Genomic DNA, 54,448 nt, shown 5'->3' with positions numbered 1-54,448 from the left:
GATGGGCATTACGCCGGGCGGCCCGACCGCCGCATCGTTCATGAGCTATAGCCTGGCGCGTCGCTTTTCGAAAAACCGCGACAACTTTGGCAAGGGTGAACTCGAAGGCGTGATCGCTCCGGAAACCGCCGACCACGCGGCCGGCACCAGTGCCTTGCTGCCGATGCTGACCCTGGGTATTCCCGGTTCAGCCACCGCTGCGGTGATGCTCGGCGGTTTGATGATCTGGGGCCTGCACCCTGGGCCAACGCTATTTGTCGAGCAGCATGACTTCGTTTGGGGCCTGATCGCCAGCATGTACCTGGGCAACGTGGTGAGCCTGATCGTGGTGTTGGCCACCGTGCCGCTGTTCGCCTCGATCCTGCGCATTCCGTTCTCGATCATCGCGCCGATCATCATCATGGTCTGCGCCATCGGTGCCTACTCGGTGCACAACTCGTTCTTCGACGTGGTGCTGATGCTCGGGTTCGGCGCGCTGGGATATCTGTTCAAGAAACTTGGCTACCCGATCGCGCCGCTGGTATTGGCGGCCGTGCTGGGCGACAAGGCTGAAGATGCTTTCCGTCAGTCGATGCTGTTCTCTGACGGGCACCTGGGGATTTTCTGGTCCAACCCATTGGTGGGTAGCCTGACCACGGCGGCGTTGTTGATGCTGTTCTGGCCGTTGATTTCCAAGGCGCTGCAAACCCTGATGGGCCTGCGCAAACCCCAGGTCGCCAAGGCAAAATCGGTGCTGTGACACTGCAATGCTGGCAACGCCTGACATTTGTTGTCAGGCTTGCCACAGTTTTGTTCGCGAGTACGGCCCATGTCCCGAATTCCTGATGCCAATGTAATCCACAGTCGACTGCGTCTGCGCCAGCTGCGGCTGATGCTGGCGCTGGAGGAATTCGGCTCTTTGCGCCGTGCCGCCGACCACATCGGCATGACTCAGCCAGCGGCGACCAAGATGCTGCACGAGGCTGAGGATCTGCTCGGCGTCGAACTCTTTGAACGCCTGCCTCGGGGCATGCGCTCGACCCCGTTCGGGGAAACTGTCATCTACTACGCGCGCATGGTCTTCGCCGAACTCAGCGGCATGCGCGAAGAACTGGTTGCCCTGCAATCTGGCAACCTGGGGCGAGTCGCCGTTGGCGCGATTCCGGCGCTGGCCTCGGGGCTGTTGACCCGCACCATCGCGACCTTGAAGCAAAGCCATCCACGCTTGTCCATGAGCATCCAGGTCGATACCAGCGACGTGCTGGTGCAGGCGCTGCTGCAGGATCAACTGGACATTGTCCTGGGAAGAATTCCGCCCGGAGCACGGGCCGAAGAACTGCTGTTCGACAGCCTGGGTGAAGAAGCCCTGTGTGTGATTGCCGGTGCGCAGAATCCGCTGGCGAAGGAGAAGCAACTGGGTTGGGCAGAACTGCAGAACATGACCTGGGTGCTGCAACAGCAACCCAGCCCGATGCGCGCGATCATCAACCAGGTGTTCCATAATGCGCGGGTCGATATCCCCAGCAGCATCGTCGAAACCACCTCGATCATGACCTTGCTCTCATTGATTCAGCAAACCGATATGCTCGGCGTCACGCCGGTGTCGGTGGTCGAGGATTATCCTGGTCGTGACCTGCTGGCGGTATTACCGATCAAGTTCGAAGCACGCTTGCCGCCGTACGGGCTGATTACCCGTCGCCATCGCATTCAGTCGTCGGCGATGCAGGCGTTCATGAACTCGGTGCGCGCCGAACATGCGCTGAGCAAATGAAAAGGCCCCTACAGGGAAATGGTTTACGCGGCTTTACGGAACACGAACACCAGGCCGACGATAATCAGCAACATGCCGAGGATGCTCAACATCGCCAGTCGATTGCCGAAAATCAGGTAATCCATCACGGCCGTCACCGCGGGTACCAGATAGAACAGGCTGGTGACATTCACCAGATTGCCCCGGGCGATCAAGCGGTACAGCAACAAGGTCGCCAGCACCGACACCACCAGGCCCATCCACAACACGGGCACGATGAAACCGCTACCGTGTTCGAAATGAAAGGGCTGGAACGGCACGAAAATCCCGCAAAGCAACAGCCCCGCCAGGTACTGCACCGGCAGCGTGCCGAGGGGATTGTCGGTGATGCGTTTCTGCATGATCGAACCCATGGTCATGCTTGCCAGCGCGAGCAGGCCGAACAGCATCCCGGCCAGCGACATGCCGGCCAGGCCGATCCCCTGATAGACCACCATGATCAAGCCGGTCAAGCCCAGCGACAGGCCGAACATTCGGCTGGCTGAGCGCTGACGCTCCATGAGCACCACCGTGAGAATCGGTTGCACGCCCATGATGGTCGCCATCACACCGGGCGTGACCTTGAGGTCGAGCGCCAGCAGATAAAAAATCTGGTACGCCCCCAGTAACACCATACCGGTGGCCATCGCATAGCGCATCGCCCGGCCGCCCTTGGGCAACTTCAACTTGAGCAACGGCATCAACAACACCAGGCCGCACAAGGCGATGACGAAGCGAATCAACAGAAAGGCAAAGGGTGACGCATGGGCCAACCCCCACTTGGAGAAGATCGCCCCGCTGCTCCACAGCAGAACGAACAGGCTCGTGGAAGCCGCCGCGAGCGCGGACTTTTTTGAAAGGACAAACATGAAATACCACCTGTAGTCAGGCAAGAAGCCAACTCAGCCGAAGCTGAAATCCAGTAGTTTTTTTACGGGCGTATTTGCAGGCGGGCAGGGAAACAGCAGAAAACGCTGATCAGCCCGAAATGCCAACACCCGGCGGCGCTACGACTGCGCACACCGACGTGCTACTGACAGGTGGAGGGTAATGACTGATCTGCACAGGCTGCTGGTTCCCGCACGGCACGACGCCAGCGTTGACCGCTGAATCGACTACCGCGTTGATGAGGGATGCAGGCATTGGGCTGATCTTTTTCGAGGGATTAAGAAAGCAGGTCATGAGGACCTGCTTGTGTTGACTATACCCAGAGCTCGACACCCTTGGCAATGCATTGGAAGGCGTGACAGGCATCAACCCGCTTGCAAAAGACGGTTGAGGTACTGGCCGTAACCATTTTTCGCCAAGGGGGCCGCCAGTCTTTGCAACTGATCGGCATCGATCCATTTCTGCCGGAAGGCAATTTCTTCAGGGCACGCGACTTTAAGGCCCTGGCGACGTTCGAGCGTGGCAATGAACAGACTGGCATCGAGCAGTGAGTCGTGAGTCCCGGTATCCAGCCAGGCATAACCGCGCCCCATGATTTCTACCGACAGGTTGCCCTGGTCCAGGTAAAGACTGTTGATATCGGTGATTTCCAGCTCGCCACGCGCCGATGGCTTGATGCTCTTTGCCATCTCGACCACGTCCTGGTCATAGAAATACAAGCCGGTGACCGCAAAGTTCGACTTGGGCTTGAGTGGCTTTTCTTCCAGGCTGATCGCCTTGCCCTGGCCGTCGAACTCGACCACGCCGTAACGCTCCGGGTCATTGACGTGATAGGCAAAGACACTCGCCCCGGACTGGCGCGCCATGGCACTTTGCAGGATGTTGATGAAGTCGTGGCCGTGATAGATGTTGTCGCCCAGGACCAGGGCGCTGGGGTCGTTGCCGATAAAGTCTTCGCCGATGATGAATGCCTGCGCCAGGCCATCGGGCGAAGGCTGCACGGCATAGGTAATGTTCAGGCCCCAACGGGCGCCATCCCCCAGCAGCTGCTCGAAACGCGGCGTGTCCTGGGGTGTGGAAATGATCAGGATATCGCGGATACCCGCCAGCATCAGGGTGCTCAGTGGGTAGTAGATCATCGGCTTGTCGTAAACCGGCAGCAGCTGCTTGGAGATGGACAGTGTCGCCGGATGCAGACGTGTACCGGAGCCGCCGGCAAGGATGATGCCTTTACGATTGAGCATATTCATTTCTCCAGTATTTCTGCGAGCATCCGTGTCACGCCGACTTTCCAGTCAGGCAAGCTCAGCGCAAAGGCCTTTTGCAGTTTTCGCGTATCGAGTCGGGAGTTGCCTGGGCGTCGTGCCGGCGTCGGGTACGCCTCGGTGCCGATCGCCTCGACCATTGCCGGGGTTACCTTGAGATTCATGCCTGCGCGCTCGGCTTGTTCTAGTACAAATCGAGCATAGCGACACCAGGTGGTTTCGCCAGTGGCGGCAAGGTGATAGATCCCGCCCAATTGCGGGTCGGCCAGTACACTGCGGATGACATGGGCGGTCACATCCGCCAGCAATTCGGCACCGGTTGGCGCCCCGAACTGGTCATCGATCACGGCCAGGCTTTCACGTTCACGGGCCAGGCGCAGCATGGTCGTGGCAAAGTTGTTGCCCCGCGCGGAATACACCCAGCTGGTTCGCAAGATCAGATGCGCACAGCCGCTGGCGGCAATCGCCTGTTCGCCGGCCAGCTTGCTGGCGCCATAGACACTCAATGGCGCTACCGGATCAGTTTCCTGCCAGGGTTGGTCGCCAAGCCCTGCGAACACATAATCGGTGGAGTAATGCACCAGCAGAGCCTTGAGCCGTAGCGCCTCTTGCGCCAGCACTGCCGGCGCATCGGCATTGATCCGATAGGCCAGCTGCGATTCGCTTTCGGCCTTGTCGACCGCAGTGTAGGCCGCGGCGTTAACGATAACGTCCGGCGCGAAGCGTTGCACGGTAGCGGCCAGCCCCGGCAAATCATTCAGGTCACCGCAGTACGCCTGGCTTGAGGAGTCCAGCGCCAACACTTCTCCAAGGGGCGCAAGGCTGCGTTGCAACTCCCACCCCACCTGGCCGTTCTTGCCGAGCAAGAGCAGCTTCATGCGCGGCGCCCGGCATAATTTTTCTCGACCCATTCGCGGTAGGCACCGGACTGGATATTGCGCACCCAATCCTGGTTGTCCAGGTACCACTGGACGGTTTTGCGAATGCCGGTCTCAAAGGTTTCTGCCGGCTTCCAGCCCAGTTCACGTTCGAGTTTGCGGGCATCGATGGCATAACGACGGTCGTGCCCTGGCCGATCGGTCACGTAGCTGATTTGTGCATGGTAGGGCTGGCCGTCCGCGCGCGGACGTAGCTCATCAAGCAGCGCGCAGACGGTGTGCACGATTTCCAGGTTGGTTTTTTCGTTCCAGCCACCGACGTTGTAGACCTCACCCACGCTGCCGGCCTCCAACACGCGGCGGATGGCGCTGCAGTGGTCCTTGACGTACAACCAGTCGCGGATTTGCTGGCCATCGCCATAGACCGGCAATGCCTCACCGGCCAGCGCGTTGACGATCATCAACGGAATCAACTTTTCCGGGAAATGATATGGCCCATAGTTGTTCGAGCAGTTGGTGGTCAGTACGGGCAGGCCATAGGTGTGATGATAGGCGCGCACCAGGTGATCGCTGGCGGCTTTGCTCGCCGAGTAGGGACTGTTGGGTTCATACGCGTGACGTTCGGTGAACGCCGCCTCGTCCTTGGCCAGCGAACCATAGACTTCGTCGGTAGACACATGCAGGAAGCGAAAGGCCTGCAACGAATCGCTCGCCAGCCCTTTTACGTAGGCGCGTACGGCTTCCAGCAAACGAAATGTGCCAACGATGTTGGTGTCGATGAATGCCTGTGGCCCGTGGATGGAGCGGTCGACATGCGACTCGGCGGCAAAATTGAGAATGGCACGGGGCCGGTGCTCTTCGAGCAAGCCTTCGACCAAGGCGCTGTCGCCGATATCGCCTTGCACGAATACATGCTGCGTATTGCCCGTCAGGCTGCTGAGGTTATCCAGGTTGCCGGCATAGGTCAGCTTGTCCAGATTGACTACGGTTTCGTCGGAGTGAGCCAGCCAGTCCAATACGAAGTTTGCCCCAATGAAGCCTGCACCGCCAGTTACCAGGATGGTCATTGATTCAGACCTTTTTCAGTAAGGTTGCGAGGATCGGGCCCAGGTTCTCAAAGACGCATTGCCCCTTCAAAACCGGCAGGCTTGAAAACCGTGCAGCCCGGTTAAAACCCAATGGCGTTACGGCCAAGGCAATTCTGCTGTCGCAAGGGTTGAATTAGGTTTTGAACATTCAGCGCACGCCAGTTCTGCGACCGGCTCCATATACTCTCTGGGCGCCCTGACGGCATTTACGGGCGACATTTGTAATATAGCAAAGCTTCCAAAAATAAAAAAAAGATCGCCTGGTGGCGATCTTTTTTCCTGTCGTTGTGGCCAGCAGTTGTTCAGCCCAGCAGCCAATGAGCCAGCAAAGCCAGCACACCGATCGCCAATACCGGCCGCATTACCCGGTACGCCTTGGGATAACGACGTTTCCACTGCTTGATCGCCCCACTGAACCTGTCGCTGAATCGCTTGCTCCAGGCATAGGCCTGGTTAATCCCGCCTACGCGTTCATCCGCAAGGTTCTGCGGCGCGGTGGCGCGCCCCAGCAGGCCACTGATCCAGCGGTTGATTCCCGTGATCAAGCGATTGCTGAGCGGGCGCTCGATGTCGCAGAACAGGATGACCCGGGGCTTGTCGGTTTCGTTCTTGACCCAGTGCACATAGGTTTCGTCGAACATCACGTCTTCACCGTCACGCCAGGCGTAGGCCTGACCGTCGACGTAGATGCGGCAAGCGTCGCTATTGGGCGTCGCCAACCCCAGGTGATAGCGCAGGGAGCCGGCGAATGGATCGCGGTGCGGATTAAGATGGCTGCCCCCCGGCAGCAGGGCGAACATGGCCCCCTTGACGTTGGGAATCGCACTGACCAGCGCCACGGTCTTCGGGCACAGCAGTTCGGCCGAAGGCAAGGGTTTGTCGTACCACTTCAGGTAAAAACGCTTCCAGCCCTTCTTGAAAAACGAACCGAACCCGGCGTCGTTGTTTTTTTCCGCGGCGCGAATGTAACCCTCATCAAACAGGTGCATCGCTTCGTCGCGGATAATTTCCCAGTTGTACTTAAGCACATCCAGCTCGGGAAACTTGCTGCGGTCCAGGTAGGGTTTTGAAGGCACGCCGGAGAACAGGTACATCATGGCGTTGTAGGGGGCAAACAGGGCCGAGTGGTTGACAAATTGACGCAAGACCGGCAACCGCGCCTTGCCGCGCAAATGCACATAGTAGGTACTGCCCAGAAACAGCAGCAACAACGACGCTTTCGCGGCAATCGAAACGCTCATCAACAACTCCTTGATCGATAGACATCTGCGCAACGCCATTCCTCGACGCGGCCATAGGCATGATAACCACTACCAATCACGGGGAAAACCCGCGGAACCCGAGATACAGTGTCAAGCAATGCGTAACAAATCACTTCTTAACACAGCGTGCCTGAACGCTTGCTGATCGACGTCATTCACACTCGATGAAGAAGGGATGCCCCCTCTCCACCGTTTGAAGCTTCGCTGCCCGTTACTGCTGATTTTCCTGCTCGGTGAACAGATCGCTGAACAGCATGCTCGACAAGTAACGTTCACCGGAATCCGGAAGGATCACGACAATGGTCTTGCCCTGCATTTCCGGGGTCTCCGCCAGGCGCACCGCCACTGCCATCGCGGCGCCGCAGGAAATGCCGCACAGAATGCCTTCTTCCTGCATCAAGCGCAGGGCCATGGCCTTGGACTCCTCGTCGGTGACCAGTTCCACCCGGTCGACGATCGACAGGTCGAGGTTTTTCGGCACAAAACCGGCACCGATGCCCTGGATCTTGTGCGGGCTGGGTTTGATTTCTTCACCGGCCAACGCTTGTGAAATCACCGGTGATACAGCGGGCTCCACCGCCACCGAGACGATAGGTTTGCCCTGGGTATTCTTGATATACCGCGAAACGCCGGTAATGGTTCCGCCTGTTCCGACACCCGCCACCAATACATCCACCGCACCGTCGGTATCGTTCCAGATCTCGGGCCCGGTGGTCTTTTCGTGGATGGCGGGGTTGGCCGGGTTGTCGAACTGCGCCGGCATGAAGTATTGGGCCGGATCACTGGCGACTATTTCCCCGGCCTTTTCGATCGCACCTTTCATGCCCTTGGCCGGCTCGGTCAGCACCAGTTCCGCCCCCAGCGCCTTGAGTACCTTACGGCGCTCGATGCTCATGGAGGCCGGCATGGTCAGCATCAATTTATAGCCTCGCGCGGCGGCCACGAAGGCCAGGCCGATGCCGGTGTTGCCGGAAGTCGGCTCGACAATGGTCATGCCCGGCTTGAGCCTGCCTGTGCTTTCGGCATCCCAGATCATGTTGGCACCGATCCGGCACTTGACCGAGTAACCGGGGTTGCGTCCCTCTATCTTGGCCAGGATGGTGACGCCGCGCGGCGCGATACGGTTGATCTGCACCAACGGCGTATTACCGATGGAATGGGCATTGTCAGCGTAGATACGGCTCATGGCTGGGTCCTTAACGACAGCATTGAAATAGGGCACCAAGGTAAGCCTCTTGCCCGTAGGCGTCCAGTCAGGTCGAACGTCCGGAGGTGACTGTAGTCAATGCTTTAGAACGCCAGAGAATTACCACCATGAAACGTCGATACCGCTGGCCATTGTGGAGCTTCACCGGCCTCGTTGTGCTGCTGGTTGCCCTGCACTTCGCCCTGCCCTACCTGGTGCGCGACTACCTCAATGACAGGTTGGCGAACATGGGCGCCTACCGCGGCGAGATCGCCGACGTGGACCTGGCCCTGTGGCGCGGAGCCTACAAGATCAACGGTTTGAAAATCGTCAAGGTCGAGGGCAAGGTGCCGGTGCCCTTCGTCAACGCGCCATTGATCGACCTTTCGGTCAGCTGGCATTCGCTGTGGTATGACCACGCGGTGGTCGCCGAAGTGAAGTTCGTCAAGCCTGAGGTCAACTTCGTCGATGGCGGGGCCAACAAGAAAAACTCGCAAACGGGTGAAGGCACCGACTGGCGCGCCCAACTGGGTAAATTGCTGCCAATAACCCTCAACGAAGTAAAAATCGACGATGGCAAGATCAGCTTTCGCAACTTCAACTCCAAACCACCGGTGAACCTGAATGCCACCAAGGTCGACCTGAACATCTACAACCTCACCAACGTGGTCGACTCCAAAGGCAAGCGCGATGCCCGATTCGATGGCAAGGCGCTGCTGCTGGGGCATGCCCCCCTGGAAACCACCGCCACTTTCGATCCACTGAGTAACTTCGAAGACTTCGAGTTTCGCATGCGAGCCCGGGACATTCAGCTCAAACGCATGAACGACTTCGCTTCAGCCTATGGCAAGTTCGATTTCAATGCCGGCCATGGCGACGTCGTGATCGAAGCCCAAGCCAAAAAAGCCAAATTGACGGGCTATATCAAGCCGCTGCTCAGGGATGTCGACGTGTTCAACTGGCAACAGGACGTGGAAAACAAGGACAAGGGGATTTTTCGTTCCATCTGGGAGGCGCTCGTCGGCGGCACCGAAACCGTACTGAAAAACCAGGGCAAGAACCAGTTTGCGACCCGTGTCGAGCTAAGCGGAAACGTCCATCAAAAAGATATCAGCGCGTTCCAGGCGTTTTTGCAGATTTTACGCAATGGTTTCATTCAGGCATTCAATGCTCGCTACGAACAACCCAAGCCGGACGCCGGTTAACGTTGCCGCCAATACTGAGTCAAGATGTGACGCTCCATTCAGAGACTGAATAGGCCGTCTGCGTTCACAGTCGACCGGGCGTCGCGTTATAGTCGAGGCTGACCATTTATATTCCCGCCCTGCCTCGCTCAGGCCGGCGTTACCGTTCGAGGATTAGCAGATGAAGTTCGAAGGCACCCAGGCCTACGTCGCCACCGATGACCTTAAGCTGGCGGTCAACGCCGCCATCACCCTGGAGCGGCCACTGCTGGTCAAGGGCGAACCAGGCACCGGCAAGACCATGCTCGCCGAGCAACTGGCCGACTCCTTTGGCGCCAAGCTGATCACCTGGCACATCAAATCGACCACCAAGGCGCACCAGGGGCTGTACGAGTACGACGCGGTCAGCCGCCTGCGCGACTCGCAGCTGGGCACGGAAAAGGTCCACGACGTTCGCAACTACCTGAAGAAAGGCAAGCTCTGGGAAGCTTTCGAGTCCGAAGAGCGCGTGATCCTGCTGATCGACGAAATCGACAAGGCCGACATCGAGTTCCCCAACGACCTGTTGCAAGAACTCGACAAGATGGAGTTCTACGTCTACGAGATCGACGAGACCATCAAGGCCAAGAAGCGCCCGATCATTATCATCACCTCCAACAACGAGAAAGAGCTGCCGGACGCCTTCCTGCGCCGCTGCTTCTTCCACTACATCGCGTTCCCTGATCGCACCACGATGCAGCGGATCGTCGACGTGCACTACCCGGACATCAAGAAAGACCTGGTCAGCGAAGCACTGGACGTGTTCTTCGACGTGCGCAAGGTGCCGGGCCTGAAGAAGAAGCCTTCGACCTCCGAGTTGGTGGATTGGCTGAAGCTGCTGATGGCCGACAACATCGGCGAAGCGGTGCTGCGCGAACGCGACCCAACCAAGGCCATCCCCCCGCTGGCAGGTGCACTGGTGAAGAACGAACAGGACGTGCAATTGCTTGAGCGCCTGGCGTTCATGAGTCGTCGCGGTAGTCGTTGATCATCTGGGGCAAATGCCATGCTGCTCAATCTGTTCAATGAAATGCGCGCAGCCAAGGTACCGGTCTCGGTGCGCGAGCTGCTGGACCTGATCAACGCGCTGAAGCAGCGCGTTACCTTCGCTGACATGGACGAGTTCTATTACCTGTCCCGGGCGATCCTGGTGAAGGACGAAAAGCATTTCGACAAGTTCGACCGGGCCTTCGGGGCCTACTTCAATGGTCTGGAAAAGCTCGATGATCATCTTCAGGCGTTGATCCCGGAAGACTGGCTACGCAAGGAATTCGAACGCTCCCTGACCGACGAGGAACGGGCGGCGATCCAGTCCCTCGGTGGCCTCGACAAGCTGATCGAAGAATTCAAGAAACGCCTGGAAGAACAGAAGGAACGCCATGCCGGTGGCAACAAGTGGATCGGCACCGGTGGTACCAGCCCGTTCGGTTCCGGCGGTTTCAACCCGGAAGGCATTCGGGTCGGCGATGCCGGCAAGCGCCAGGGCAAGGCCGTGAAAGTCTGGGATCAGCGCGAGTACAAGAACCTCGACGATTCAGTCGAGCTGGGCACGCGCAACATCAAGGTCGCCCTGCGTCGCTTGCGCAAGTTTGCCCGCCAGGGTGCAGCCGAAGAACTCGATATCGATGGCACCATCGACCACACCGCGAAAGATGCCGGGTTGCTGAACATCCAGATGCGTCCGGAACGGCGCAACACCGTCAAGCTCTTGCTGCTGTTCGATATCGGCGGTTCGATGGACGCCCACGTGAAGATCTGCGAAGAGCTGTTCTCGGCGTGCAAGACCGAGTTCAAGCACCTGGAGTACTTCTACTTCCACAACTTCATTTATGAATCGGTGTGGAAGAACAACATGCGTCGCACCTCCGAACGCACCTCCACCATGGACTTGCTGCATAAATACGGCGCCGATTACAAAGTGATCTTCATCGGTGACGCCGCCATGGCGCCCTACGAAATCACCCAGGCCGGTGGCAGCGTCGAGCACTGGAACGAAGAAGCCGGCTACGTGTGGATGCAGCGGTTCAAGGAGAAGTACAAGAAGCTCATCTGGATCAACCCTTACCCGAAAGATACCTGGGGCTATACCTCGTCGACCAATATCGTCAGGGATTTGATTGAGGACCAGATGTATCCGTTGACGTTGCGGGGGCTTGAGGAAGGGATGCGGTTTCTTTCCAAATAATCTCGGGTGTCTGGTTGGACGCCTTCGCGAGCAGGCTCGCTCCCACAGCTGATCTTTGTAATACATGAGATCCCTGTGGGAGCGAGCTTGCTCCGGGCGGCGTTCCGACGAAGCTTTTTAATGGTTCAAAAACAGACGCAAATACTCGACTTGTTCGCGATGCGCCACCTCCTGCACCACCGGCCGCAACCGCACCTGCGCCCCCGGCAAACACTGCGCCAATCGCGCCAGCGCCAACGGCGTCAATGCCCCCAACCGCGGATAACCGCCAATGGTCTGCCGATCATTGAGCAGCACGATCGGCTGGCCGTCCGGCGGCACTTGCACAGCCCCCAATGGAATGCCCTCGGAAATCATCGGTTTGCCTTGGTATTGCAACGCCGGTCCCAACAGCCGAATACCCATCCGGTCGGCACGGCTGTCGACGTTCCACACGCTGTTGAATGCATCGAACAGGCTCTGCCCGCTGAACTCACCGATCTGCGCACCGAGCACCAGGTCCAACGGCGTATCAAGCTTCAGGTCTGGCCGCTGATCGGCGGTCAGTTTGCGCAGCAACATCACCGAATTGCCCGAATAGTTCAAACTCGCGCCTTTGCTCAGCGCATGGCCCATGCCATCCAGTCCGCCAAGCTCCTCACGCACCACCGTCGAGCTGCTGCCCAACACCTTCGGCGCATCAAAACCACCTGGCGCGGCCAGATAGGCCCGGGCGCCGAGCAAGGGCTGGCTGAACTGCAAGCGCTGACCTTTGTTCAGCCGGAAACTGCGCCAGGGTGCCAGCGGCTCGTCGTCCACCCGCGCGCCAAGATCTGCCCCGGCCAGCGCGAGCACGCAATCGTCCTCGGCTACTACGGTGAACCCGCCCAGGGTGATTTCGATCACCGGTGCATCCAGCCCGTTACCCAGCAACCAATTGGCCCACGACATCGAACGCCAATCAGCCGCGCCGCCCTGGGTCACGCCCAGATGGCGCACGCCGAAACGGCCTGCGTCCTGCAACAGGCACAGCGGTGTACTCGCTTCAATCGTCAGACGGCTCATGCCTGGGCCTCCAGTGGCGTGTCGTCACCGCCCAGGTTGATGAACTCGGCATGGTCGACCGCTTCGAAACGCACGGTGTCACCCGGCTGCATCAAGCTGTAGCCGTCACGGTTGCGATCGAACAATTTGGCCGGCGTGCGGCCGATCAGGTTCCAGCCGCCGGGCGATACCACTGGATAGGCGGCCGTCTGCCTTTCGGCGATACCAACGCTGCCGGCGGCAACCTTCTTGCGTGGCGTGCTCAGACGCGGTGCGGCGAGTGCCTCGTCCACCAGGCCCATGAACGCGAACCCCGGTGCGAATCCCAGCGCGAACACCTGATACTCACGTTCGCTATGACGACGGATCACCTCCTCCATCGCCAACCCACTGCGTTGCGACAACAAGCTCAGCTCTGGACCGACGCTCAAGTCGTACCACACCGGCAGCACGTGACATTTGCCACGAGTGCGCGCATTGGGCGACAGGTCGATAAGCGCTTCGGCAATCAATTCCCGGGCCTGGGTCGGGCTCAACGCGGTCAGGTCGTAATGCACCATCAAGGTCGTGTAGGACGGCACCAGGTCGATCAGATCCTTGCCGAACGCCGCCCGCAGGCTTTCACTGGCCGCCAGCATCCATGGCATGTTGGCTTCAGCGATTTCATCGAACAGACGCACCATCAGGCAATCGAGCGCGACCACTTCTACCCGCAGTTTCATGACGCGCCCTGCTGGTTCAAGGCTTCACGAATGCGCCGCACGGCCGCCACCGAACTGGCATTGTCGCCGTGCACGCACAGGGTGTTGGCCTGCAAGTGCAAGGCGCTGCCGTCGCTGGCGGTGAGGTGATCGCCACGGGCGATGATCAACGCCTGCTCGATGATTTTCTCCGGTTCGTGATGCACCGCTCCCGGCAGTTGCCGCGAAACCAGCCTGCCGGCGCTGTCGTAGGCGCGGTCGGCGAAAGCTTCGAACCACAGGGTCACTCCATATTCTTCGCCCAATTGCTGCGCGGCGCTGTTGTCGCGGGTGGCCATCAGCATCAACGGCAGGCTGCGATCGTAGGACGCCACCGCTTGCAGCACGGCGCGCAATTGCGCAGGGTTGGCCATCATGTCGTTGTACATCGCACCGTGGGGTTTGACGTAGCTGACCCGACCGCCCTGGGCTCGGCAGATGCCGTCGAGGGCGCCGATCTGGTAATGCAGGATGTCCTGCAGTTCCTGGGCACCATAGGCCATGGAACGACGGCCAAAACCGACCAGATCCTGGTAAGCCGGATGCGCGCCGATCTGTACACCGTGGCTGAGGGCCAGGCTGACGGTCTTGCGCATGATGCTCGGGTCACCGGCATGGAAACCACAGGCGATGTTGGCGCAATCGATGAAGGGCATGACTTCCGCGTCCAGACCCATGGTCCAGTTACCGAAACTCTCGCCGATGTCGCAGTTCAATAGCAGGCGGCTCACGCTGAACACTCCTGTAGGCTTTATTCTTTTTAACTGTGGGACATATCCGTATGACACGCCCGCAGATTATCAGTTACTGGGCGTCGAGTTGCTTGCCACGGGTTTCCGGCAAGCTCAGGGCCGCCAGAATCACCACACCGTAGGACACCGCTGCAAAGGCACCGATGCCAACGCTCAATGGAACCGTCTGGCTCAGCAAGCCGATCAGCAGTGGGAACAACGCCGCCAGCGCGCGGCCGATGTTGTAGCAAAAGCCCTGGCCTGAGCCGCGAATGCGGGTCGGGAACAATTCGGTCAGGAACGCGCCCATGCCGCTGAAAATCCCCGAGGCAAAGAAGCCCAGCGGAAAGCCCAGCCACAGCATCACACCGTTGCTGACCGGCATTTGCGTGTACAGCAGCACAATGGTGAACGAGCCGACGGCGAACAGGATGAAGTTCTTTTTACGACCGAGGATGTCGGTCAAATAGGCGCTGATGACGTAACCGACGTACGAGCCGACGATCACCATCGCCAGGTATCCGCCGGTACCGAGTACGCTCAAACCACGCTCGTTTTTCAGGAACGTCGGCAGCCAGGAAGTAATCGCGTAGTAACCGCCCAGCGCACCGGTGGTCAGCAGCGAAGCGCGAATCGTGGTGAAGAGCATGCCGGGGGCGAAGATCTCGTAGAACTTCGACGGATTGCTCGGCGCCTCCTTGGCTTTGGCTTCGCGGTAGATTTCCGGGTCCTTGACCAGGCGGCGAACGAAGATCACGAAAATCGCCGGCACGATGCCGAGGATAAACAGCGCGCGCCAGGCGTCTTCCGGCGGCATGATCGAGAACAGCAGCGCATACAGGATCGCGGTCAGGCCCCAGCCCAGCGCCCACCCCGATTGCACCATGCCCACGGCCTTGCCGCGGTCCTGGGCGCGGATGACTTCGCCGATCAACACCGCGCCGGCGGTCCACTCGCCGCCAAAACCGAAGCCCATCAAGGTCCGCGCAATCAGCAGCTGTTCGTAACTCTGGGCGAAACCGCAAAGGAAGGTGAAGAAGGCAAACCACAGCACGGTCAGTTGCAGGGTGCGCACGCGACCGATGCGGTCGGAGAGAATGCCCGCCACCCAGCCACCAATGGCCGAAGCGATCAGCGTGCTGGTGTGGATCAGCCCGGCCTGGCCGGTGGTGATGCCCCACATGGCAATCAGGGTCGGCACCACGAAGCTGAGCATCTGGGTGTCCATGCCATCCAGGCCATAACCGATCTTGCAGCTCCAGAAGGTGCGGCGTTCCTGCTGATTGATGTTGCGATACCAGTCGAAAGGTCCCGGGCGAGCCGTGGCTTTCGAAATGACGGTGGTGTCGGGCGCACTCATGGCAAATCTCCGCGCTGGTTTTATTGGTATTGTTCTGAGCCCCGACGACGCCTATCGTGGGAACCGGATGTGTCGATTCTTGGACGCGCCAGCCCTCTGCGTCCAACTAATAAAAACCCGCCCTAGCCATAAGAAAAACTTGATCACATGAACCTGAAGTTTCTCGAAACCTTCGTCTGGGTCGCCCGGCTCAAGAGTTTCCGCCTCACCGCCGACAAGCTCTTCACCACCCAGGCGTCGATTTCCAGCCGCATCGCCGTGCTCGAAGGCGAGCTTGGGGTGAAGCTGTTCCTGCGCGACTCGCGCGGTGTGAGCCTGACACCGGAAGGCTTGAAAGTGCTCGAGTACGCCGAGCAGATGATGGACACCATGCAGGCGCTCAAGCATTCGATCGAGACCCGTTCAAGCAAGGCCGGCCGCGTGCGCATCGGTGTCATGGACACGGTGATCCACACCTGGCTAAGCCCGCTGGTGGCGCAGATGACCGATCACTACCCCCTGGTGGAAATCGAACTGGTGGCCGATACATCGCTCAACCTCTGCGATCAGCTGCAAAAAGGCTTTCTCGATGTGATCCTGCAAACCGACCTGCTGCGCCAGGAAAGCGTGCGCAGCCTGGAACTGGCCAGCCACCCCATGGGCTGGATCGTCGCCAGCAATTCGCTCTACAACCGCGACTACTCAGGCATCGCGGACCTGGCGAACGAGCGGATCATTACCTACTCGAAAAACTCCCACCCCCATCAGGAAGTGCTCGCACTGATGCAGGCCAACGGCGTCATGGCGCCACGGTTGAACTGCGTGAACTCGGTCTCGGCGATCACCCGGTTACTGCGCGACGGTTTTGGCATCGGTGCATTGCCGCCGGTGTTGGTGGCGGAGGAACTGGCACGGGGTGAGTTGACCTTGCTGGACATCGACCAGAGACCACCAGACCTGCAAGTGGTGGTGTCGTGGCGGGTGGGCGTGGAATGGGTCGAGGAGATTGTGACGTTGTGCCAGCAAGTACTTAAGGATTATGCGCGGCGGGTGGGTGAAAACTACATTACCCTGGCTGACTGATGATCGTTTCCACGCTCTGCGTGGGAATGCCTCAACGGACGCTCCGCGTTCGGCTCTGGAGGGGACGCAGAGCGTCCCTGGCTGCATTCCCACGCAGAGCGTGGGAACGATCATCACTTACAACCCGCGCAGATCCCGCTCTTCGATCGGCCGGCTCTGGCGCAGGCGCTTGCCGCCCAACACCACCCAATCGATCAGGCGGAACAGGCACTCGATCCCGAACGACAGCAGCAACGCGCCGCTCATGCCCCAGATCATCGCCTCCGGGGTCAGCAGGATCTGGTAGCTGTAGCCATTCCAGGTTTCCTTGCGAATGTCCGGATCCGCGGCCAACACTACTTGCAGGAAGCGGATATACCACGGCCCTTGCATCGCCTGGAATTGCTTGTCCAACGCCACCTGGCGAGTCAGCAGGTTGCCCAGGCTGTCGGCGTCGCTGCGAAAGATCGGGTCTTCACTGGCGCGATAGTGAGCGACCAGGGCCTGCATGTCGCCCTTGAAGAATTGATTGGCGGTGTTCTGAAACCCGCTCAGCCCGGCCTGCGATTCAATCAGGTGCGCTTCGACCCGCTTGGCGTAATCATTGATGAACCCCGGCACCTGGACACCGATCAACAGGCCCGCCGCAAACAACACCAGCCGCAAATAACTGAGCAACATGGGGGATGATCCTTATTCGGTCCGGCCCTGGCTGACGCATTCACCACGTCGCCACAGGCTCCATTGGCCTGGCTCGTAGCGGGTCCAGGTTTCATTTTCGGTCAAGGGCTCGGTGGCGATCACCGTGACCACATCGTTGGGCGTGGTTTCGGCCTGGAAGTCGACGATCACATCGACGTCCTTCAGGCGCGCCGGGCCGAACGGGGCGCGACGGGTGATCTGCGCCAGTTTGGTCGAGCAATAACAGAACAGCCAGTCGCCATCGCTGAGCAGGCAGTTGAACACGCCCTTGCTGCGGTATTCGGCGCAGGCGGCGACCAGGTCCGGCAGCAGTTCTTCGACCTCCACGGGCTCGGGAAACGCGGCCCGCACACGGTTGAGCAAGTCACAGAACGCCGCTTCGCTGTCGGTATCGCCAACCGGGCGGTAGAAGCTGGCCGTCGGTTGCAGGTCTGCCAACTGGCCATTATGCGCGAAGCACCAGTTACGCCCCCACAACTCGCGTACGAACGGATGGGTGTTGGAAAGGCAGACCTTGCCGACGTTGGCCTGGCGGATATGCCCGATCACCACTTCGCTCTTGATCGGGTAGCGTTGCACCAGGTTGGCGACTTCCGACTCGCAACTCGCCGCCGGGTCCTGGAACAAGCGCAAACCCCGACCTTCGTAGAAAGCGATGCCCCAACCGTCCCGATGTGGACCGGTACGCCCACCGCGCTGCATCAGCCCGGTGAAGCTGAACACGATATCGGTCGGGACATTGGCGCTCATGCCCAATAACTCACACATGCTCGAACTCTCGCTTTATGGCAGGGGCACGGTTACAGACGGGGTTCGACGCGCATCCGCTGGGGATTGCTCGGCACCGGCGGTCGACCGTAGCGATCATCGCCGGCACCGCCGAAGGGGTGATCCTCTTCCGGCTCGTCGGCACGGATCGCGGCCTGGACGGCGGCGGCCTGTTCCTTGCGGGCCCTGGCACCACGCTCGAGGACGAAACGAATCGCCACGAACACCAGGTAGATGCCGAAAGCGATCATGCCGTACATCAGCAGGTCGGAAATCGCCCGCCACGCGTTGTTGCCGACCTTGAACAACAGGTCGAGCGCCGTGATGGCAATGGCCGGGGCCACTTTTTCCTTCACCGGGTCAATGATGGTCGGGCTGAACAGCAGCACCGCCACCAGCAAGCGTAGGGGTTCGCGCAGCCAGCGCCACATCCAGCGGGTGATGCGCATCCACACCAGCAGGCAGCCCAAAGCGGCAAAGGCGTAGAGGCCCCAAGCGATCAGATAGTCGTTCTCGGTCATGGTGTCCATGGCAAGGCAGGCAAAGAGGCGCTTATGATAACGGCTTTTCGCATGTCAGGCTGCCGAAATCCAGCCAGCAACGCGCAACCCCTGTGGGAGCGGGCTTGCTCGCGAAAGCGGTATGCCAGTCAACAGAGATGTTGAATCCGATGGCCCCTTCGCGAGCAAGCCCGCTCCCACAAGTTGCGAAGCCCTTATTTCGTACATTGATCGAGAACCTTTCATGCCCCTACCCGCCAACGTTTCCGATGCCCCGATTGCCCACAAGGCCGAAGGATCCGACCCGTACGCCTGGCTGCAGGAGCGCGACAGCGCTGCGGTGCTCGACTACCTGAAGGCCGAAAACCGTTATCAGGAGGCGCAAACCGCTGATCAGGCCGGGTTGCGCGAAACCCTGTTCGAGGAGATCAAGAACCGGATTCTCGAAACCGACCTGTCCCTGCCCTCGCCATGGGGCCCCTACCTGTACTACACGCGCACCACGGCGGGTGACGAATACGCCCGTCACTACCGCTGCCCGCGCCCGGCCGACGACAGCCTGGTCCTCGACGAAAGCCAGGAACAACTGCTGCTGGACCCTAACGAGCTGGCCAAAGGCGGCTTCTTTTCCCTCGGTGCGTTCAGCATCAGCCCCGATCACCAGCGCCTGGCCTACAGCATCGATTCCACGGGCGACGAAATCTACACGCTGTTCGTCAAGGAGTTGTCCGACGGTCGCGTCAGTGAACTGGAGTTCCAGGACTGCGACGGCAGCATGACCTGGGCCAACGACAGCCTGACCCTGTTTTTCGGCGAGCTGGATGACACCCATCGTCCGCACAAGCTGTTGCGCTATCGCCTCGATGGCACGGCGGCCGAAGAGGTGTTCCATGAAACGGACGGCCGCTTCTTCATGCACTGCTACCGTTCGAGCTCCGAACAACAATTGCTGCTGTCGGTGGGCAGCAAGACCACCAGCGAAGTCTGGGTGCTCGACGCCAACCTCCCACAACTGCCCTTTACCTGCGTAGCGCCACGGGTGGAAAACCATGAGTACGACGTTGACCACGGCACGCTCGATGGCCAATGGACCTGGTTCATCCGCACCAACCGCGACGGCATCAACTTTGCCCTGTACACCGCCGTCGATAACGGCGTGGCGCCAGCCGAGGCCGACTGGCGGAACCTGATTCCCCACAGCGACACAGTAATGATCGATGGCATGAGCCTGAATGCCAGCGCCATGACCCTGAGCCTGCGGGTCGGCGGCTTACCGGTTATCGAAGTTCACCCGCAGGACCTGCCGAGCTATCGGGTTCAATTGCCAGACGCGGCCTATAGCCTGCACGTGCAGAACAGCCTGGAATTCGTCAGCGAGCGAATTCGCCTGCGTTACGAAGCGTTGAACCGCCCTGCGCAAATCCGCCAGCTGGAACTGGTCAGCGGCGAGCAGAAAGTGCTCAAGCAAACCCCGGTGCTTGGCACGTTCGACGCCGACGCCTATGTCAGTCAGCGCCTGTGGGCCACGGCGCCCGATGGCACACAAGTGCCGATCAGCCTGGTGGTCAAGCGCGAAGCGCTCGGCAAGCCGGTTCCGCTCTACCTGTACGGCTATGGCGCTTATGGCGAAAGCCTCGACCCGTGGTTCTCCCACGCCCGCCTGAGTTTGCTCGATCGCGGCATGGCGTTCGCCATCGCTCATGTGCGCGGCGGCGGCGAACTGGGTGAAGCCTGGTATCGCGCCGGCAAGCAGGAGCACAAGCAGAACACCTTCAGCGACTTCATCGCCTGCGCCGAACACCTGATCGCCAAAGGCCTGACCACCGCGCCACAACTGGCGATCAGCGGCGGCAGTGCCGGCGGCCTGCTGATCGGGGCGGTGCTCAACCAGCGCCCGGCGCTGTTTGGCGCGGCGATTGCCGAAGTGCCGTTCGTCGATGTGCTCAACACCATGCTCGACCCGGAGCTGCCATTGACCGTCACTGAATACGACGAGTGGGGCAACCCTCAAGAGCCTGACGTTTATGAGCGGATCAAGGCCTACGCGCCTTACGAAAACGTCACCGCGCAAGCCTATCCACCGATGCTGGTGATCGCCGGCTACAACGACAGCCGCGTGCAGTACTGGGAAGCGGCCAAATGGGTGGCGAAATTGCGCACTACCAAGACCGACAACAATCCGCTGCTGCTCAAGACCGAACTGGGCGCCGGGCATGGGGGGATGAGCGGTCGATACCAGGGATTGCGTGACGTAGCGCTCGAATACGCATTTTTGTTCAAGGTGCTGGGTGTTGCCTGAGGAACTTGGGCCGATGAACCGGTCTTAATTGCAGGCGCCTCGGGCCGATACAATTCCGATCCCCCTGTAGGAGCTGCCGAAGGCTGCGATCTTTTGACTTTGTTTTTTTAAGATCAAAAGATCGCAGCCTGCGGCAGCTCCTACAGGAATTCGTGGTGACAGAACCAGACAACAATAAAGACCGCACGACATGTCAGAACCCACTTTACTGAACAACGAAATTCGCAACTGGCTGATGGACTGCGGCCTGTTCAACCAGCTGCTACCGGCGGAATTCGCCGCTGCCTCGGGCTATTTCAACCTCAGCACCATTGCCCAGGGAGAGGAAATTTTCCACGAGGGCGATGCCGGCAGCTTCATGTGCATCATCCATACCGGCCAGGTGGCCGTGCAGAAGACCGCCAGTGATGGCCAGCAGGTGACCATTGCGACGCTGCGCAGCGGCCGCTCGTTCGGTGAAATGGCCGTACTCGACGGCGAACGGCGCTCGGCCAGTTGCGTGGCCGCGAGTCACTGCCAGTTGCTCAACCTGGGCAAGGATTCGCTGGAAAAGATGCTCAATGACGCGCCGAAAGTCGCGGCAAAGATCATCCGCGCCCTCGCCGTCTCACTGTCCCGGCGCTTGCGCATGGTCGATGGACAGTTGCTCTCGCAGCAGGTTTAACCGCCGGGTGACTTGACCTTCGGTGGGTTCGGCTCGATCCCCGGCACCGGCTGGTCCTTGATCGGCGGGCTTGGCATCTCGATCGGCACCAACGGTGGGCCGCTACTGCCCGGCCCCACTTTTGGCAGCGGTGCCGGGCTGATCTGCGGGTACGGTGTGGGCGTTGCGGTGCCCGGCGAGCCAGGCATTGGCGCGGGACTGATCGGCGTCGTCTGTAGCTGCTGGCCCTGCACTGCAGTTATCGAGAGCGCGGCCAGGGCAATGGCCGTTAGAATAGTGCGCTTCATCAATGGCTCCGTTGGCCTTGTGGTCACTTGCAGGCTACTCCCAACTGCGTCTGTTTGCCTTCCCTGTGCCGCCATTTTTCCTCAAGTGAGCCCCATGAAACGTTTTGTTCTGCTCGATACCGCCCCTATTCCCGAGAACGGCGGAGCCCTGTGCCTGTTCGAGTACGGCGAAGATTTCGTCATCAAGATCCAGGGTGGCGACGGTGGACAATTGATGAATACGCGCATGCACGGCTCCGAGGATGCCCTGGCCGAAATCCCCTGCCGCAAGGTCGCGGGAAGACCCGACTCACGGGTTTTGATCGGGGGCCTGGGCATGGGTTTCACCCTCGCCTCGGCGCTCAAGCACCTGGGCAAGTCCGCTGAAGTGGTGGTCGCCGAACTGGTGCCAGGCGTGGTGGAGTGGAACCGCGGACCGCTGGGCGAAAAAGCCGGAAACCCGCTGCAAGACCCGCGCACGGTGATCCGCCTGGAAGACGTGGCCAAGGTCCTGCAAGCAGAGCCGCAGGGTTTTGACGCAATCATGCTCGACGTCGACAACGGCCCCGAAGGCCTGACCCAGAGGGCCAACAGCTGGCTTTACTCCGCCGGGGGCCTGAGCGCCTGCGCCAAGGCCCTGCGACCCAAGGGCGTGCTGGCGGTCTGGTCGGCCAGCGCAGACCGACAGTTTTCCGACAAACTGAAGAAAGCCGGTTTCAAGGCCGAGGAAGTACAGGTCTTCGCCCACGGCAACAAGGGCACCCGCCACACCATCTGGATTGCCGAGAAGCTCAAGGGCTGAGCTAAACTGCGTTTATACCGTCATTAGTCATTCAACAAAGGTGAACCCATGAGTTCGTCCACCCCGACCAACACCTCGAAGCTGGACCGCATCCTCGCCGACAACCAGCGCGACAAGGAAATGGGCTACCGCGACAAGGCCCTGAAGATGTACCCGCACGTGTGCGGCCGCTGCGCCCGTGAATTCTCCGGCAAGCGCCTGAGCGAACTGACCGTGCACCATCGCGATCACAACCACGACAACAACCCCCAGGACGGTTCGAACTGGGAACTGTTGTGCCTGTACTGCCACGACAACGAACACTCGCGTTATACCGACCAGCAGTATTTCGGCGAGGGCTCGCTGAGCACGCCAAAAATCGCCAAGGCAACGCATAACCCGTTTGCGGCGTTGGCAGGGTTGATGAAGAAAGAAGACTGAAGATCTTCAGCGCCCGAGCCGGCCCCTTCGCGAGCAGGCTCGCTCCCACACTGGATCTCCGATGCAGCGAAAAAAACCTGTGGGAGCGAGCCTGCTCGCGAAGGCGATTGCTCAATCTCCAAACTGCCCGCTGCCCCCCCAATCCCCGTATAATCGCGCTTTTTTCCCAAAGGCACCCCGCTCGTGGCAGACAAACGGTACAGCTGCATTGGTTTGTATAACCCCAAGTCACCGGAGAACGTCGGTTCGGTGATGCGCGCCGCAGGCTGTTATGGCGTGGCGTCGGTGTTCTACACCGGCAAGCGCTATGAGCGCGCCGCCGACTTCGTCACCGACACCAAGCGCGTTCATTACGATATCCCGCTGATCGGCATCGACGACCTGAAGAAAATCCTGCCCCTCAACTGCGTACCCGTTGCCGTGGAACTTGTCGAAGGCGCCCGCCCATTGCCGGAGTACACCCATCCGGACCGCGCGTTGTATATCTTCGGCCCGGAAGACGGCTCGCTGGACAAAGAGATCCGTGACTGGTGCGAAGACGTGGTCTATATCCCGACCACCGGCTGCATGAACCTCGCCGCCACGGTCAACGTCGTGCTCTACGACCGCATGGCCAAGGGCCTCAACACCCGTTCGGGGCCGAAATTCCGCTGAATCGCCGTACATCCGATGGAACAAGTGGCCAGTCGAGGCAGTCAGCTTATCTATCCACTACTCAAGCCTGGAGTCAGATCATGAGCGAACTCAAACGCGTAGAGCGCATCGAATCCACCCCGTTCCAGACCTCTTCCGAGCAGAATGTCCAAGGCTGGGAACGCATCGGCTCACTGGCTGGCGGTGTAGTGATGGTCGGCAAGGGCTTGCGTCGTGGCGGCCTGCTTGGCCTGATCCAGGTGGCCATCGGCGGTGTGGCCCTGGCCCGTGGCATCACCGGTCACAGCTCGGCCAAAAGCCTGCTGGAAAAAAGCCGTCAGGACATGAATAACGTGCGGGCGAAGATCGAGCGTGCGGGGGAAGAGTTGAGGACGCTGAAGGCCAATGCCGAAGCGGCGACCAAAACCGCCACCGTGACCGGCAATGATTCTTTGAAGTCGCCGAAACCTTAAAGCAAAAGATCGCAGCCTGCGGCAGCTCCTACAGAGTGTACGCCTCCCCAATGTAGGAGCTGCCGCAGGCTGCGATCTTTTGATCTTTATTGAAGCAACCCGGTATCAAGGACTTTGGAAGACTCTCCAATCACGCTCTCACTAAGCTGCACGAACTCCTTGGTATCCACGCTCCCCAGATGCATCGCCCCGCGCATCACATCATCGAGCGAGCGCTTGTTGCGGGTTTTCAGGCGAATCTCGCGGTCCAGTTCCTGCAGCAACAGCACCGCTTTGGCCAACTGCGCAGCGTTGATCTGCTCGCCGCGCAGACTGGTGACTTTCTGGCTGTCCTTGACCAGCTTCCTGTGCAGCCCCTCATACCGCTCATCACTCATACCGCCGGCCCGGCGCACCAGTTCGATGGCGTAGTACTCGGCAAACCCCTCGCTGATCCAATCGCTACGCTGCTGATCGTTGATCCGTCCGAACACTTGGGCCAACTCGCGCACCAACGCACTCGTACCGTTTTCACTGACCAGCGGCAGGCGGGCGTTCAGGTAAATTGACTCATGCGCCGAAAGACTGCCACGCCACATCGTGTCATTGGCGCCGACAATCAACAACTTGGTCGGGTGACGAGGAAACACGGCTTGCACCTGCGGCCAGACGAACGTCAGCAGCGTCAGCACGTCCATGCGCCGCATGCCCTGGCCTCGCGGTGAGGTGACGGTGACTTCGGTTTCGCCCAATCGGGTACGCCGGCTACCGAGGTGACCCGCCAGAATCCAGCCCGTGGGCCGGTCGAACAACCGGGAAACATTATCGATGCGAAACTTGTTCTTGCCGATGCGCGGCCAGGCGGTCTCGACGCTTTGCCAGCCATTGGGCAGCTCGAATTCCAGGCGTGACACCAACTCGATACCGTCCTGCTGATCGATTTTGGCGGGTGGCACCAGATCGTCACCGCGCATCAGCGCCCAGGCCGGGGTGATGCGCGTGTCGAAGCTGCCACTCTTGCGGCCATGGCTGATACGAACTCGGTAAGTCAGGCTGGCCTTGTCCCCGGCAGGGAGCCATACACCACGGGTGAGTTTGCCCGGTGTCTGCTGCCATTGGCCATCAGCCTTGAAATCACTGTAGTGGCTGCCGTCGCCGAGGTTGAAATCCAGGCTGCGTACCGCCGAGCCCTGGGCCAGGGTGAGGCGCACTTCAGCCTGGTCGCTTTGCGGCAACAGGCGCACGTGGTAATCCAGATCGACCTTCTTCGTCGCCGCCCACGCGGGAGCGCTCAGGGACAATAACCCAACGGCCAGCGCCCGCTGCCATCCCACAGCCATACACACTCCTTTGTAAAACCTTAACCTGCGCGGAAGATCAGATGGTCTTCCCAATCCTCTTCAGCCACGCTGCCTTCGGCAAGCATGCGCCCGGACTGGGAAATACGTTCGTGGTGCACCGCGTCGCGATCACCGCACACCAGGTGATGCCACAACGGCAGATCCTTGCCCTCGCTGACCAGGCGATAGCCGCAGGTCGGTGGCAGCCATTTGAACTCGTCGGCCTTGCCCGGTGTGAGCTGGATGCAGTCTGGCACCGAGGCGCGACGGTTGGGGTAATCGCTGCACTGGCAGGTTTTCAAGTCCAGCAGTTTGCAGGCGATACGCGTGTAATAGACGCTGTTGTCGTCTTCATCTTCGAGCTTTTGCAGGCAGCACAGGCCACAGCCATCGCACAGCGATTCCCATTCCTGCTGATCGAGTTGATCGAGGGTTTTGCGTATCCAGAACGGTTCTACTTTGGCGGCCATGGTTCGAGCATCGACATCAGGTGGTGAAAAGGCCGCCAGTCTAGTGCCCGCAGCCCCGCGGGCCAAGCATTGGCGACTGTCGGTACAACACGCTTGTCAGTTATTGCGCCGCCAAGTAGGGTTTTGCGTCGCTCCCACTTTCAAACGTAGCAAGGAATCTCTTGATGAGTGCAAATCCACGCATTGCCGATTACGCCATCCATCCGCAGTTTACCGATCGCTGGTCGCCCCGGGCCTTCACGGGCGAAACCATTCCTGAGGAAACCCTGCTGAGTTTCTTTGAAGCGGCACGCTGGGCACCGTCGGCGTACAACTCGCAGCCTTGGCGGTTTCTTTATGCGCGTCGCGATACGCCGAACTGGGAGCGTTACCTGGGCCTGCTGAACGAATTCAACCGCAGCTGGGCGCAACACGCCTCGGCTTTGGTGATCGTGATCTCGAAAACCACCTTCACCGCGCCTGGCGCCACCGAAGAAACCCCGGCGCTGTGGCACACGTTCGACACCGGTTCCGCCTGGGGCCACCTGGCGCTGCAAGCCAGCATCAGTGGCTGGCATACCCACGGCATGGCGGGTTTCGACCAGGAATTGACCCGCAAGGAGCTGAACATTCCTGAAGGCTACGCCCTGCATGCCGCCGTGGCAGTCGGGAAGCTGGGGGATAAAGCGACACTGGCGGAGTACCTGCAAGCACGCGAAGAGCCAAGCCCGCGGCGGCCGTTGAACGAACTCGCTGCTGAAGGCGACTTCACCCTCTAAGCCACACCGCAAAACAATGTGGGAGCGAGCAAGCCCGCTCCCACATTTTGATTGAGGTGTCTTCAGTACCCGCGATTGAAATCCACTTCCCCGCGCAACGCCTCACCCGCCTGATACGCCCGCAGGTTTTCGACGAACAGATTCACCATCAGCGACGGCGAAGTCGGTGCCGAGCTATGGCCCGTCAGTAGCAGGCCGAAGGCCGTCCAGAACGGATGGCGTTGCGGCAGCGGCTCCTGGCGACAGACGTCAATCACGGCGCCCACCAGGTGCCCTTCTTTCAAGGCCTCCACCAGATCCGCATCCACCACCGCTACACCGCGCCCGACATTGATGAACAAACCACTTGGCTTGAACTGCTTGAACAGCGCTGCATCGTATATATCGTGGGTGTTCGGGGTATTTGGCAGCAGATTGACCACATAATCCACTTCACCGACCAACCGAGGCAGGTCCGCCAGCGAACCGACTTCGATAAAGGGTGCCTGCTCACGGGCTTCGCTGGCGATGCCATACAGCTGTACACCAAAGGGTACGAGAAATTGCGCCACGGTCTGCCCGATATCACCAGTACCGACGATCAACACCTTGCGCCCCGCCAGGCTCTGGCCGTGACGGCTGTCCCATTTGCGCTCGACCTGGCTGACCAACCGTGCCAGCACTTCACGTTCGTGGCCGAGCATGTAGGTGAGCACGTATTCGGCCATGACCTGACCGAAAATTCCCACCGCGCGAGTCAGGCGATAGTGCCGAGGCAAGCCATCGGCCAGCAGCGGCGTGATCCCGGCCCAGGTCGATTGCAACCATTGAGGCTGATGCCCCTGGCGCAACAGGGTCGCCAGCAAGTCGGGTTGGCCGAGCCAGACCGGGCAATCGGCAGCCAGACGCGCCAATTCAGCGGAATCGCCGCTAGTCAGTACTTCCACCTCGGGCACCGCCTCTTGCAACAATCGGGCGTAGACCGGGTGATCGTGTTCAGCAATCAGGACGCGCATGCTTCAAACCTTTCGAAAAACAGTGCATACGGCCGCCGACAGAGTCCTGCTCCGTCCATGCGGCCCTTGCCAAAATCATTCCAGTGTCGATCACATGGGGTCGTTGCGTCGCAGCAATTCTTCCGGCAAGTGCTCGATGTATTCGTCTTCCGCTGGCGGCATTTGCAGGTGATAGCCCTGCTTTTCGAGGTTTTCCAGCACGACGGTGATGTCCTCGCGCGACAGTTTGCGCTCGGGGCTCAATACCAGGTCAAACGCGTGGATAGCTTTGCCGAAGGCAGCCATCAAGGGCTCTGGCACACGCTCCAGAGCATCGCTCTTGAGCACATAGAGGTACATCTCGTTTCTTTTCGAACTGCGGTAGATGGAGCAAATACGTTTCAAGGCTGTTCTCCGGGGGTGGCCAGGCTGTCGAGCAGCGCCTGGCCCATCAACTCGCGGCGCCAGCCACGCAGCGAATCAGGCAATTGATAGGGACCATTGGGGAAGCCACTCTTGAGCAAGGCTTCCAGGGTTTTCTTGCGCAACATCAGCTCAGGCGCGATGTTCAAGCGTTCGGCTTCGGCCTGGCCGATGGCTTTGAGTCGCTTGAGCAGCGCGGCGGCGTCCACCGGCAACGGCTCAGGCACGGCGGGTGGCCATTGCTCGGGCGACACACTGGCAGAGCGCTTTATCAGATCAAGCAAAAATTCGCCGTCCTGACGCACGGTACGCGGGTGCATGTCTTCGATTTTCGCCAATGCGCCGAGGTTGTCCGGTTGCGTGCGCGCCAGCGGCCACAGCGAATGCTCGCGGATGATGCGGTTGCGCGGCAGGTCACGGGCACGCGCCTCCTGCTCGCGCCAGGCGCAGAGCTCACGCAACACAGCGAGCTGCGCGCGGGACAATTTCCAGGCCAGCTTGGCGTCGCGATAGACCTCGAACGGATCGATTTCGCGACGCAGGTTAGCCACCAGCTCCGCACCGTCCTCCAGGACCCAGGCGTATTTGTCATCGGAGAGTTGCGGGCGCAATTTCACGAAAACTTCCGCCAGGTGCACGGCATCTTCGGCGGCGTAGCTGATCTGGGTCTCGGAAAGCGGGCGTTGCAGCCAGTCGGAACGGGTTTCGCCCTTGGGCAGGTCGATCCCCAATACTTCCTGTACCAGCCGCGAATAACCCATGGAAAAACCCAGGTTCAGGTAAGCGGCGGCCAGCTGCGTATCGAACAGCGGTGCCGGCAGGCTGCCGGTCAGGCGCAGCAGGACTTCGAGGTCTTCGCTACACGCATGGACAACCTTGACCACCGCTGGATTTTCCAGCAAGGCGGCCAGGGGCTGCCAGTTATCGATGGTCAACGGATCGATCAGGTAGGCACGTTCGCCATCGCCGACCTGCAGCAGGCCTGCGATCGGGTAGAAGGTGTCGACCCGCATGAATTCGGTGTCGAGGGCAACGAACGGCAGCTGCTGCCACTCGGTGCAAAACCGACCGAGGCTATCGTTGTCGCGAATCCAGTGAATATCGATGGCCACACGGCTCTCCCTTGAAGAATGGCGCGCAGTATATATCGCCCCCGACGATTTCCGCGCATCCACTGAACAAGAGCTTTAGCGAAAATGCCTGCCTGACTGCAAGAATAGCCTGACAAACCTGGCCTAACCGACCTTACCCAGCACGTAAACCCGCCTCGTTGCGAGGCCGGGCAGAAAATCCTGATGGCTGAGCACGCACAAACCTGCCAGCTTGAATTGCGTCTCAAGCTCGGTCTTACTGACCAGTGACCCTGCTGCGGCCCCCTGCCCGTCGGTGTGCCATCCCTTGAAACGGCCAGCCACACGCGCCGCCACAATCACCGTATCGCGGCTGACCCGGTAAAATTCGCCCAACATCGCCAAACGGAGTTCGGGGCAGGCAATGTGCTGAAACAGCTGCATGCAAAAAATGCTGTCAACGGCATTTTCCGACAAGCCAATGTTGAAGGCGGAGCTTTGAAAAGTCCGGACTCGCTTCATCAGGCTCTGCGGATGGTGGGTACGGGCATGCTCGAGAATAGCCTGGGACTGATCCGTCGCGAGAATCACCCGGTTCGCATGCTCACCCAGCACTGGCCAGAAGCGCCCGACACCGCAAGCCACATCAAGAATCAGGCCCGGTTCGCCGGCGACCTTGAGCGCCCGGCGCACCATTTGCTCGTCACGCCAGAACGCCAGGCGCTCGCCCAGGCCTTGCGCTCGCGGCTGCAGGCAGACGCGGGCGTGCTCCTGGTCATAATGCCGGGCGAACTCGAGCTCGATGGCGGAAGGTGACTGAGCAGGCATTTGCAGGGGTCTCGAGCGTAGATGTGCCGGCCACAGGCCGTCGTATGAAATAGAGAACGCAGCACTCAATCTTTGGCCAGTACGCCATCGATCGCCGCCCTGCGGCACCCGGAAAACATATCCAGGTCCTGGTTATAAACCTTGCTGTTGACCTCCAGCAGCCCCAGCATCGAATGGAACAGGTTGTCCTGGCTCAAGGGCTTTTCACGGCTCATTTGCAGGCAATGGGTGTCCACCGAGAACGACTTCTGATAGCTGTCGGAGAACCAGGCCAGCATCGCCACATGTTTCTGTTGTTCCGGTGCCAGCATGTAAGGCGTGCCATGGAGGAACAAGTTGTATTCGCCCAGGGATTCGCCGTGGTCCGACAGATACAGCATCGCGGTATCAACTTTGTCCTGGTTGCTGCGCAACAGATCGATCAGGGTCGACAGCACATGGTCGGTGTACACCAGCGTATTGTCATAACCATTGATGATGCTTTCGCGACTGCAGTTGTTCAGTGCATTACTTTGACAGACCGGGGTAAAGTGCTCGAATTCCTTCGGATAGCGTTTGTAATACTCCGGACCGTGACTGCCCATCTGGTGCAATACCAGTACTGTGTCTTTGTTCAGGGTATCGATGAAATGTTGCAAACCCTGCAGCAGGATTTCATCGCGGCATTCACTGTTGGCGCACAGCACCGGGTCCTTCAAATTGCTGACGTCGTCGAGGGTGACGCGATCGCAGGTGCCTTTGCAGCCAGACTGGTTGTCACGCCAGATCACATCGAGGCCCGCATGCTTGAGTACATCCAGCAGGCCTTCTTCGTTCTTGGCCTTGCTCGCGTTGTAACCCTTGCGCCCCATATTGGAGAACATGCAAGGCACCGACACCGCCGTTTCAGTACCGCAGGACTTCACGTCGGTAAACGCGATCAGCCCGGCTTCCTTATCCAGTTTCGGCGTGGTGTCGCGGTTATAGCCAAGGATGCCGAAGTTCTCGGCGCGGGCACTCTCACCGACCACCAGAACCGTCAGGGACTTGCGATCATGGTTTTGCAGGGCAGGGTTGCGTTGCGCGTCTTCACCGATCTTGACGAAGGGCTGGCGCGCTGATGCGACCTGCTCGCGCAAGTAACCGGAAAAGGCACCAATGTAGTTGCTGGGTACCACCATCAGGCGAAGCTCATGGTGATTGCGAAACAGTGAAGAAAGCCCCTGATAGTTAATCAGCGCGACACCACCAATGACCGCCGCCGAGGCAAAAGTCACGAGTATCTTGCTCAATAACTCGCGATGCCAGCGGCGATAACTAACCGGCGTCTTCCACAACAACCAGGAGGGCAACACACCGAGAAAAACGATATACGCAAGCAATTTGAATGATAGTAAGTCGCGGACTTCCGTTGCATTGGTTTGAGCGAAGTTGCGCAACATGCCGATGTCGATCAAGACGCCGTATTGGCCCATGAAATATGCGACGCCCGCACTGATCATGAACAGCAGGGTCAGCACGGGCTTGAGCACCGGCCGGAACGCCAGCAGGGTCAGGATAATGTTGAAAGCCGCAAGGATCATCGCACCGAACGCCACACGCATGACGATGCCTTTACCGTCCGCGATGGTGATTTCGAAAAGGTGCTGCCACAATACAAAATTGAAGGCAGTCAATAAAAAGGCGCTGGCAATCAGTGTCACCCACTCCGGGCGCACGGCTTTAATCTTCAACATGGTGATCGACTGTTCCTGAAAAGAAGTGCCTTCGATAAATGTGAAAATTTCATTTATCGCGACAACACTAACTTTAGGCATCCGACTATCAATTTTTCGTGAAAAAGAAGCCAACGATTGGTTGCCAACCTAATGCACGATGAAACTTTCTACTTATTTGAGAATCGTTCAGGTCTTGTTCAGCAAGCTCGAACTTCTGAGCATCTGAAGGCTGCAAGTCATGCTGATGACCGCCGTATTTAATTTCCCGATAATGCGCAAGACTTTCTGATTTGCCGCCTGCCAACCATTCGCGCCTAATCGGCTCCTGATTCATCAAGGTCCGATTATGGAAAACATTCGCGAAACCTCCCGCCCCGCCCTGTGGATAATGTTCAGCATCATTTTGGTCGCCCTCAACCTGCGCCCCTCCATGGCCGCCGTCGGACCTTTACTGTCGGCGATTCGCGGCGATATCCCGCTGAGTTTCAGTCTCGCGTCGCTGCTGACCCTGCTGCCGGTCATGACCATGGGGCTGGCGATGTTCTTTGGACTGGCAGTCAGCCAACGCCTCGGTGAGCACCGCACGGTCGTACTGTCGCTGGTGGTCATCGGCCTGGCCACGGCTGCGCGATTGTTCCTCGATACTGCGTTGGAACTGATCCTCAGCGCCGTGCTCGCCGGCATCGGCATCGCCCTGATCCAGGCGCTGATGCCGACGCTGATCAAATCCCGATTCAGCGACAACGTGGCCCTGTGCATGGGGCTCTACGTCACGTCGATCATGGGCGGTGCCGCCATTGCGGCCGCCTTCGCCCCGCTGGTGATGGTCCGTACAGGCAGTTGGCGCATCGGCCTGGCGATCTGGGCGGTGCTGGCCGTGATCGCACTGCTGTTCTGGTGCAGCCATCGAGCGGGGGCGCCGATGCCGGCTTCCACGAGCAACCGCTCGTTCTTCAGCCATCCACGCGCCTGGTTGCTCGCGGCTTTTTTCGGGCTGGGCACCGCGTCCTACACCTGCGTACTGGCTTGGCTGGCACCGTATTACGTAGAAAAAGGCTGGAGTGAAGAAAACGCCGGGTTGCTGTTGGGCTTCCTGACCGCCATGGAGGTGTTGTCCGGCCTGCTGACTCCGGCCATCGCCAACCGTAGCCGTGATCGACGCCTGGTGCTGGTGGTGCTGTTGGCGCTGATCATGGCTGGCTTTTGCGGGTTGATCCTGAGCCCCGAACATCTCGGCCTTCTGTGGCCATGCCTGCTGGGGCTGGGAATAGGCGGACTGTTCCCGATGAGCCTGATCGTCTCGCTGGATCATCTGGACGATCCCCGGCGCGCGGGTGGGCTCACGGCGTTCGTGCAAGGCATCGGCTATCTGATCGCCGGCCTCTCGCCGCTGGTTGCCGGGATGATCCGCGATCAGTTCGGCACTTTCGAATGGGCTTGGTGGTCACTCACCGGGGCCATGGCATTGATGATCCTGATGGCGTTGCGCTTCGATCCACGGCATTACGCCAGGCACATGCACTGACTCGCAGCGCGCCTCGCATGCCTGCGAAAGATTCTCCTGCTGCCCTCATTGCTTTAGGATCGTTCGCTCAAGTTTGCGCATGAGCCGGAAAGGATGCTGAACAGTAACGTGCTACGAAAGCTCGACATGCAGGATTTGATGGTATTCGTCGCCGTGTATGAGCAAAACAGCGTCTCCGGCGTTTCCGAGGCGCTGTGCGTCAGCCAGTCCACCGTGAGTTACTGCCTGAAAAAACTGCGCGCCGGGTTTGAAGACGAATTGTTCATCAATACCCGCACCGGGATGCGCCCCACCTATAAGGCCGACAGCATGTACCCCCACGTGCTGAAGATCCTCGACAGCATCAACCTGTGCCATGCCAGTGCGTCAGCGTTCGATCCGTCCATGCAGCCGACGGTTTTCAATCTCTGTGCACCGGAATACTTCGAGCAACTGGTTCTACCCCACCTGTTGAAACGCTTCGCGCGCTTCGAGCATGCAGTGACGGTCAATGTCCACAGGCTCGAAACCGACATCCCGGCCCAGGCACTGCGCGATGGTAGCCTCGATCTGGCAATCGGTTTCGGCCCGGACTTCCATCGAAGGCACGCTGACTTCAATGTGCACACGTTGCTGCAAGATGACTTCGTCTGCGTCTTCGACCGTCGTGCGGCCCCGTCGCAACCACGCCTGGGCCTGCAAACCTTCATCGAGCGCCGGCATGTGTTTCCGACACCCTGGACATCCACCAGCAACATGGTTGACGGCTGGTTGGCCCAGCAAGCCCTGCAACGCCAGATAGTCGCGCGAGCCAACAGCTACGGCGCGGCCCTGAAGATGATCAGCGGCACCGACTTCCTACTCACCCTGCCCCGACGCATCCAGCAATTGCTGGCCGATGAGAGCGCCTTCGAACGCTGTGAAGCGCCCGATGGCTTGCCCGGATTCACCCTCGACATGCAGTGGCGCCAAGGAACCGATCAGGACAGCGCCAACACCTGGTTACGTGAGCAAGTGATCGCGGCCTGTGCGCAAGCGTAAAAGCACCGGCGCGCCCAGCAACGCTCAAACTGGAGCGTTCTCTCTATAAACGGCGACACAGATAAGCTTGGGTTTGATACGGAAACTCAATAGTTTCATGCCCGCAAAGGGACGGGTGAGTCTGGATCAGCTTCTGCAACTGTGCGGATACTTTCGCCTTTTCGGCAGGTGGAAGAGCGGCGATAAAACTCACCGACAGAATTCGGTCCATGATGACTTCGTTGACGCCACCTGAATGTGTGTACGGGAAACAGGTAAGTTCGGGTTCAGAAAAGTAACGCCCCGTGAATGGCAACTTCCAGTCACCGGTATGAAAGCGTGGTGTATCGCCTTCGTACGGCGTAATGATCTCGGTAATGGCTGCAACCCAGTCCACCGACTCATCACGCACGTTCCAGATCAAGCCCAGCCGACCGTTTGGCTTAAGCACTCGGTGTATCTCGGCAAGGGCCGTTTCATCTGCAAACCAGTGGAAGGCTTGGGCGCATACCAGTGCTTGCGCTGCTCCGGAGTTGAGCGGAATAGATTCGGCTGTTCCTTCCAGGATCGTGATGTGCGGTAGATTCCTGGCAAACTCGGATCGCATCGCTTCTATGGGCTCGACCGCTACGACATCGATGTCCATTGATCCCAACAACTGGGTGAATTTACCGGTGCCGGCGCCTAAATCAACAACCGTCGATCCCGGATGAATCTCAAGTGCCTCTATAAGCCAGCTAACCAGCTCACCTGGATAGCTCGGGCGCCCCCTGGCATAGGTTCCAGCTTGCGATGAGTAGCCCAGCTGAGCAACTTTCCGAATACCGGCCATGAGTCGTGATCCGCTTTTGGTTTAGAGACACCTGGTCAACCTGACCAATGACGCGATACGGCTCAGTGACCAACAGATGTCTTCGAATATGATTCCCGATCGATATCGAGAATCTCCACGCACAGCTGCACCTCTACCCCTGCCGGCCATTCACACAGATCCCTGACCACTGCCAGCAGACTTTCAGACAGCTGCTTCTTGATCTGCTCCGAGCGACCGCTCAGTATCGCGAGCTTCACATGCACGAACGCCCGCTCGGCCAATGCCGTGCCGACCCTGAACGTCTCGAGCTTCACCGCGCGACTCTTGATGTCGAATTCGGCACCGAACTGCCCGGACCCCACCAGCGTATTGTTCAGGCGCATCAACGCAACATCGGCGTTCAGCTCAGGCAGGTTGGCGGTGTATTCAAGGTGCAGGTGAGGCATGACATCACTCCTATGGGTTGGGGCAAATTCTTACATATAGCACAGCGCCACCTTGTTCACTGGGGCAGCGACAACAGATTGCGCTCGCCCATGAAGGCTTCAAGTCGTGAGCGCAACCAGCGCTCGGCAGGGTCGCTGTCGACGTGGCTGAGCCAGACCATGGACAACTCCAGGGTCGGCGTCTTGAACGGAAACGGCTCCTTGAACAACTGACCGGACGCCGCCATGGCCTCTGCCGTGTAATCCGGCAGGCTGGCCAGTAGATCGGTACCGGCGAGCAAGGCCGGCAATGAACTGTATTGCGGCACCGAGAGCACCACCTGGCGCGAGCGACCGATCGCAGATAACCACTCGTCAGCGAAGCCACTGACGTTGGCAATATGGGACACCAGCACATGAGGGCGCGAACAGTATTCATCGACCGTCAGCGGTGTATCGCTGGCATCGGCTCGTAACACGCTGGGCTGGATATGCCGCAACAATTTGCGCTTGGCGTTGGCTGGAAGACCGCGGGTCTGGCTGACGCCGACCGTTATGTCACCAGACGCCAGCAAGTCGGGAATACGCCAGTAATCGACATTTTGCACCACGAACACCACCTTCGGCGCTTCCTGGCGCAATGCCCGCAGCAACGGCGGCAACAGGCCGTACTCGACATCGTCGGACATCCCGATGCGAAAAGTCATGGTGCTGCTGCTCGGGTCGAAATCATGGGTCAGGCTCAACGCCACCGACAACGAATCCAGCGCCGGCGACAAATGCCGAAAGATCTCCTCAGCCCGCGCCGTGGGCTCCATGCGATGGCCGACACGTATGAACAACGGATCGTTGAACATGGTACGCAAGCGGTTGAGCGCCGAACTGATGGTCGGCTGACCGAGGAACAACTTCTTCGCCACCTTGGTAACGTTGCGTTCCAGCATCAGCGCTTCAAACACCACCATCAGGTTGATGTCAGCCTTGCGTAGCTCGTTGCGATTCATCCATTGACCCCGCTCAAAAACAATCGACAGTTTAGGGAGGTGTAACAAGCGGTGTCTACGCGACTGAACGAATGCCTCAAGCGATTTGCGTTTAATGCCAACAGGCTCACGCGCCGGGTCCTACAGCCCCTTCCTGATTTCATCGCGCCTCTGGCGGGACAGCTACATCCCCCTAAGCTCAGGAGGCTTCGGGCAAAAACGGTCCGGACGACAACCTTCAAACACAAAAGGAGCATTTCAATGGCTAGAGACAAAGCGAAAGACGACAGGTACTTCAACTGCACCGAAACGCATGAAGCCGATTACGTCGTCGGTCTTTATCCTCACGCCAAGGACGAAGTGAGAAATTTCCTGGCATCGGCCTGCAAAGAAAAATCCCTGCACAATTCCACACACAAGGACGTATATGACCTGATCAAAAAAGAACTGGGCCATTCGCAACCGTAAGGCGGGCCGGTTAGAACGAAGCTGCTCTGCTGAGCAGCTTCCTGATAGGAAGGCAGGCTGTGAACCCAATTCAGGACGAGACAACAAAAACAAAAAAACCCCGCAGCTTTTCAGCTACGGGGCTTTTTCCATGTAATGGCGGAGAGATAGGGATTCGAACCCTAGGTACCGGTGAAGGTACAACGGATTTCGAATCCGTCCCATTCGGCCACTCTGGCATCTCTCCAACGGCGCGCATCATAACAACACTTTTGCCGAAAGCAAACCCTCTTTCGTAATTTTTTCTGTGCTATCAGATGCTTGCGTCGATTAAAGCGGTACGCCCAGACGGTTGGCGACTTCTTCGTAGGCTTCGATGACGTCACCGAGGCCCTGGCGGAAGCGGTCCTTGTCCATCTTCTTCATGGTGGCCTTATCCCACAGGCGGCAGCCGTCCGGGCTGAATTCGTCGCCCAGGACGATGGAGCCGTCGTGGAACACGCCGAATTCCAGTTTAAAGTCGACCAACAGCAGGCCGGCGTCGTCAAACAGTTTGGTCAGCACTTCGTTGACCTTGAGCGACAGCTCCTTCATGCGCGCCAGTTGCTCGGCAGTGCCCCAACCGAACGCCACGACGTGGGATTCGTTGATGAACGGGTCGCCCTTGGCGTCGTCCTTCAGGAACAGTTCGAAGGTGTAAGGGTTGAGCTTCATGCCCTCTTCAACACCCAGGCGCTTGACCAGGCTGCCGGCGGCGTAGTTACGCACGACGCACTCAACCGGGATCATGTCGAGTTTCTTCACCAGGCATTCGTTGTCGCCCAGCAGCTTGTCGAATTGAGTCGGCACGCCGGCGGCTTCGAGTTTCTGCATGATGAAGGCATTGAACTTGTTGTTCACCATGCCTTTGCGGTCGAGCTGTTCGATGCGCTTGCCGTCGAACGCCGAAGTGTCGTTGCGAAACAGCAGGATCAAGCGGTTAGCGTCGTCGGTCTTGTAAACCGATTTGGCTTTGCCGCGGTACAGTTCTTCACGTTTTTCCATGATGGGCTCCGCTTGCTAAGTAGGTGGGCTAGGCGATGTGTCGCCAGTCGAGCCCTGAATCTTGATCGGCCAGTTGCAGCCAGTCCGGGTCGCACCCGAGGGTGTCGACAAAACATTGCCGGGCCAGCCGCGGCAGGTTGTTCTTGCTGCTCAGATGGGCCAGGACCAGGTGTTGCAGGTCTTTCCAGCCCAACTCGGACACCAGGAATGCCGCCTGATGGTTGTTCAAATGTCCCAGCTCACCGCCCACCCGCTGCTTGAGAAAGTACGGATAATGACCGCGAGCCAGCATGTCCCGGCAATGGTTGGCCTCGATCATCAATGCATCGAGGTCGCGATAGCCGTATAGCACCTTGTCGCAATACGAGCCCAGGTCGGTCAGCAGGCCGAAGCGCCGCTCACCGTCACTGAAAACGTATTGTGTCGGCTCCTGCGCATCGTGGGCCACGGCAATGACCTCGATGCTCAAGTCGCCGATCTGCAGTTGTTCGCCCCCGGCCAGCAAGCCCGCGGGCTCGACCGGCTTGCGCATCCCGCGCAGGGTCCCGCGACTGAGGTAGACAGGCAGATTGTAACGCCGAGACAGCAAACCCACGCCATGCACGTGGTCGGCATGTTCGTGGGTCACGAGTATCGCGCTTAGCTGCGCAGGATCTACACCCAGGCGCAGCAAGCGTTTTTCGGTTTCCCGCAGGGAGAAACCACAATCCACCAGCACATGCGTATCAGCGCTGGCTATCAGCGTGCCATTCCCTTGGCTACCGCTGCCGAGAACGGCAAAACGCATGTGATCAGCCCAGGTTGTCCTGAATGACGCTCAACACTTTGCGCGCCACGTCAGCCGGCGCCACGGTATTGATGTTTTTCTCGACGGTGACCTGGACGCTGTCGCCCACCTTGCTCAGGCGAACCTGGTAGCGCTCGGCACGGGACTCGACTTCTTCCTTGCTCGGCGCACTGCCGAACAGGCCGCTGAAGAACCCGGGCTTGTCGTCCTTCTTCTCGGCTTTTTCAGCGAGGTTGATGTAGTACAGGCCCAGGCTGCGGTTGATGTCTTCAACGCGCCACTCGCCCTGCTCCAGCGCACGACCGACGCTCGACCAGGCACGATCCAGGTCGGTACCGACGTTCAGCACCGGGTTGCCGCTGCCGTCTTCGCTGAGGCTGACGCGACTTGGCGCGTCGGAATCGCGAGAGGCCAGCATGGAGACCGAACCACCCTTCTCGGAAATGCGGCTCATGCTTGCCAGCATGTCGTCGACCAGTGCCGCGTCAAGGCCGGTGTTGACCGAACGGTTGGTGAAGGCGACATCGGCAGTGCTGCCGGCAGGACGCTCGGCGCTGACCACGTAGATTTCACTGGTATTGCGCTGTACGCCCGGCTCGATGCGCACCCGCACGCGGGTTTCGCTGTCGGTGCCGACACCGGCCGCGCTCAGGCGCTTGGCCATGGCAGCCGACAGTTCGTCGGAACGCTGCCAGGTCGTGGTGAATTCACCGGTTTGCGGGCGCTGTTCGTCCAGGCGGAAACCGTTGTCCTGGAAGAACTGTACGGCCACGGGCCAGGCTTCCGCCGGCGGGTTCTGCGCCAGGATCGAGCGCGAATCGCCGCTCTTTTGCAGGGAGTAGGCACTGGCGTCGGCCGCGGCCGACAACGGCTGCGGACGAGGCACGATGTATTCGCCCTTGGCGGTGTCATCGGCGACGTTGCGCGGAATCGGCAGCAGCGGATCCAGACGCTTGGCGGTGGTGACATCCGGCGGCAATTGCATGGGTGCAGTCTGTTGCGCTTCCAGGTAATCGCTACCACGGTCACGGAAATAACCTTCCGGGCCCCAGACCCATCCACAGCCACTGGTGCTGGACATGATCAGGGCAAGTGCGGAAAGTCCGGCCATTCGCTTCATGCGTTGTACTTCCTCAATTAAACCAGGACGCCGGACTGGCGCATGGCCTGCCGCAGCGGTTCGTGACATTCAGCGCTGAGCCAGGTGAGCGGCAGACGGATTCCGTCCGGCATCAGGCCCATCTCATGCAGCGCCCATTTCACGGGAATTGGATTGGACTCGATAAACAGGGTTTTATTGAGTGGCATCAGCTTTTGGTGAATGGCGCGCGCCTTCTCGGCTTCGCCGTTCAGCGCGGCGATGCACATGTCGGCCATGTCACGCGGGGCGACGTTGGCCGTCACCGAAATGTTGCCCTTGCCGCCCAGCAGGATCAGCTCGACCGCGGTGGCATCGTCACCGGAGAGCACCAGGAAGTTGCTGTCGACGCCATCGATGATGGCCTTGGCGCGCTGCAGGTCGCCGGTGGCTTCCTTGATACCGATGATGTTCTTGACGCTCGACAGGCGAATCACGGTCTCGGCCAGCATGTCGCAGGCGGTGCGGCCTGGCACGTTATAGAGGATCTGCGGGATGTCGACGGCTTCGGCGATCGCCTTGAAGTGCTGGTACAGGCCTTCCTGGGTCGGCTTGTTGTAGTAAGGCGTGACCAGCAGGCAGGCATCGGCGCCCGCGGTCTTTGCATTGGTGGTCAACTCGATCGCCTCGCGGGTCGAGTTGGCGCCGGTGCCGGCGATGACCGGAATGCGACCGTTGACCTGCTTGACTACGCGACGGATCACTTCGATGTGTTCGCTCACATCAAGGGTGGCCGATTCACCTGTGGTGCCGACCGCCACGATGGCGTGGGTGCCGTTTTGCAGGTGAAAGTCCACCAGTTTGCTCAAGCTGTCCCAGTCGAGACGACCTTGTGCATCCATGGGTGTGACCAGTGCCACCATACTGCCCGCAATCATGCAACCGCTCCTGCCGGAAAAAGAGAGCCGTAATGGTACTGGCGCCAAGATGCTTGCACAAGCGAAGTACTGCGCTGCCGCCATTCCCCTTGGCGCTGCTTTTCGCTACCCTTCAGACTTTGATCGATACTGCTAAGCTCGTATTTCGGGTTCGCGCCTCCATTTTCGACATCTCAAGCCCCCGATCCAGCGTTGCCACCCCCGCTCCTGCCACTCTGGAGCCACGTTGTGACCTTGTGCCCGGGGCTTTGATGATTCGCATGCGCAGGCTCGCTCCCGGCAAAACCAGCCGATAGAAGTACCGACCGCTCATCGCTTTAGGAATGCTGCATGTCCACCCCCACAGTTCGCGAACAATTCCTTGTCATCAGTGCCCTCGGCGCCAACCCCATGGAGCTGACTAACGTCCTGTGCCGCGCCAGCCATGAAAATCGCTGCGCCGTGGTCACCTCCCGCCTGACGCGTCATGGCGAGTGCAGTGCGCTGGTCCTCGAAATCTCCGGCACCTGGGACGCCCTGGCTCGCCTGGAGGGCAGCCTGCCGACCTTGGCAAAACGGCACGCCTTTACCGTCAACGTGGTGCGCAGCGCTGCCCTGGAGAACCGTCCCCAGGCCCTGCCCTACGTGGCGTATGTCAGCTCTGCCTACCGCTCGGACATCATCAACGAGCTGTGCCAGTTCTTCATGGACCACAACGTCGAACTGGAAAACCTGACCTGTGACACCTACCAGGCACCCCAGACCGGCGGCACCATGCTCAATGCCACGTTTACCGTGACCTTGCCGGCCGGCGTGCAAATCAGCTGGTTGCGCGACCAGTTCCTGGACTTTGCCGACGCGCTGAACCTCGATGCCCTGATCGAACCGTGGCGCCCACAGAACCCAATGTAAGGAAACATCATGGCCGTTGCACTCGACCAACCGGTTGCCGATTTCGAAGCACCCGCCACCAGCGGGCAAACCGTGCGTCTCGCAGATCTAAAAGGCAAGCAGGTAGTGATCTACTTCTACCCCAAGGACAGCACGCCGGGCTGCACCACCCAAGGCCAGGGCTTTCGCGACCAACTGGACGCCTTCAAGGCCGCCAACACCGAGGTGTTCGGCGTGTCCCGCGATAGCCTCAAGTCCCACGAGAACTTCAAGGCCAAGCAGGCATTCACTTTCGAACTGATCAGCGACAAGGAAGAAGCGCTGTGCCAGCTGTTTGATGTGATCAAGCTGAAAAAGCTTTATGGCAAGGAATACATGGGCGTGGATCGCAGCACGTTCCTGATCGACAAAGATGGTGTGTTGCGCCAGGAATGGCGTGGCGTGAAGGTGCCGGGGCATGTGGATGCGGTTCTCGCGGCGGCCCAGGCATTGAACAAGGCCTGATTTCTTCGATGCCTGTCTTGACGCTTTCGCGAGCAGGCTCGCTCCCACAGTTAAGCGGATCAACTGTGGGACCGAGCCTGCTCGGGAAGAGGCCATCAGCCCCACGAAATGATCGGGGATGATCGTTAAAGCAGCGGCGCCACGATCGGCTCCTTGCGCGGCCACGCATCCAATACGGCCTTGAACAGCGTCGCCAGGGGAATCGCGAAGAACACGCCCCAGAACCCCCACAGCCCGCCAAACAACAACACCGCGCAGATGATCGCCACTGGATGCAGGTTTACCGCTTCCGAGAACAACAGTGGCACCAGCACGTTGCCGTCCAGCGTCTGGATAATCCCGTAGACCGCCATCAAATAGATGAACTGATCGCTCCAGCCCCACTGGAACAGCGCAATCAGGAACACCGGCACGGTCACCACCACCGCCCCGACGTAGGGCACGACCACCGAGATGCCCACCAACAAGGCCAGCAGGGCCGCGTAGTTGAGTTCGAGGACGACAAAGGCGATGTAGGTCACCCCGCCGCAAATGAAAATCTCGATGACCTTGCCACGAATGTAGTTGGCGATCTGCCGGTTCATCTCGCGGCCGACGCGGGTGATCAGCGCGCGCTCACGGGGCAGGTAGCCGCGCACCCACTGGCCGATCATTTGCCGGTCCTTGAGAAAGAAGAACACCAGGATCGGCACCAGCACCAGGTAGATCATGATGTTGACCAGCAACGGCAGGCTCGACAGCGAAAACGTCAGCGCCCATTGGCCAAACTTGCCGATCTCGCCCCGCGCCGCTTCAATGGCCCGTAGCACCTGCTCATCGGACACCAGATGCGGATAGCGCTCAGGTAGTAGCAGCAACAGGGTTTGCCACTTGGCGAGCATGCCGGGCAATTCGTTGAACAACGTGATCAGTTGATGCCAGAGCAACGGCACCACGACCACGAGGAACACCAGCAGCAATCCCATGAACAGGGCGAAGACCAGCCCCACCGCGACCCCGCCCGGCACGCGCACTCGTTCCAGGCTCACCACCAGGCCCTGCATCAGGTAAGCCAGCACCATCCCCGCCAGCACTGGCGCCAGCATGCCGCCCAGGGTCAGCACGGCGGTAAATGCCAGGAACAACAGGACTGCCAGAACCACGGCTTCTTCGTCTGAGAAATAGCGCTGAATCCAGTCGCGCAACACTTTGAACATCAATAATCCTTAAGATCGAACGCAGCAGGTTTCAGGCTTTTTTCAACCAGTAACGGTAAATGCCCGCTTCATCTTCTTCACGAAGCAGCGTATGACCTGCCAATCGGGCAAAGGTGCGGAAATCACGCTGCGAGCCTGCATCGGTGGCAATGACCTTGAGCACCGCGCCACTGGCCATCCGGTTGAGCTCCATCTTGGCCTTGAGCAACGGCAGCGGGCAATTGAGGCCACTGGCGTCGAGTTCAACGTCATGGGCTACAGCGTCGATCATTGCATCACTCCGGTTCAGGTGGTTGAGCTGCCTAGAATATCTGGTCGCAAGGCTGGTGTCCGGCTACAGTAAGCTCTTTGTCGACTAAGGCCTTGTGCATGACTTTTTTGCGCCCCACCCTGCTGACGCTCGCTTGCCTGCTCGCCTCACCGGGCTTCGCCGACGACCTGCCGTCACTCGGTGACGCCAGTTCTGCCATCGTCTCGCCGCAACAGGAGTATCAGTTGGGCCGCGCCTGGCTTGCCCTGTTGCGCAGCCAGGTAGCACAGCTCAACGACCCGCAGCTCAAGGATTACGTTGAATCCAGCGTCTACCGCCTGGTGGAGACCAGCCAGGTCAATGACCGGCGCCTGGAGTTCATCCTGATCAACAGCCCACAGCTCAACGCGTTCGCGGCCCCAGGCGGGATCGTCGGGGTCAACGGCGGCCTGTTCCTCAATGCGCAGACCGAAGGCGAATATGCCTCGGTACTGGCTCACGAATTGGCTCACTTGTCGCAGCGCCACTTTGCCCGCGGTGTCGAGGCCCAGCAGCGCATGCAGGTACCGATGATGGCCGCGTTGCTGGCCGGCATCGTGATTGCCGCGGCCGGCGCCGGCGATGCCGGTATTGCGGCGATTGCAGGCACGCAGGCGGCGGCCATCCAGGAACAGCGGCGATTCTCTCGCCAAAACGAACAGGAAGCCGACCGCATCGGCATCCTCAACCTGGAAAAGGCCGGCTACGACCCCCGTTCCATGCCAACCATGTTCGAACGCCTGGGGCGTCAGTACCGCTTCGACGCCAAGCCACCGGAATTTTTGCTGACTCACCCGGTGACCGAATCGCGAATCGCCGACACCCGTAACCGTGCCGAGCAGGCCCCGCAGGGCGGCATCGAAGACACCCTGCGTTATCAGTTGATTCGTACGCGGGTTCAGTTGATCTACGAAGAAACCCCAGGCCTGGGCGCCAAGCGTTTCCGCGCCCTGCTGGAGGAAAATCCGAAAAACGATGCGGCGCGCTACGGTCTTGCGATTGCGCAGATCAAAGGCGGTCAACTGAACGAAGCACGGGAAAACCTCAAGCCGCTGCTGGCCAAGGCGCCGAACGAGATTATCTACAACCTCGCCCAGGTCGATTTGGACATCACCAACAATCGCCTGCCGGATGCACAGTCCAGGGTTGACCGGATGCTGACGCAATACCCCGGCAATTATCCACTGAACCAGGTACGCGTTGACCTGCTGCTGAAACAGAACCGCGCCGCCGATGCCGAGAAAGCACTCGAAGGCCTGCTCAAGTCGCGCCCGGACGATCCGGACGTGTGGTATCAGGTTGCCGAAACCCGTGGCCTGTCAGGCAACATCATCGGCCTGCACCAGGCGCGCGCCGAGTATTTCGCGCTGGTGGGCGACTATCGCCAGGCCATCCAGCAACTCGATTTTGCCAAGCGCAAGGCCGGCAACAATTTCCCGCTGGCCTCGCGAATCGATGCCCGCCAGCGAGAGCTGATGGAGCAGGAACGCATGATCAAGGACATGATGGGCTGACGCTTCAACAAAACCCGGATAACACACAACCTGTAGGAGCTGCCGCAGGCTGCGATCTTTTGATTTTAATAAAGCAAGATCAAGAGATCGCAGCCTGCGGCAGCTCCTACAGGGAATGGCGTGAGACAGGTGAAAGCCCCCCCCCAAAAAAAACCGCCTCTTTCGAGGCGGTTTTTCATTTAGCGAACCAGCTGTTTATTCAGCCAGCTTGAAGGTGATGAAGCTCGCACGGTTCTGGCGCAGCACGCGCATTGACACCGAGCGGTTCTTCGGCAACGCCTTGGCGATGTCCGTGAACTCCTTGGCCGAACCGATCGCCTGATTGTTCAGGTGAGTGATGATATCGCCTGGCTGCAGGCCGATCATCGATGCCGGGCCGTCCTGGACTTCCTTGATCACCACACCGCCCTTGAGGTCGTAGGTTTTCTTCTGTTCGTCCGTCAGCTCCGCCACGGAGACGCCCAGGCGGTTGCTGCTGCGCTCGATGCTCGACAGCGGCAGGTCGTCCAGCTCCTTACCTTCTTCCGGGATAGCGCCAACCGTCAGCTCGACATTCTTGCGCTTGCCTTCGCGAATCACTTCCAGATTAGCCTTGGAACCCGCCTTCAAGGCGCCAACCAGGTGCGGCAGATCGGCGGACACGATGATCGGCTGGCCATTCATGCTCAGGATCACATCGCCGACTTGCAGTCCACCCTTGGCAGCCGGGCCGTCATCCTGGATCTGCGCAACGAGCGCACCGGCCGGCTTGTCCAGGCCGAACGATTCGGCCAGGTCCTTGCTCACTTCCTGGATCACCACACCCAACCATCCACGACTGACCTTGCCACCGCTTTTGAGCTGGTTGGAAACGTCCATCGCCACGTCGATAGGGATCGCGAACGATACGCCCATGAAGCCGCCGGAACGGGTATAGATCTGAGAGTTGATGCCGACCACCTCACCGTTGAGGTTGAACAACGGCCCACCCGAGTTACCCGGGTTGATCGCCACGTCGGTCTGGATGAACGGCACATAGTTTTCATTCGGCAGACTGCGGCCGACGGCACTGACGATGCCCTGGGTCACGGTGTGGTCGAAACCGAATGGCGAGCCGATGGCTACAACCCATTGCCCGGCTTTCAGATCCTGGGATTTGCCCAGCTTCAGGACCGGAAGATCCTTGCCTTCGACTTTTAGCAACGCCACATCGGATCGAGGATCGGTGCCGATGAGCTTGGCCTTCATTTCACTGCGGTCGGACAGACGCACGAGGATTTCGTCGGCATCGGCGATCACATGGTTATTGGTCAAGATGTAGCCGTCAGGCGAAATGATGAAACCTGAACCCAACGATTGCGCTTCGCGCTGACGATCGCCACGGGGGTACCGAGGCTGCAGCGGCATGCCACGCTCGAAAAACTCGCGCAGCATCGGCGGCAAGCCTTCGAGGTCAGGCATCTGCTGGTTCACTTTGCGGTCAGGCAGCTTTTGCGTGGTACTGATATTCACCACCGCAGGCGAAGCCTGTTCGACCAGTTGCGTGAAGTCAGGCAATTCGACCGCTTGAACGGCGACCGCCTGACCGAGCACCAGCACGGTGGCAAAAATGGAGAGGTAAGACTTCAAGCGTGGTATCGACATACGGCTCCCGTTACGACGAGCATGGTTAAGCGATATGGAGCAAGGAACACCGAGAAAGATACGCCGGTATTTTTGTTCCGGGAACAACAAACAAGGCCAGAGCCGAGGGGCTCTGACCTATAAAAAATATTGGAGGGATTTGCAAATTGAAATGCTCACGAAACATTTCGATTTCACGTCACTGCTGGGTTGCAGTAGCGTCGGTGCGCATGGATAACGCAATCCGTTCTGCAGTGCCAATGGGGATCTCGCCCACCACTGTCACAACCATCTCGCCTTGAGGCGTACTCAAACGCCGGGAAACGGCAACGGTTGGCCCCAGTTGAGTGCGTGTATCGGCAGCCCCGGACCCACTCAAAGGCTCAAGGAACACTGAAAACCGCGCCAGACCATCGTCATACATCAAGCTGCTGACCTGAGCCTTGGTCTCGGGATCCTTGCGGACCGTACTGCTGGTCAGCTCAAAACCAGGCGGCAACCAGTCCGAATGCCAGACCCGTGCCTCCTTGACCGCCGAAGCCTTGTCGCTAACGAGCTTCACCGCCTTGCAATCCGCGCCTGGCTGCAGGTCACTGTCGGTCGGGACCGCGACGGGATCGAGTCGAGTAAACTGGAAGCGCTCCAGCAGCCGTCCCTTGTCATCGAGCAACAATGACTTGAGAGGCAGGCCGGTTTGTTGATCTAGATGCAGTTCAAAACCGTAGCGGTGCTGGTCACGCGGCGTCAGCGAAACAATCACTGCCGGGCGACCGGCCACGCGCGACTTGCCGATGACAGCAAGGTCATACCAATTCTTGAGCTTCTGTGGATCGAGTGCACGAGCAGCGGAGCTGGAAGTATCTCCCAGCCCTGCCATCAGGTTGCCGCTGACGCATTGAGTCTTTCCATCAACGCGCACGACTTCCTGGGCGGACCCGTCGAGTTGGACCAAACGCTCGCGGACCTGGCCATCCTGGACACGGTGCCAGATATTGTGGGTAGAGAAACTACCGTTACGCTCGTAGACGAAAGTACCTTGAAAGCTTTGCTTCTGCTCGGCCTGGCCCAGACGGGTCAACCAGTCTTGAGCCTGATCGGCGTGGGCTGGAACAACGAACCAGCCACTGAGCAATAGCGTAAGTAGAGGTATGGCGCGCATGATCCTCCTTATCGGTTTTCCAGGCTTGCTGCACGAGCGTAAGGCAGAGCGCTCTCAGTACCTTTCAGTGCAGCCTGTTGAGCATGTTGGCGCAAGTAGCCTGGCAGACGCTGATCGTTCAAGCCTGGTTGACCTTGCAATACGCCATTGGCCATGGGGCCAGTGGCTTCCGAATTCTCATTGTAGCCTGCCAGAACAGCCGGGCCCTTGACTTGTGGAACAGCCAGGCCAGGTTGAGTGGATTGCTGCGCCAGTTCAACGCCAGCGATCTCGTCCTGATTGTACAGACGAACACCTGCCAGTACCGCCAGTGTCACCGAAGCGGCAACGGCCAGGCGACCCAGGCTGCGCCATGGACCACGAGTGGCTTTTGCCGGTACGGCTTCATCAGCCAATGCAGCAGAAACAGCCGCGGCAATATCCAGGCGTGGCAGCAGGAGATCCTTGTGCATCACCGCCCGAGCGATCTGATAACGAGCCCAGGTTTCACGGGTTTCAACATCGTCGCAGGCATTCAATACCCGACGCAATTCCAATTCGTCCGCTTCGTTATCCATCACTGCGGACAGCGATTCCTGCAGGGCTTCACGACTCATGGCGTTCCTCTCTTGGCTGTCGCCGCTGTCTTTAGTTTTCCTGCAACAACGGCTGCAGGGCTTTATCGATGGCCTCCCGGGCGCGGAAAATCCGGGAGCGCACGGTACCCACCGGACACTGCATGACACTCGCAATGTCCTCGTAACTCAGACCATCGAATTCGCGTAAAGTTAACGCCGTACGCAAATCTTCTGGCAGTTGCTGAATGGTTCGATGGACAGTGCCTTCGATCTCATCCCGCAGCAAAGCCCGTTCTGGCGACTCGAGATCCTTCAGGCCATGATCGCCATCGTAGAACTCTGCATCCTCGGAACTGACATCGCTATCCGGCGGCCGACGGCCGCGTGAAACCAGATAGTTCTTCGCCGTGTTGATGGCGATGCGGTAAAGCCACGTATAAAACGCGCTGTCTCCGCGAAAATTACCAAGTGCGCGATAGGCCTTGATAAAGGCTTCCTGCGCTACATCCTGGGCTTCATGGGTGTCGTGCACGAAACGCACGATCAACCCGAGAATTTTGTGCTGGTATTTCAGCACTAGCAGATCGAATGCGCGCTTGTCGCCGCGTTGAACGCGTTCGACCAGCTGCTGATCCTCTTCCTGGGTTAGCATGAACACTCCTCGATAAGCTCGGAGGAGGCTTGCATTACTAAACGACCGGGCTTGCAAACATAGACTCGGGCTTTTCGCAAAAGTTCTCCCCCTCCAGGCAAGTTTCCTGCGGGCTCTGATTCGGCACGCACGAAAAGCGCAGCGCGAGATTCCCCGGCTGCGCGAATAATCTTGTCATCGGCTTGACCGGCAAGGACCCAACCGCGATCCAGCGATGAAACCGACACTGTCCCTTGATTCAGGCAACCGACTATTGATCTTGGGCCTTTGGCAAAAGTTCAAATATTTATAGCTTGGCAGAACCGACATTGTGCAACCCTGGAGCGAAAAAGAGTGTTAAATCCACGATACAGTTCGCTTGTAGCCGAACCGGTGGAAAAAACATCCGACGAAGCGTCACCAGTTTACCGTCACAGTAGTTTCACAATGCCATATCGGCTCGGCTATTGTGCCGCTCCCCCCCTCTATATACTAGTGGGCTGTGCGGCTGCCGGGCATGCCTGTCAAGATGTCTGGCGCCTACCCCGACCCGGGTCGCTTTGAGCGGAATCCTGAAATGAGCCAACAGTTTCAACACGATGTCCTGGTAATTGGCAGCGGTGCTGCCGGCTTGAGCCTTGCGCTGACCTTGCCGGGTCATTTGCGCATCGCCGTATTGAGCAAAGGCGACCTCGCCAATGGCTCGACGTTCTGGGCCCAGGGAGGGGTCGCCGCCGTCCTGGATGACACCGACACCGTCGAGTCCCACGTCGATGACACCCTTAACGCCGGCGGCGGTTTGTGTCATGAAGACGCCGTGCGCTTCACCGTCGAGCACAGCAAAGAGGCCATTCAATGGCTGATCGACCAGGGCGTACCCTTCACCCGCGACGAACAGTCCGGCACTGAAGACGGTGGATTCGAGTTCCACCTGACCCGTGAAGGCGGTCATAGCCATCGCCGCATCATCCATGCAGCCGACGCCACCGGCGCAGCGATTTTTCGAACGCTGCTCACCCAAGCCCAACAACGGCCCAACATCGAGTTGCTGGAGCAACGAGTCGCGGTCGACCTGATTACCGAAAAGCGCCTGGGCCTGGAAGGTGATCGTTGCCTGGGAGCCTACGTGCTCAATCGCGGCACGGGGGAAGTCGACACCTACGGCGCCCGCTTCGTGATCCTTGCCACCGGCGGCGCAGCCAAGGTCTACCTTTATACCAGCAACCCCGATGGTGCCTGCGGTGATGGCATCGCCATGGCCTGGCGTTCGGGCTGCCGGGTGGCGAACCTGGAATTCAACCAGTTCCACCCTACCTGCCTGTATCACCCGCAAGCCAAGAGTTTCCTGATCACCGAAGCCTTGCGCGGAGAAGGTGCACACCTGAAGCTGCCCAATGGCGAACGCTTCATGCAGCGCTTCGACCCCCGAGCCGAACTGGCGCCGCGGGACATCGTCGCCCGGGCCATCGACCATGAGATGAAGCGACTGGGTATCGACTGCGTGTACCTGGACATCAGCCACAAGTCCGAAGCGTTCATCAAGTCGCACTTCCCGACGATGTACGAACGCTGCCTCGAATTTTCCATCGACATCACCAAACAGCCGATTCCGGTGGTTCCGGCGGCGCACTATACCTGTGGTGGCGTCATGGTCGATCAACACGGCCGCACCGATGTGCCAGGGCTGTACGCGATTGGCGAAACCAGCTTCACCGGCCTGCACGGTGCCAACCGCATGGCCAGCAACTCCTTGCTGGAGTGCTTCGTCTACGCCCGCTCGGCAGCGACTGACATCCTGGAACAGTTGCCGCAGGTGTCGGCTCCCGCTGCCCTGCCTGTCTGGGACGCGAGCCAGGTGACCGATTCCGATGAAGACGTGATCATTGCGCACAACTGGGATGAGTTGCGGCGATTCATGTGGGACTACGTCGGCATCGTGCGCACCAACAAGCGCCTGCAACGGGCCCAGCACCGCGTGCGCTTGCTGCTTGACGAAATCGATGAGTTCTACAGCAACTACAAGGTCAGCCGGGACTTGATCGAGTTGCGCAACCTGGCCCAGGTGGCCGAGTTGATGATTCGCTCAGCGATGGAGCGCAAGGAGAGTCGCGGCCTGCATTACACCCTCGATTATCCGAAGATGCTGCCGGTTGCCCTGGACACTATCCTGGTGCCGTCCACCTACGCCGAGTGAACTTGAGCCGCACCCGCAGGCGTCGGTGCACATCCGCCGCCTGCGAATCCCGGGGCACGCAAACAGTCCTGGTGCGCCGCTCACCCCGCAGGCGAAAACGCAGCACCACCGTCAATGGCAATGCCAGGCTGTCCGGGCGCAATTGCACCGGCTGCCATCCCCGCGCCTGATTCCATAACTGCCAGCCATCGCCATCGCGTCGCAAACCGCAAAATGCTTGCGGGTGCGTCAACAGGATCTGACGAGGCAATACCCAAAAACCATGCAGCAGGCAGCAAAAAACGCCGGGCAGAGTGGCCCAGAGTGGCATGGCGAGAAGAAACAGCGAACCCAACGCGAACAGCTGGGCCACAAGATACGCCGCCAGCAACTGCCGCGAGGCATGCCAGCGGCATTCGAACCCGTTACTTGGGCTGGACACGGTCCAGGATCATGCGAACCATGCGCTGAAGCTCCGGATCTTCCGATTCGGCGCGTTCCATGAACCAGCCAAACATGTCCTGATCTTCGCATTCGAGCAGCCTGACGTAGCAGGCGCGATCAACATCGTTGAGGTGCGGATAAACCTCTTTCACAAATGGCACCAGCAGCACGTCAAGCTCAAGCATGCCGCGGCGGCTGTGCCAGTAGAGGCGATTCAGTTCAACATCTTCGACCATGGAGCGCTCCTCAAATAGGCCGCAAGTATACAGCGCCGCGCCTCATCGAACAGTCGGCTTTGGTCGGGCACGGACGATCCTTTGTGAACTACCCATTTCAAGGGCAGCCCCTTATCATGTCCGCCAGACTCTTTACCCTGCGATGACCCATGGCCGATTCTGCTTTTTTCTGCACGCTGTCTCATGAAGGTGTCCTGGCGGTCCGCGGCGCGGACGCCGGCAAGTTCCTGCAAGGCCAACTGACCTGCAACCTCAATTACCTGAGCGACACCCGGGCCAGCCTTGGCGCGCGTTGCACGCAAAAGGGCCGGATGCAGTCAAGCTTCCGCATCCTGCTTGAAGGTGACGGCGTACTCCTGGCGATGGCCAGCGGATTACTCGAACCGCAATTGGCGGACCTGAAGAAATACGCGGTGTTTTCCAAGTCCAAGTTGACCGATGAAAGCGCGGCCTGGGTTCGCTTCGGCGTCGAGCAAGGCGATGAGGCCTTGAAAAGCCTCGGCCTTGAACTGCCAGAAGACACCGACAGCGTCGTGCGTAATGACCGCTTGATCGCCATTCGCGTCTCGCCCGAACGCGCCGAGCTGTGGGTGGCGGCCGATCAAGCCGATGACATTAAGGGCAAACTGTCCGCCCAACTGAGCGAAGGGGAGCTCAATCAATGGCTTCTGGGCCAGGTTCGGGCCGGGATAGGCCAAGTGATGCCAAGCACCCGTGAGCTGTTCATTCCGCAGATGCTCAATCTGCAAGCCGTCGGCGGCGTGAGTTTCAAGAAAGGCTGCTATACCGGCCAGGAAATCGTCGCGCGCATGCAATACCTGGGCAAACTCAAGCGCCGCCTGTATCGCCTGCAACTGGTTGCCGACGAACTACCGGAGCCCGGCACCCAACTGTTTGCCCCCAGTCACGGCAGCTCGATCGGTGAAGTGGTGCTGGCCGCCAATGCTGCCGGTCACATCGAACTGCTGGCCGTGTTGCAAGCGGAAGCAGCCGAAGGCGGCGACATTCATCTGGGCGCCCTCGACGGCCCGGCCCTGCACTTGCTCGACCTGCCGTACGAACTGGACCGCGATCGCGAAATCCAGCGTTAAGCGCAGTACTTTTTTGCAACACCTAGAGAAGCGTAATGAGTGAGCTGGCGGAAAAGGTCCAACAGGATTTGGTTGAGGCCATCGATAACGATGACCTGGTTCTGCCAACGTTACCGGAAGTGGCTTTGCAGATTCGAAAGGCCGCCGAAGATCCGGAAATCAGTATCAGTAGCCTGAGCAAAGTGATTGGCCGCGATGCCGCGCTGTCGGCACGCCTGATCAAGGTGGTCAATAGCCCACTGCTGCGCGCGGCGCAGGAAGTCACCGATTTGCACACGGCGATTACGCGCCTGGGCATCAACTACAGCAGCAACCTGGCCATCGGCCTGGTCATGGAACAGATTTTCCATGCCCGCTCCGAGGTAGTGGAACAGAAAATGCGCGATGTCTGGCGCAAAAGCCTGGAAATCGCCGGCGTCAGCTACGCGCTGTGCCGCCACTACACCCAGCTCAAGCCCGATAAGGCGGCCCTTGGCGGGCTGGTGCACCAGATCGGTATATTGCCGATCCTGACCTACGCCGAGGATCACTATGAACTGTTGTCCGATCCGGTCAGCCTCAATCATGTGATTGACCGCATACACCCATTGCTCGGCGACAAGCTGCTGCGCGTTTGGGAGTTTCCGGAACCACTGGTGCAGGTGCCGCAGCTTTACCTGGACTTCAAGCGACAGTCCGCGCAGATCGATTATGTCGACCTGGTTCAGGTGGCCAGCCTGTACTGCTTCAAAGACACCGAGCATCCGATCTCGCGAATCGACCCCTTCAGCGTACCGGCCTTCGTCAAGCTGGGAATCGATCCGGACGACAAGGCGATGTGCGCCGATCTGGAAGAAACGCGGTTGATGTTTTATTGATCGAACACCGCCCGCTCCTACAGGGTTCTCAAATAACCTTGTAGGAGCAAGCATGCTCCGGGCGGCGTTCCGACGATGGTCGTCAACGATAACGCTGGAAACCTGACACGCCCCCGCCCCCACAAACTATCGCCTACTCTGCAGAATCACAGCTGGGCCTTTTCACCCTTGCCCAAAAAAATCTGCGTCGGCAACTTAAAGCCACGCAACTTCAGCAACGCCATCGGCCCCGCCCCCAGTTCGGTGCGTAAATACCAGGTCAGGCCAATGCCATCGGGCGCCTTGAGCACCACACGAAAACGGCTGTCGCCGTCGTCCAGCGGCGTGACTTGGGCTTGTTCCAGCAGGCGGATCAGGCCCCAGGTGCCCGCGTAGTCGCCGAACAGCCGTTCGTTGGCCTGCACGCTGGTCCAGGTCAGGCTCGCGCCGGGGTATTGGCTGCGACCGGGCCAGTTGAAGCGCTGCCAGCTTTCCTTCTGGTTGAAGTACTCGTGTTTTTCGCCATTGAGGGTGAAGGTGGTTTGCACCACGTCGCGCACCGGTTTGCCTTGCAACTCGAAGCTCAGGCCCATGCCTCCGTC

General features: G+C 59.4%; 60 protein-coding genes and 1 tRNA gene (1 of these 61 cut by a window edge). 22 read left to right on the top strand and 39 right to left on the bottom strand.

From position 1 onward, the window contains the following. A protein-coding gene (locus AC1Q8Q_RS25245; protein ID WP_020797845.1) for a tripartite tricarboxylate transporter permease crosses the window boundary here: on the top strand, positions 1–739 show its end. 791 nt of this gene lie to the left of the window's left edge; only the last 739 of its 1,530 coding nucleotides appear in the window; its start codon lies beyond the left edge, outside the window; it ends in the stop codon at positions 737–739. 69 nt (positions 740–808) lie between these two features. Continuing rightward, the gene (locus AC1Q8Q_RS25240) at positions 809–1,750 is read left to right on the top strand and encodes a LysR family transcriptional regulator (RefSeq protein ID WP_168757401.1); all 942 of its coding nucleotides are present in this window, start codon (positions 809–811) and stop codon (positions 1,748–1,750) included. Positions 1,751–1,773: 23 nt separating this feature from the next. On the opposite strand, the gene AC1Q8Q_RS25235 is transcribed toward AC1Q8Q_RS25240, so the two are convergent. From AC1Q8Q_RS25235 to cysK, 6 genes are all read right to left on the bottom strand, one after another. Then, complete coding sequence (locus AC1Q8Q_RS25235) at positions 1,774–2,637, bottom strand: DMT family transporter (RefSeq protein ID WP_492615646.1); 864 nt, start codon at positions 2,635–2,637, stop codon at positions 1,774–1,776. A gap of 384 nt (positions 2,638–3,021) precedes the next feature. Then, positions 3,022–3,900, bottom strand: a complete 879-nt coding sequence (gene rfbA, locus AC1Q8Q_RS25230; RefSeq protein WP_020797842.1) for a glucose-1-phosphate thymidylyltransferase RfbA — start codon at positions 3,898–3,900, stop codon at positions 3,022–3,024. 2 nt (positions 3,901–3,902) lie between these two features. Next, a complete protein-coding gene (gene rfbD / locus AC1Q8Q_RS25225) occupies positions 3,903–4,799 on the bottom strand; it encodes a dTDP-4-dehydrorhamnose reductase (RefSeq protein ID WP_083348399.1) in 897 nt (298 codons plus the stop codon). Then, a complete protein-coding gene (gene rfbB, locus AC1Q8Q_RS25220) occupies positions 4,796–5,866 on the bottom strand; it encodes a dTDP-glucose 4,6-dehydratase (RefSeq protein ID WP_168757399.1) in 1,071 nt (356 codons plus the stop codon). Before rfbB ends, rfbD begins: the two co-directional genes overlap by 4 nt. A gap of 323 nt (positions 5,867–6,189) precedes the next feature. Beyond that, a complete protein-coding gene (locus AC1Q8Q_RS25215; protein WP_033043477.1) occupies positions 6,190–7,128 on the bottom strand; it encodes an aspartyl/asparaginyl beta-hydroxylase domain-containing protein in 939 nt (312 codons plus the stop codon). 232 nt (positions 7,129–7,360) lie between these two features. Beyond that, entirely contained in the window at positions 7,361–8,335 is a 975-nt protein-coding gene (gene cysK, locus AC1Q8Q_RS25210) for a cysteine synthase A (RefSeq protein ID WP_020797838.1), read from the bottom strand. 128 nt (positions 8,336–8,463) lie between these two features. On the opposite strand from cysK, the gene AC1Q8Q_RS25205 reads away from it, so the two are divergent. The 3 genes from AC1Q8Q_RS25205 to AC1Q8Q_RS25195 all read left to right on the top strand — a co-directional run bounded on the left by AC1Q8Q_RS25205 (position 8,464) and on the right by AC1Q8Q_RS25195 (position 11,743). Then, a complete protein-coding gene (locus AC1Q8Q_RS25205) occupies positions 8,464–9,540 on the top strand; it encodes a DUF748 domain-containing protein (RefSeq protein ID WP_033043475.1) in 1,077 nt (358 codons plus the stop codon). A gap of 160 nt (positions 9,541–9,700) precedes the next feature. Continuing rightward, positions 9,701–10,546, top strand: coding sequence for an AAA family ATPase (locus AC1Q8Q_RS25200; protein WP_008055443.1), 846 nt, complete (start codon positions 9,701–9,703; stop codon positions 10,544–10,546). Positions 10,547–10,564: 18 nt separating this feature from the next. After that, positions 10,565–11,743: a vWA domain-containing protein gene (locus AC1Q8Q_RS25195; RefSeq protein ID WP_008055445.1), complete on the top strand. Its 1,179-nt coding sequence runs from the start codon at positions 10,565–10,567 to the stop codon at positions 11,741–11,743. A 117-nt stretch (positions 11,744–11,860) separates the two neighbouring features. Here AC1Q8Q_RS25195 and AC1Q8Q_RS25190 read toward each other — a convergent pair whose 3' ends face one another. The 4 genes from AC1Q8Q_RS25190 to AC1Q8Q_RS25175 form a co-directional block, all read right to left on the bottom strand. After that, on the bottom strand, positions 11,861–12,787 hold the full coding sequence (locus AC1Q8Q_RS25190; protein ID WP_492615645.1) for a 5-oxoprolinase subunit C family protein: 927 nt from the start codon (positions 12,785–12,787) through the stop codon (positions 11,861–11,863). Then, the gene (pxpB, locus tag AC1Q8Q_RS25185; protein ID WP_020797835.1) at positions 12,784–13,488 is read right to left on the bottom strand and encodes a 5-oxoprolinase subunit PxpB; all 705 of its coding nucleotides are present in this window, start codon (positions 13,486–13,488) and stop codon (positions 12,784–12,786) included. The genes AC1Q8Q_RS25190 and pxpB overlap by 4 nt, the downstream gene beginning before the upstream one ends. After that, entirely contained in the window at positions 13,485–14,237 is a 753-nt protein-coding gene (locus tag AC1Q8Q_RS25180) for a 5-oxoprolinase subunit PxpA (protein WP_432669155.1), read from the bottom strand. Before AC1Q8Q_RS25180 ends, pxpB begins: the two co-directional genes overlap by 4 nt. Positions 14,238–14,310: 73 nt before the next feature. Continuing rightward, positions 14,311–15,597, bottom strand: coding sequence for an MFS transporter (locus AC1Q8Q_RS25175; protein ID WP_020797833.1), 1,287 nt, complete (start codon positions 15,595–15,597; stop codon positions 14,311–14,313). Positions 15,598–15,744: 147 nt separating this feature from the next. Here AC1Q8Q_RS25175 and AC1Q8Q_RS25170 point away from each other — a divergent pair, with 147 nt between their 5' ends. Then, entirely contained in the window at positions 15,745–16,659 is a 915-nt protein-coding gene (locus AC1Q8Q_RS25170) for a LysR family transcriptional regulator (RefSeq protein WP_020797832.1), read from the top strand. A gap of 117 nt (positions 16,660–16,776) precedes the next feature. On the opposite strand, the gene AC1Q8Q_RS25165 is transcribed toward AC1Q8Q_RS25170, so the two are convergent. The 3 genes from AC1Q8Q_RS25165 to AC1Q8Q_RS25155 are packed head-to-tail and all read right to left on the bottom strand — an operon-like array spanning position 16,777 to position 18,638. Beyond that, on the bottom strand, positions 16,777–17,319 hold the full coding sequence (locus tag AC1Q8Q_RS25165) for a DUF2937 family protein (protein WP_083348394.1): 543 nt from the start codon (positions 17,317–17,319) through the stop codon (positions 16,777–16,779). A gap of 12 nt (positions 17,320–17,331) precedes the next feature. Continuing rightward, a complete protein-coding gene (locus AC1Q8Q_RS25160; RefSeq protein WP_008056134.1) occupies positions 17,332–18,108 on the bottom strand; it encodes a class II glutamine amidotransferase in 777 nt (258 codons plus the stop codon). A gap of 32 nt (positions 18,109–18,140) precedes the next feature. After that, positions 18,141–18,638, bottom strand: coding sequence for a hypothetical protein (locus AC1Q8Q_RS25155; protein WP_020797830.1), 498 nt, complete (start codon positions 18,636–18,638; stop codon positions 18,141–18,143). A 214-nt stretch (positions 18,639–18,852) separates the two neighbouring features. Between AC1Q8Q_RS25155 and AC1Q8Q_RS25150 the strand changes: the two genes are divergently transcribed. Together AC1Q8Q_RS25150 and AC1Q8Q_RS25145 are read left to right on the top strand one after the other, a co-directional pair. Further along, positions 18,853–20,907, top strand: a complete 2,055-nt coding sequence (locus AC1Q8Q_RS25150; protein WP_492615644.1) for a S9 family peptidase — start codon at positions 18,853–18,855, stop codon at positions 20,905–20,907. A gap of 190 nt (positions 20,908–21,097) precedes the next feature. After that, positions 21,098–21,571: a cyclic nucleotide-binding domain-containing protein gene (locus AC1Q8Q_RS25145; protein WP_020797828.1), complete on the top strand. Its 474-nt coding sequence runs from the start codon at positions 21,098–21,100 to the stop codon at positions 21,569–21,571. Here the strand turns inward: AC1Q8Q_RS25145 and AC1Q8Q_RS25140 are convergent. Next, entirely contained in the window at positions 21,568–21,858 is a 291-nt protein-coding gene (locus AC1Q8Q_RS25140; protein ID WP_020797827.1) for a hypothetical protein, read from the bottom strand. The two genes, AC1Q8Q_RS25145 and AC1Q8Q_RS25140, sit on opposite strands and share 4 nt — an antisense overlap. 94 nt (positions 21,859–21,952) lie before the next feature. Between AC1Q8Q_RS25140 and AC1Q8Q_RS25135 the strand changes: the two genes are divergently transcribed. From AC1Q8Q_RS25135 to AC1Q8Q_RS25120, 4 genes are all read left to right on the top strand, one after another. Further along, positions 21,953–22,639: a spermidine synthase gene (locus AC1Q8Q_RS25135; protein ID WP_033044494.1), complete on the top strand. Its 687-nt coding sequence runs from the start codon at positions 21,953–21,955 to the stop codon at positions 22,637–22,639. Positions 22,640–22,687: 48 nt separating this feature from the next. Beyond that, positions 22,688–23,059 carry a YajD family HNH nuclease gene (locus tag AC1Q8Q_RS25130; protein WP_007944009.1) on the top strand — a complete coding sequence of 124 codons (372 nt, stop codon included), beginning with the start codon at positions 22,688–22,690 and terminating at the stop codon, positions 23,057–23,059. 183 nt (positions 23,060–23,242) lie between these two features. After that, positions 23,243–23,713, top strand: coding sequence for an RNA methyltransferase (locus AC1Q8Q_RS25125; protein WP_007911337.1), 471 nt, complete (start codon positions 23,243–23,245; stop codon positions 23,711–23,713). A gap of 80 nt (positions 23,714–23,793) precedes the next feature. Then, positions 23,794–24,165 (top strand): YgaP family membrane protein, encoded by a 372-nt coding sequence (locus AC1Q8Q_RS25120; RefSeq protein ID WP_020797825.1) that lies wholly within the window; start codon positions 23,794–23,796, stop codon positions 24,163–24,165. A gap of 86 nt (positions 24,166–24,251) precedes the next feature. On the opposite strand, the gene AC1Q8Q_RS25115 is transcribed toward AC1Q8Q_RS25120, so the two are convergent. Continuing rightward, positions 24,252–25,484 carry a hypothetical protein gene (locus tag AC1Q8Q_RS25115; protein ID WP_492615643.1) on the bottom strand — a complete coding sequence of 411 codons (1,233 nt, stop codon included), beginning with the start codon at positions 25,482–25,484 and terminating at the stop codon, positions 24,252–24,254. A 20-nt stretch (positions 25,485–25,504) separates the two neighbouring features. Further along, complete coding sequence (locus tag AC1Q8Q_RS25110) at positions 25,505–25,954, bottom strand: YcgN family cysteine cluster protein (protein ID WP_020797823.1); 450 nt, start codon at positions 25,952–25,954, stop codon at positions 25,505–25,507. Between the two features lie 164 nt (positions 25,955–26,118). On the opposite strand from AC1Q8Q_RS25110, the gene AC1Q8Q_RS25105 reads away from it, so the two are divergent. Then, positions 26,119–26,712: a nitroreductase family protein gene (locus tag AC1Q8Q_RS25105; RefSeq protein WP_020797822.1), complete on the top strand. Its 594-nt coding sequence runs from the start codon at positions 26,119–26,121 to the stop codon at positions 26,710–26,712. Between the two features lie 62 nt (positions 26,713–26,774). Here the strand turns inward: AC1Q8Q_RS25105 and AC1Q8Q_RS25100 are convergent, their stop codons facing one another. From AC1Q8Q_RS25100 to AC1Q8Q_RS25075, 6 genes are all read right to left on the bottom strand, one after another. Then, positions 26,775–27,707 (bottom strand): D-2-hydroxyacid dehydrogenase, encoded by a 933-nt coding sequence (locus AC1Q8Q_RS25100; RefSeq protein ID WP_033041872.1) that lies wholly within the window; start codon positions 27,705–27,707, stop codon positions 26,775–26,777. A gap of 90 nt (positions 27,708–27,797) precedes the next feature. Then, positions 27,798–28,091, bottom strand: a complete 294-nt coding sequence (locus tag AC1Q8Q_RS25095; RefSeq protein WP_033041871.1) for a YcgL domain-containing protein — start codon at positions 28,089–28,091, stop codon at positions 27,798–27,800. Further along, positions 28,088–29,221: a ribonuclease D gene (gene rnd, locus AC1Q8Q_RS25090; RefSeq protein ID WP_020797819.1), complete on the bottom strand. Its 1,134-nt coding sequence runs from the start codon at positions 29,219–29,221 to the stop codon at positions 28,088–28,090. Before rnd ends, AC1Q8Q_RS25095 begins: the two co-directional genes overlap by 4 nt. 123 nt (positions 29,222–29,344) lie before the next feature. Continuing rightward, on the bottom strand, positions 29,345–30,007 hold the full coding sequence (locus AC1Q8Q_RS25085; RefSeq protein ID WP_492615642.1) for a class I SAM-dependent methyltransferase: 663 nt from the start codon (positions 30,005–30,007) through the stop codon (positions 29,345–29,347). Between the two features lie 65 nt (positions 30,008–30,072). Then, positions 30,073–31,722: a phosphoethanolamine transferase gene (locus tag AC1Q8Q_RS25080; RefSeq protein WP_151140901.1), complete on the bottom strand. Its 1,650-nt coding sequence runs from the start codon at positions 31,720–31,722 to the stop codon at positions 30,073–30,075. Positions 31,723–31,810: 88 nt separating this feature from the next. Continuing rightward, positions 31,811–32,038: a hypothetical protein gene (locus AC1Q8Q_RS25075; RefSeq protein ID WP_020797816.1), complete on the bottom strand. Its 228-nt coding sequence runs from the start codon at positions 32,036–32,038 to the stop codon at positions 31,811–31,813. A 12-nt stretch (positions 32,039–32,050) separates the two neighbouring features. On the opposite strand from AC1Q8Q_RS25075, the gene AC1Q8Q_RS25070 reads away from it, so the two are divergent. Both AC1Q8Q_RS25070 and AC1Q8Q_RS25065 read left to right on the top strand, forming a co-directional pair. Next, positions 32,051–33,229, top strand: a complete 1,179-nt coding sequence (locus AC1Q8Q_RS25070) for a cyanate transporter (RefSeq protein WP_033041869.1) — start codon at positions 32,051–32,053, stop codon at positions 33,227–33,229. A 93-nt stretch (positions 33,230–33,322) separates the two neighbouring features. Further along, positions 33,323–34,249, top strand: a complete 927-nt coding sequence (locus tag AC1Q8Q_RS25065; protein WP_033041867.1) for a LysR family transcriptional regulator — start codon at positions 33,323–33,325, stop codon at positions 34,247–34,249. A gap of 43 nt (positions 34,250–34,292) precedes the next feature. On the opposite strand, the gene AC1Q8Q_RS25060 is transcribed toward AC1Q8Q_RS25065, so the two are convergent. The 3 genes from AC1Q8Q_RS25060 to AC1Q8Q_RS25050 all read right to left on the bottom strand — a co-directional run bounded on the left by AC1Q8Q_RS25060 (position 34,293) and on the right by AC1Q8Q_RS25050 (position 36,471). Continuing rightward, entirely contained in the window at positions 34,293–35,060 is a 768-nt protein-coding gene (locus tag AC1Q8Q_RS25060) for a class I SAM-dependent methyltransferase (protein WP_492615641.1), read from the bottom strand. A gap of 62 nt (positions 35,061–35,122) precedes the next feature. Then, entirely contained in the window at positions 35,123–35,488 is a 366-nt protein-coding gene (locus AC1Q8Q_RS25055) for a 5-carboxymethyl-2-hydroxymuconate Delta-isomerase (protein ID WP_020797812.1), read from the bottom strand. A 56-nt stretch (positions 35,489–35,544) separates the two neighbouring features. Further along, positions 35,545–36,471 carry a LysR family transcriptional regulator gene (locus AC1Q8Q_RS25050; protein WP_020797811.1) on the bottom strand — a complete coding sequence of 309 codons (927 nt, stop codon included), beginning with the start codon at positions 36,469–36,471 and terminating at the stop codon, positions 35,545–35,547. A 240-nt stretch (positions 36,472–36,711) separates the two neighbouring features. Here AC1Q8Q_RS25050 and AC1Q8Q_RS25045 point away from each other — a divergent pair, with 240 nt between their 5' ends. Beyond that, positions 36,712–36,918, top strand: a complete 207-nt coding sequence (locus AC1Q8Q_RS25045; protein WP_020797810.1) for a hypothetical protein — start codon at positions 36,712–36,714, stop codon at positions 36,916–36,918. A 136-nt stretch (positions 36,919–37,054) separates the two neighbouring features. Here AC1Q8Q_RS25045 and AC1Q8Q_RS25040 read toward each other — a convergent pair. The 5 genes from AC1Q8Q_RS25040 to dapA all read right to left on the bottom strand — a co-directional run bounded on the left by AC1Q8Q_RS25040 (position 37,055) and on the right by dapA (position 40,744). Beyond that, positions 37,055–37,144: transfer RNA gene (locus AC1Q8Q_RS25040), tRNA-Ser, on the bottom strand. Positions 37,145–37,227: 83 nt separating this feature from the next. Continuing rightward, positions 37,228–37,941 carry a phosphoribosylaminoimidazolesuccinocarboxamide synthase gene (gene purC, locus AC1Q8Q_RS25035; protein ID WP_020797809.1) on the bottom strand — a complete coding sequence of 238 codons (714 nt, stop codon included), beginning with the start codon at positions 37,939–37,941 and terminating at the stop codon, positions 37,228–37,230. Between the two features lie 28 nt (positions 37,942–37,969). Further along, positions 37,970–38,728, bottom strand: a complete 759-nt coding sequence (locus AC1Q8Q_RS25030; protein ID WP_168757391.1) for an MBL fold metallo-hydrolase — start codon at positions 38,726–38,728, stop codon at positions 37,970–37,972. 4 nt (positions 38,729–38,732) lie between these two features. Then, the gene (gene bamC, locus AC1Q8Q_RS25025; RefSeq protein ID WP_492615640.1) at positions 38,733–39,848 is read right to left on the bottom strand and encodes an NlpB/DapX family lipoprotein; all 1,116 of its coding nucleotides are present in this window, start codon (positions 39,846–39,848) and stop codon (positions 38,733–38,735) included. A gap of 17 nt (positions 39,849–39,865) precedes the next feature. After that, a complete protein-coding gene (dapA, locus tag AC1Q8Q_RS25020) occupies positions 39,866–40,744 on the bottom strand; it encodes a 4-hydroxy-tetrahydrodipicolinate synthase (RefSeq protein WP_020797806.1) in 879 nt (292 codons plus the stop codon). Between the two features lie 330 nt (positions 40,745–41,074). Between dapA and AC1Q8Q_RS25015 the strand changes: the two genes are divergently transcribed. Together AC1Q8Q_RS25015 and AC1Q8Q_RS25010 are read left to right on the top strand one after the other, a co-directional pair. Next, on the top strand, positions 41,075–41,635 hold the full coding sequence (locus AC1Q8Q_RS25015) for a glycine cleavage system transcriptional repressor (RefSeq protein ID WP_020797805.1): 561 nt from the start codon (positions 41,075–41,077) through the stop codon (positions 41,633–41,635). 9 nt (positions 41,636–41,644) lie between these two features. After that, positions 41,645–42,118, top strand: coding sequence for a peroxiredoxin (locus AC1Q8Q_RS25010; protein ID WP_008055978.1), 474 nt, complete (start codon positions 41,645–41,647; stop codon positions 42,116–42,118). A gap of 125 nt (positions 42,119–42,243) precedes the next feature. Here the strand turns inward: AC1Q8Q_RS25010 and AC1Q8Q_RS25005 are convergent, their stop codons facing one another. Together AC1Q8Q_RS25005 and AC1Q8Q_RS25000 are read right to left on the bottom strand one after the other, a co-directional pair. Further along, positions 42,244–43,314 (bottom strand): AI-2E family transporter, encoded by a 1,071-nt coding sequence (locus tag AC1Q8Q_RS25005; protein WP_020797804.1) that lies wholly within the window; start codon positions 43,312–43,314, stop codon positions 42,244–42,246. Positions 43,315–43,345: 31 nt separating this feature from the next. Next, positions 43,346–43,585 (bottom strand): sulfurtransferase TusA family protein, encoded by a 240-nt coding sequence (locus AC1Q8Q_RS25000; protein WP_020797803.1) that lies wholly within the window; start codon positions 43,583–43,585, stop codon positions 43,346–43,348. 98 nt (positions 43,586–43,683) lie between these two features. Between AC1Q8Q_RS25000 and AC1Q8Q_RS24995 the strand changes: the two genes are divergently transcribed. Beyond that, positions 43,684–45,117, top strand: a complete 1,434-nt coding sequence (locus tag AC1Q8Q_RS24995) for a M48 family metalloprotease (protein ID WP_020797802.1) — start codon at positions 43,684–43,686, stop codon at positions 45,115–45,117. A gap of 195 nt (positions 45,118–45,312) precedes the next feature. On the opposite strand, the gene AC1Q8Q_RS24990 is transcribed toward AC1Q8Q_RS24995, so the two are convergent. The 4 genes from AC1Q8Q_RS24990 to rpoE form a co-directional block, all read right to left on the bottom strand. Next, a complete protein-coding gene (locus AC1Q8Q_RS24990) occupies positions 45,313–46,740 on the bottom strand; it encodes a DegQ family serine endoprotease (protein WP_492615639.1) in 1,428 nt (475 codons plus the stop codon). Between the two features lie 178 nt (positions 46,741–46,918). Continuing rightward, positions 46,919–47,878, bottom strand: a complete 960-nt coding sequence (locus AC1Q8Q_RS24985) for a MucB/RseB C-terminal domain-containing protein (RefSeq protein WP_020797800.1) — start codon at positions 47,876–47,878, stop codon at positions 46,919–46,921. Positions 47,879–47,886: 8 nt separating this feature from the next. Further along, a complete protein-coding gene (locus AC1Q8Q_RS24980; protein WP_033044142.1) occupies positions 47,887–48,474 on the bottom strand; it encodes a sigma-E factor negative regulatory protein in 588 nt (195 codons plus the stop codon). A 31-nt stretch (positions 48,475–48,505) separates the two neighbouring features. Continuing rightward, positions 48,506–49,087: an RNA polymerase sigma factor RpoE/AlgU gene (gene rpoE / locus AC1Q8Q_RS24975; RefSeq protein WP_003172477.1), complete on the bottom strand. Its 582-nt coding sequence runs from the start codon at positions 49,085–49,087 to the stop codon at positions 48,506–48,508. A 556-nt stretch (positions 49,088–49,643) separates the two neighbouring features. On the opposite strand from rpoE, the gene nadB reads away from it, so the two are divergent. After that, positions 49,644–51,260: an L-aspartate oxidase gene (gene nadB / locus AC1Q8Q_RS24970; RefSeq protein WP_179056470.1), complete on the top strand. Its 1,617-nt coding sequence runs from the start codon at positions 49,644–49,646 to the stop codon at positions 51,258–51,260. Here the strand turns inward: nadB and AC1Q8Q_RS24965 are convergent. Together AC1Q8Q_RS24965 and AC1Q8Q_RS24960 are read right to left on the bottom strand one after the other, a co-directional pair. Then, positions 51,229–51,681 (bottom strand): protein YgfX, encoded by a 453-nt coding sequence (locus tag AC1Q8Q_RS24965; protein WP_492615638.1) that lies wholly within the window; start codon positions 51,679–51,681, stop codon positions 51,229–51,231. The genes nadB and AC1Q8Q_RS24965 overlap by 32 nt on opposite strands. Beyond that, positions 51,665–51,919 carry an FAD assembly factor SdhE gene (locus AC1Q8Q_RS24960; RefSeq protein ID WP_020797795.1) on the bottom strand — a complete coding sequence of 85 codons (255 nt, stop codon included), beginning with the start codon at positions 51,917–51,919 and terminating at the stop codon, positions 51,665–51,667. The genes AC1Q8Q_RS24965 and AC1Q8Q_RS24960 overlap by 17 nt, the downstream gene beginning before the upstream one ends. Before the next feature lie 149 nt (positions 51,920–52,068). On the opposite strand from AC1Q8Q_RS24960, the gene ygfZ reads away from it, so the two are divergent. Together ygfZ and AC1Q8Q_RS24950 are read left to right on the top strand one after the other, a co-directional pair. Beyond that, entirely contained in the window at positions 52,069–53,010 is a 942-nt protein-coding gene (gene ygfZ, locus AC1Q8Q_RS24955) for a CAF17-like 4Fe-4S cluster assembly/insertion protein YgfZ (protein ID WP_033044144.1), read from the top strand. 35 nt (positions 53,011–53,045) lie between these two features. Continuing rightward, entirely contained in the window at positions 53,046–53,867 is an 822-nt protein-coding gene (locus AC1Q8Q_RS24950; RefSeq protein ID WP_083348387.1) for an HDOD domain-containing protein, read from the top strand. 146 nt (positions 53,868–54,013) lie between these two features. Here the strand turns inward: AC1Q8Q_RS24950 and AC1Q8Q_RS24945 are convergent. Then, positions 54,014–54,448 (bottom strand): type VI secretion IcmF C-terminal domain-containing protein (locus tag AC1Q8Q_RS24945; protein ID WP_492615637.1); only part of this gene is annotated, 435 nt, incomplete at its 5' end.

It is taken from the genome of Pseudomonas sp. GW823-FHT06B06 (assembly GCF_058795195.1).
This window is presented reverse-complemented; position numbering and strand designations above follow the sequence as displayed.

Bases quoted from the DNA above. Each gene is read 5' to 3' on its own strand.
- AC1Q8Q_RS25140 (WP_020797827.1), bottom strand. From the start codon at position 21,858: ATGAAGCGCACTATTCTAACGGCCATTGCCCTGGCCGCGCTCTCGATA.
- AC1Q8Q_RS25215 (WP_033043477.1), bottom strand. From the start codon at position 7,128: ATGAGCGTTTCGATTGCCGCGAAAGCGTCGTTGTTGCTGCTGTTTCTG.
- AC1Q8Q_RS25070 (WP_033041869.1), top strand. From the start codon at position 32,051: ATGGAAAACATTCGCGAAACCTCCCGCCCCGCCCTGTGGATAATGTTC.
- AC1Q8Q_RS24960 (WP_020797795.1), bottom strand. From the start codon at position 51,919: ATGGTCGAAGATGTTGAACTGAATCGCCTCTACTGGCACAGCCGCCGC.
- AC1Q8Q_RS25175 (WP_020797833.1), bottom strand. From the start codon at position 15,597: ATGAGTGCGCCCGACACCACCGTCATTTCGAAAGCCACGGCTCGCCCG.
- AC1Q8Q_RS25075 (WP_020797816.1), bottom strand. From the start codon at position 32,038: ATGAATCAGGAGCCGATTAGGCGCGAATGGTTGGCAGGCGGCAAATCA.
- AC1Q8Q_RS24950 (WP_083348387.1), top strand. From the start codon at position 53,046: ATGAGTGAGCTGGCGGAAAAGGTCCAACAGGATTTGGTTGAGGCCATC.
- AC1Q8Q_RS25165 (WP_083348394.1), bottom strand. From the start codon at position 17,319: ATGTTGCTCAGTTATTTGCGGCTGGTGTTGTTTGCGGCGGGCCTGTTG.
- pxpB (WP_020797835.1), bottom strand. From the start codon at position 13,488: ATGAAACTGCGGGTAGAAGTGGTCGCGCTCGATTGCCTGATGGTGCGT.
- AC1Q8Q_RS25190 (WP_492615645.1), bottom strand. From the start codon at position 12,787: ATGAGCCGTCTGACGATTGAAGCGAGTACACCGCTGTGCCTGTTGCAG.
- AC1Q8Q_RS25105 (WP_020797822.1), top strand. From the start codon at position 26,119: ATGAGTGCAAATCCACGCATTGCCGATTACGCCATCCATCCGCAGTTT.
- AC1Q8Q_RS25080 (WP_151140901.1), bottom strand. From the start codon at position 31,722: ATGTTGAAGATTAAAGCCGTGCGCCCGGAGTGGGTGACACTGATTGCC.
- AC1Q8Q_RS24990 (WP_492615639.1), bottom strand. From the start codon at position 46,740: ATGTCGATACCACGCTTGAAGTCTTACCTCTCCATTTTTGCCACCGTG.
- AC1Q8Q_RS25055 (WP_020797812.1), bottom strand. From the start codon at position 35,488: ATGCCTCACCTGCACCTTGAATACACCGCCAACCTGCCTGAGCTGAAC.
- rfbB (WP_168757399.1), bottom strand. From the start codon at position 5,866: ATGACCATCCTGGTAACTGGCGGTGCAGGCTTCATTGGGGCAAACTTC.
- AC1Q8Q_RS25030 (WP_168757391.1), bottom strand. From the start codon at position 38,728: ATGCGTTTTGCCGTTCTCGGCAGCGGTAGCCAAGGGAATGGCACGCTG.
- AC1Q8Q_RS25060 (WP_492615641.1), bottom strand. From the start codon at position 35,060: ATGGCCGGTATTCGGAAAGTTGCTCAGCTGGGCTACTCATCGCAAGCT.
- AC1Q8Q_RS25010 (WP_008055978.1), top strand. From the start codon at position 41,645: ATGGCCGTTGCACTCGACCAACCGGTTGCCGATTTCGAAGCACCCGCC.
- AC1Q8Q_RS25150 (WP_492615644.1), top strand. From the start codon at position 18,853: ATGCCCCTACCCGCCAACGTTTCCGATGCCCCGATTGCCCACAAGGCC.
- AC1Q8Q_RS25005 (WP_020797804.1), bottom strand. From the start codon at position 43,314: ATGTTCAAAGTGTTGCGCGACTGGATTCAGCGCTATTTCTCAGACGAA.
- purC (WP_020797809.1), bottom strand. From the start codon at position 37,941: ATGGAAAAACGTGAAGAACTGTACCGCGGCAAAGCCAAATCGGTTTAC.
- AC1Q8Q_RS25195 (WP_008055445.1), top strand. From the start codon at position 10,565: ATGCTGCTCAATCTGTTCAATGAAATGCGCGCAGCCAAGGTACCGGTC.
- nadB (WP_179056470.1), top strand. From the start codon at position 49,644: ATGAGCCAACAGTTTCAACACGATGTCCTGGTAATTGGCAGCGGTGCT.
- AC1Q8Q_RS25065 (WP_033041867.1), top strand. From the start codon at position 33,323: ATGCTGAACAGTAACGTGCTACGAAAGCTCGACATGCAGGATTTGATG.
- AC1Q8Q_RS25205 (WP_033043475.1), top strand. From the start codon at position 8,464: ATGAAACGTCGATACCGCTGGCCATTGTGGAGCTTCACCGGCCTCGTT.
- AC1Q8Q_RS25110 (WP_020797823.1), bottom strand. From the start codon at position 25,954: ATGGCCGCCAAAGTAGAACCGTTCTGGATACGCAAAACCCTCGATCAA.
- AC1Q8Q_RS25235 (WP_492615646.1), bottom strand. From the start codon at position 2,637: ATGTTTGTCCTTTCAAAAAAGTCCGCGCTCGCGGCGGCTTCCACGAGC.
- AC1Q8Q_RS25130 (WP_007944009.1), top strand. From the start codon at position 22,688: ATGAGTTCGTCCACCCCGACCAACACCTCGAAGCTGGACCGCATCCTC.
- AC1Q8Q_RS25050 (WP_020797811.1), bottom strand. From the start codon at position 36,471: ATGAATCGCAACGAGCTACGCAAGGCTGACATCAACCTGATGGTGGTG.
- AC1Q8Q_RS25170 (WP_020797832.1), top strand. From the start codon at position 15,745: ATGAACCTGAAGTTTCTCGAAACCTTCGTCTGGGTCGCCCGGCTCAAG.
- AC1Q8Q_RS25115 (WP_492615643.1), bottom strand. From the start codon at position 25,484: ATGGCTGTGGGATGGCAGCGGGCGCTGGCCGTTGGGTTATTGTCCCTG.
- AC1Q8Q_RS25240 (WP_168757401.1), top strand. From the start codon at position 809: ATGTCCCGAATTCCTGATGCCAATGTAATCCACAGTCGACTGCGTCTG.
- rpoE (WP_003172477.1), bottom strand. From the start codon at position 49,087: ATGCTAACCCAGGAAGAGGATCAGCAGCTGGTCGAACGCGTTCAACGC.
- AC1Q8Q_RS25200 (WP_008055443.1), top strand. From the start codon at position 9,701: ATGAAGTTCGAAGGCACCCAGGCCTACGTCGCCACCGATGACCTTAAG.
- AC1Q8Q_RS25100 (WP_033041872.1), bottom strand. From the start codon at position 27,707: ATGCGCGTCCTGATTGCTGAACACGATCACCCGGTCTACGCCCGATTG.
- AC1Q8Q_RS25085 (WP_492615642.1), bottom strand. From the start codon at position 30,007: ATGCCTGCTCAGTCACCTTCCGCCATCGAGCTCGAGTTCGCCCGGCAT.
- AC1Q8Q_RS24985 (WP_020797800.1), bottom strand. From the start codon at position 47,878: ATGCGCGCCATACCTCTACTTACGCTATTGCTCAGTGGCTGGTTCGTT.
- AC1Q8Q_RS25000 (WP_020797803.1), bottom strand. From the start codon at position 43,585: ATGATCGACGCTGTAGCCCATGACGTTGAACTCGACGCCAGTGGCCTC.
- cysK (WP_020797838.1), bottom strand. From the start codon at position 8,335: ATGAGCCGTATCTACGCTGACAATGCCCATTCCATCGGTAATACGCCG.
- AC1Q8Q_RS25120 (WP_020797825.1), top strand. From the start codon at position 23,794: ATGAGCGAACTCAAACGCGTAGAGCGCATCGAATCCACCCCGTTCCAG.
- AC1Q8Q_RS25160 (WP_008056134.1), bottom strand. From the start codon at position 18,108: ATGTGTGAGTTATTGGGCATGAGCGCCAATGTCCCGACCGATATCGTG.
- AC1Q8Q_RS24995 (WP_020797802.1), top strand. From the start codon at position 43,684: ATGACTTTTTTGCGCCCCACCCTGCTGACGCTCGCTTGCCTGCTCGCC.
- AC1Q8Q_RS25045 (WP_020797810.1), top strand. From the start codon at position 36,712: ATGGCTAGAGACAAAGCGAAAGACGACAGGTACTTCAACTGCACCGAA.
- rfbA (WP_020797842.1), bottom strand. From the start codon at position 3,900: ATGCTCAATCGTAAAGGCATCATCCTTGCCGGCGGCTCCGGTACACGT.
- dapA (WP_020797806.1), bottom strand. From the start codon at position 40,744: ATGATTGCGGGCAGTATGGTGGCACTGGTCACACCCATGGATGCACAA.
- AC1Q8Q_RS25155 (WP_020797830.1), bottom strand. From the start codon at position 18,638: ATGGACACCATGACCGAGAACGACTATCTGATCGCTTGGGGCCTCTAC.
- rfbD (WP_083348399.1), bottom strand. From the start codon at position 4,799: ATGAAGCTGCTCTTGCTCGGCAAGAACGGCCAGGTGGGGTGGGAGTTG.
- AC1Q8Q_RS25015 (WP_020797805.1), top strand. From the start codon at position 41,075: ATGTCCACCCCCACAGTTCGCGAACAATTCCTTGTCATCAGTGCCCTC.
- AC1Q8Q_RS25135 (WP_033044494.1), top strand. From the start codon at position 21,953: ATGAAACGTTTTGTTCTGCTCGATACCGCCCCTATTCCCGAGAACGGC.
- ygfZ (WP_033044144.1), top strand. From the start codon at position 52,069: ATGGCCGATTCTGCTTTTTTCTGCACGCTGTCTCATGAAGGTGTCCTG.
- AC1Q8Q_RS24980 (WP_033044142.1), bottom strand. From the start codon at position 48,474: ATGAGTCGTGAAGCCCTGCAGGAATCGCTGTCCGCAGTGATGGATAAC.
- bamC (WP_492615640.1), bottom strand. From the start codon at position 39,848: ATGAAGCGAATGGCCGGACTTTCCGCACTTGCCCTGATCATGTCCAGC.
- AC1Q8Q_RS25145 (WP_020797828.1), top strand. From the start codon at position 21,098: ATGTCAGAACCCACTTTACTGAACAACGAAATTCGCAACTGGCTGATG.